Annotated in this window: 58 protein-coding genes (2 of these 58 cut by a window edge); 27 read left to right on the top strand and 31 right to left on the bottom strand. The window is 58.4% G+C overall.

Going from position 1 to position 55419, the window contains the following annotated elements; translation table 11 throughout:
• The 10 genes from cydD to ABJM03_RS08145 all read left to right on the top strand — a co-directional run.
• Positions 1-536 carry the final stretch of a thiol reductant ABC exporter subunit CydD gene (cydD, locus tag ABJM03_RS08190; protein WP_348416920.1) on the top strand. Its footprint begins 1102 nt before the window's first position, so 536 of the gene's 1638 nt are visible here — the last part of the coding sequence; its start codon lies off the left edge, out of view; its stop codon occupies positions 534-536.
• A complete protein-coding gene (locus tag ABJM03_RS08185) occupies positions 533-2173 on the top strand; it encodes an ATP-binding cassette domain-containing protein (RefSeq protein WP_348416919.1) in 1641 nt (546 codons plus the stop codon). The genes cydD and ABJM03_RS08185 overlap by 4 nt, the downstream gene beginning before the upstream one ends.
• Positions 2174-2296: 123 nt before the next feature.
• Positions 2297-3919, top strand: coding sequence for a cytochrome ubiquinol oxidase subunit I (locus ABJM03_RS08180; RefSeq protein ID WP_348416918.1), 1623 nt, complete (start codon positions 2297-2299; stop codon positions 3917-3919).
• 5 nt (positions 3920-3924) lie between these two features.
• Positions 3925-5088 (top strand): cytochrome d ubiquinol oxidase subunit II, encoded by a 1164-nt coding sequence (gene cydB, locus ABJM03_RS08175; protein ID WP_348416917.1) that lies wholly within the window; start codon positions 3925-3927, stop codon positions 5086-5088.
• 14 nt (positions 5089-5102) lie between these two features.
• The gene (gene cydX / locus ABJM03_RS08170) at positions 5103-5228 is read left to right on the top strand and encodes a cytochrome bd-I oxidase subunit CydX (protein ID WP_348416916.1); all 126 of its coding nucleotides are present in this window, start codon (positions 5103-5105) and stop codon (positions 5226-5228) included.
• 221 nt (positions 5229-5449) lie between these two features.
• Positions 5450-6733, top strand: a complete 1284-nt coding sequence (locus ABJM03_RS08165) for a nucleotide sugar dehydrogenase (protein WP_348416915.1) — start codon at positions 5450-5452, stop codon at positions 6731-6733.
• Positions 6708-7511, top strand: a complete 804-nt coding sequence (locus ABJM03_RS08160; RefSeq protein ID WP_348416914.1) for an acylneuraminate cytidylyltransferase family protein — start codon at positions 6708-6710, stop codon at positions 7509-7511. The genes ABJM03_RS08165 and ABJM03_RS08160 overlap by 26 nt, the downstream gene beginning before the upstream one ends.
• Positions 7508-8572: an N-acetylneuraminate synthase family protein gene (locus ABJM03_RS08155; RefSeq protein WP_348416913.1), complete on the top strand. Its 1065-nt coding sequence runs from the start codon at positions 7508-7510 to the stop codon at positions 8570-8572. Before ABJM03_RS08160 ends, ABJM03_RS08155 begins: the two co-directional genes overlap by 4 nt.
• Positions 8565-9734, top strand: coding sequence for a UDP-N-acetylglucosamine 2-epimerase (gene neuC, locus ABJM03_RS08150; protein ID WP_348416912.1), 1170 nt, complete (start codon positions 8565-8567; stop codon positions 9732-9734). The genes ABJM03_RS08155 and neuC overlap by 8 nt, the downstream gene beginning before the upstream one ends.
• Positions 9735-9770: 36 nt before the next feature.
• Positions 9771-11096 carry a surface carbohydrate biosynthesis protein gene (locus ABJM03_RS08145; protein ID WP_348416911.1) on the top strand — a complete coding sequence of 442 codons (1326 nt, stop codon included), beginning with the start codon at positions 9771-9773 and terminating at the stop codon, positions 11094-11096.
• Positions 11097-11111: 15 nt separating this feature from the next.
• Here the strand turns inward: ABJM03_RS08145 and ABJM03_RS08140 are convergent, their stop codons facing one another.
• The 8 genes from ABJM03_RS08140 to ABJM03_RS08105 all read right to left on the bottom strand — a co-directional run bounded on the left by ABJM03_RS08140 (position 11112) and on the right by ABJM03_RS08105 (position 15562).
• Positions 11112-12284 (bottom strand): TonB family protein, encoded by a 1173-nt coding sequence (locus ABJM03_RS08140; RefSeq protein ID WP_348416910.1) that lies wholly within the window; start codon positions 12282-12284, stop codon positions 11112-11114.
• Positions 12281-12658, bottom strand: a complete 378-nt coding sequence (locus ABJM03_RS08135) for a biopolymer transporter ExbD (RefSeq protein WP_348416909.1) — start codon at positions 12656-12658, stop codon at positions 12281-12283. The genes ABJM03_RS08140 and ABJM03_RS08135 overlap by 4 nt, the downstream gene beginning before the upstream one ends.
• A gap of 4 nt (positions 12659-12662) precedes the next feature.
• Positions 12663-13028 carry a biopolymer transporter ExbD gene (locus ABJM03_RS08130; RefSeq protein WP_348416908.1) on the bottom strand — a complete coding sequence of 122 codons (366 nt, stop codon included), beginning with the start codon at positions 13026-13028 and terminating at the stop codon, positions 12663-12665.
• Complete coding sequence (locus ABJM03_RS08125; RefSeq protein ID WP_348416907.1) at positions 13021-13680, bottom strand: MotA/TolQ/ExbB proton channel family protein; 660 nt, start codon at positions 13678-13680, stop codon at positions 13021-13023. The genes ABJM03_RS08130 and ABJM03_RS08125 overlap by 8 nt, the downstream gene beginning before the upstream one ends.
• The gene (locus ABJM03_RS08120) at positions 13677-14102 is read right to left on the bottom strand and encodes a hypothetical protein (RefSeq protein WP_348416906.1); all 426 of its coding nucleotides are present in this window, start codon (positions 14100-14102) and stop codon (positions 13677-13679) included. The genes ABJM03_RS08125 and ABJM03_RS08120 overlap by 4 nt, the downstream gene beginning before the upstream one ends.
• A 201-nt stretch (positions 14103-14303) precedes the next feature.
• Positions 14304-14519, bottom strand: a complete 216-nt coding sequence (locus ABJM03_RS08115) for a DUF2945 domain-containing protein (RefSeq protein WP_348416905.1) — start codon at positions 14517-14519, stop codon at positions 14304-14306.
• Positions 14520-14562: 43 nt separating this feature from the next.
• Positions 14563-14973 carry an STAS/SEC14 domain-containing protein gene (locus tag ABJM03_RS08110; RefSeq protein ID WP_348416904.1) on the bottom strand — a complete coding sequence of 137 codons (411 nt, stop codon included), beginning with the start codon at positions 14971-14973 and terminating at the stop codon, positions 14563-14565.
• Between the two features lie 127 nt (positions 14974-15100).
• Positions 15101-15562 (bottom strand): Lrp/AsnC family transcriptional regulator, encoded by a 462-nt coding sequence (locus ABJM03_RS08105; RefSeq protein WP_348416903.1) that lies wholly within the window; start codon positions 15560-15562, stop codon positions 15101-15103.
• 148 nt (positions 15563-15710) lie between these two features.
• On the opposite strand from ABJM03_RS08105, the gene ABJM03_RS08100 reads away from it, so the two are divergent.
• Positions 15711-17333, top strand: a complete 1623-nt coding sequence (locus ABJM03_RS08100) for a thiamine pyrophosphate-binding protein (protein WP_348416902.1) — start codon at positions 15711-15713, stop codon at positions 17331-17333.
• Positions 17334-17343: 10 nt separating this feature from the next.
• On the opposite strand, the gene ABJM03_RS08095 is transcribed toward ABJM03_RS08100, so the two are convergent.
• Together ABJM03_RS08095 and ABJM03_RS08090 are read right to left on the bottom strand one after the other, a co-directional pair.
• Complete coding sequence (locus tag ABJM03_RS08095) at positions 17344-17892, bottom strand: YaeQ family protein (RefSeq protein ID WP_348416901.1); 549 nt, start codon at positions 17890-17892, stop codon at positions 17344-17346.
• Between the two features lie 105 nt (positions 17893-17997).
• A complete protein-coding gene (locus ABJM03_RS08090; RefSeq protein ID WP_348416900.1) occupies positions 17998-18810 on the bottom strand; it encodes a DUF6635 family protein in 813 nt (270 codons plus the stop codon).
• Positions 18811-18999: 189 nt separating this feature from the next.
• On the opposite strand from ABJM03_RS08090, the gene aspS reads away from it, so the two are divergent.
• Positions 19000-20778, top strand: a complete 1779-nt coding sequence (gene aspS / locus ABJM03_RS08085) for an aspartate--tRNA ligase (protein ID WP_348416899.1) — start codon at positions 19000-19002, stop codon at positions 20776-20778.
• 49 nt (positions 20779-20827) lie between these two features.
• On the opposite strand, the gene ABJM03_RS08080 is transcribed toward aspS, so the two are convergent.
• Positions 20828-21019, bottom strand: a complete 192-nt coding sequence (locus ABJM03_RS08080; RefSeq protein WP_348416898.1) for a hypothetical protein — start codon at positions 21017-21019, stop codon at positions 20828-20830.
• A 155-nt stretch (positions 21020-21174) separates the two neighbouring features.
• Between ABJM03_RS08080 and ABJM03_RS08075 the strand changes: the two genes are divergently transcribed.
• A complete protein-coding gene (locus ABJM03_RS08075; RefSeq protein ID WP_348416897.1) occupies positions 21175-21912 on the top strand; it encodes a GNAT family protein in 738 nt (245 codons plus the stop codon).
• 13 nt (positions 21913-21925) lie between these two features.
• Here the strand turns inward: ABJM03_RS08075 and ABJM03_RS08070 are convergent, their stop codons facing one another.
• A complete protein-coding gene (locus tag ABJM03_RS08070) occupies positions 21926-22645 on the bottom strand; it encodes a response regulator (RefSeq protein ID WP_348416896.1) in 720 nt (239 codons plus the stop codon).
• A 131-nt stretch (positions 22646-22776) separates the two neighbouring features.
• Here ABJM03_RS08070 and mce point away from each other — a divergent pair, with 131 nt between their 5' ends.
• A complete protein-coding gene (gene mce, locus ABJM03_RS08065) occupies positions 22777-23181 on the top strand; it encodes a methylmalonyl-CoA epimerase (RefSeq protein ID WP_348416895.1) in 405 nt (134 codons plus the stop codon).
• A 3-nt stretch (positions 23182-23184) separates the two neighbouring features.
• Positions 23185-23481 (top strand): DUF1467 family protein, encoded by a 297-nt coding sequence (locus tag ABJM03_RS08060; RefSeq protein ID WP_348416894.1) that lies wholly within the window; start codon positions 23185-23187, stop codon positions 23479-23481.
• Here ABJM03_RS08060 and ABJM03_RS08055 read toward each other — a convergent pair.
• From ABJM03_RS08055 to trpS, 4 genes are all read right to left on the bottom strand, one after another.
• On the bottom strand, positions 23411-24148 hold the full coding sequence (locus ABJM03_RS08055; RefSeq protein ID WP_348416893.1) for an EI24 domain-containing protein: 738 nt from the start codon (positions 24146-24148) through the stop codon (positions 23411-23413). The genes ABJM03_RS08060 and ABJM03_RS08055 overlap by 71 nt on opposite strands.
• The gene (locus ABJM03_RS08050; protein ID WP_348416892.1) at positions 24139-24711 is read right to left on the bottom strand and encodes a nitroreductase; all 573 of its coding nucleotides are present in this window, start codon (positions 24709-24711) and stop codon (positions 24139-24141) included. Before ABJM03_RS08050 ends, ABJM03_RS08055 begins: the two co-directional genes overlap by 10 nt.
• Before the next feature lie 4 nt (positions 24712-24715).
• Positions 24716-25822: a class II histone deacetylase gene (locus tag ABJM03_RS08045; RefSeq protein WP_348416891.1), complete on the bottom strand. Its 1107-nt coding sequence runs from the start codon at positions 25820-25822 to the stop codon at positions 24716-24718.
• Positions 25823-25894: 72 nt separating this feature from the next.
• Positions 25895-26917: a tryptophan--tRNA ligase gene (gene trpS, locus ABJM03_RS08040; RefSeq protein WP_348416890.1), complete on the bottom strand. Its 1023-nt coding sequence runs from the start codon at positions 26915-26917 to the stop codon at positions 25895-25897.
• Between the two features lie 86 nt (positions 26918-27003).
• Here trpS and ABJM03_RS08035 point away from each other — a divergent pair, with 86 nt between their 5' ends.
• Positions 27004-27699 carry a rhomboid family intramembrane serine protease gene (locus ABJM03_RS08035; protein WP_348416889.1) on the top strand — a complete coding sequence of 232 codons (696 nt, stop codon included), beginning with the start codon at positions 27004-27006 and terminating at the stop codon, positions 27697-27699.
• Here the strand turns inward: ABJM03_RS08035 and murJ are convergent.
• The 3 genes from murJ to ABJM03_RS08020 all read right to left on the bottom strand — a co-directional run bounded on the left by murJ (position 27696) and on the right by ABJM03_RS08020 (position 33338).
• Positions 27696-29240 (bottom strand): murein biosynthesis integral membrane protein MurJ, encoded by a 1545-nt coding sequence (gene murJ, locus ABJM03_RS08030; protein WP_348416888.1) that lies wholly within the window; start codon positions 29238-29240, stop codon positions 27696-27698. The genes ABJM03_RS08035 and murJ overlap by 4 nt on opposite strands.
• 136 nt (positions 29241-29376) lie before the next feature.
• Positions 29377-32145, bottom strand: a complete 2769-nt coding sequence (locus tag ABJM03_RS08025; protein ID WP_348416887.1) for a [protein-PII] uridylyltransferase — start codon at positions 32143-32145, stop codon at positions 29377-29379.
• 8 nt (positions 32146-32153) lie between these two features.
• Positions 32154-33338 (bottom strand): penicillin-binding protein activator, encoded by a 1185-nt coding sequence (locus ABJM03_RS08020; RefSeq protein WP_348416886.1) that lies wholly within the window; start codon positions 33336-33338, stop codon positions 32154-32156.
• An 89-nt stretch (positions 33339-33427) separates the two neighbouring features.
• Between ABJM03_RS08020 and rsmI the strand changes: the two genes are divergently transcribed.
• The 4 genes from rsmI to ABJM03_RS08000 are packed head-to-tail and all read left to right on the top strand — an operon-like array spanning position 33428 to position 36580.
• Positions 33428-34294 carry a 16S rRNA (cytidine(1402)-2'-O)-methyltransferase gene (gene rsmI, locus ABJM03_RS08015; protein WP_348416885.1) on the top strand — a complete coding sequence of 289 codons (867 nt, stop codon included), beginning with the start codon at positions 33428-33430 and terminating at the stop codon, positions 34292-34294.
• A 3-nt stretch (positions 34295-34297) separates the two neighbouring features.
• A complete protein-coding gene (locus tag ABJM03_RS08010; protein WP_348416884.1) occupies positions 34298-34678 on the top strand; it encodes a YraN family protein in 381 nt (126 codons plus the stop codon).
• Positions 34679-34736: 58 nt separating this feature from the next.
• Positions 34737-35672, top strand: coding sequence for a glutathione synthase (gshB, locus tag ABJM03_RS08005; protein WP_348416883.1), 936 nt, complete (start codon positions 34737-34739; stop codon positions 35670-35672).
• Between the two features lie 5 nt (positions 35673-35677).
• The gene (locus ABJM03_RS08000) at positions 35678-36580 is read left to right on the top strand and encodes an alpha/beta hydrolase fold domain-containing protein (protein WP_348416882.1); all 903 of its coding nucleotides are present in this window, start codon (positions 35678-35680) and stop codon (positions 36578-36580) included.
• Here ABJM03_RS08000 and ABJM03_RS07995 read toward each other — a convergent pair.
• From ABJM03_RS07995 to cobU, 4 genes are all read right to left on the bottom strand, one after another.
• A complete protein-coding gene (locus ABJM03_RS07995) occupies positions 36546-38060 on the bottom strand; it encodes a YifB family Mg chelatase-like AAA ATPase (RefSeq protein WP_348416881.1) in 1515 nt (504 codons plus the stop codon). The two genes, ABJM03_RS08000 and ABJM03_RS07995, sit on opposite strands and share 35 nt — an antisense overlap.
• A 75-nt stretch (positions 38061-38135) precedes the next feature.
• On the bottom strand, positions 38136-38819 hold the full coding sequence (locus ABJM03_RS07990) for a glutathione S-transferase (protein WP_348416880.1): 684 nt from the start codon (positions 38817-38819) through the stop codon (positions 38136-38138).
• Positions 38820-38878: 59 nt separating this feature from the next.
• Positions 38879-39463: a histidine phosphatase family protein gene (locus ABJM03_RS07985; protein ID WP_348416879.1), complete on the bottom strand. Its 585-nt coding sequence runs from the start codon at positions 39461-39463 to the stop codon at positions 38879-38881.
• Positions 39460-39981 (bottom strand): bifunctional adenosylcobinamide kinase/adenosylcobinamide-phosphate guanylyltransferase, encoded by a 522-nt coding sequence (gene cobU, locus ABJM03_RS07980; RefSeq protein WP_348416878.1) that lies wholly within the window; start codon positions 39979-39981, stop codon positions 39460-39462. The genes ABJM03_RS07985 and cobU overlap by 4 nt, the downstream gene beginning before the upstream one ends.
• 95 nt (positions 39982-40076) lie before the next feature.
• Between cobU and ABJM03_RS07975 the strand changes: the two genes are divergently transcribed.
• The 6 genes from ABJM03_RS07975 (at position 40077) to ABJM03_RS07950 (ending at position 46688) form a co-directional block, all read left to right on the top strand.
• Positions 40077-40955: an RNA polymerase factor sigma-32 gene (locus ABJM03_RS07975; RefSeq protein ID WP_348416877.1), complete on the top strand. Its 879-nt coding sequence runs from the start codon at positions 40077-40079 to the stop codon at positions 40953-40955.
• 32 nt (positions 40956-40987) lie between these two features.
• Positions 40988-41758, top strand: coding sequence for a ChaN family lipoprotein (locus ABJM03_RS07970; protein WP_348416876.1), 771 nt, complete (start codon positions 40988-40990; stop codon positions 41756-41758).
• A gap of 68 nt (positions 41759-41826) precedes the next feature.
• Positions 41827-43023 carry a bifunctional phosphopantothenoylcysteine decarboxylase/phosphopantothenate--cysteine ligase CoaBC gene (coaBC, locus tag ABJM03_RS07965; RefSeq protein ID WP_348416875.1) on the top strand — a complete coding sequence of 399 codons (1197 nt, stop codon included), beginning with the start codon at positions 41827-41829 and terminating at the stop codon, positions 43021-43023.
• Positions 43020-43484 carry a dUTP diphosphatase gene (gene dut, locus ABJM03_RS07960; protein WP_348416874.1) on the top strand — a complete coding sequence of 155 codons (465 nt, stop codon included), beginning with the start codon at positions 43020-43022 and terminating at the stop codon, positions 43482-43484. The genes coaBC and dut overlap by 4 nt, the downstream gene beginning before the upstream one ends.
• 133 nt (positions 43485-43617) lie before the next feature.
• A complete protein-coding gene (gene moeB, locus ABJM03_RS07955) occupies positions 43618-44634 on the top strand; it encodes a molybdopterin-synthase adenylyltransferase MoeB (RefSeq protein ID WP_348416941.1) in 1017 nt (338 codons plus the stop codon).
• A 44-nt stretch (positions 44635-44678) separates the two neighbouring features.
• Positions 44679-46688, top strand: coding sequence for a M3 family metallopeptidase (locus ABJM03_RS07950; RefSeq protein WP_348416873.1), 2010 nt, complete (start codon positions 44679-44681; stop codon positions 46686-46688).
• Here ABJM03_RS07950 and ABJM03_RS07945 read toward each other — a convergent pair.
• From ABJM03_RS07945 to ABJM03_RS07915, 7 genes are read right to left on the bottom strand one after another with little or no spacing between them, the layout of a single operon-like run.
• Positions 46685-47614 carry a glyoxylate/hydroxypyruvate reductase A gene (locus tag ABJM03_RS07945; RefSeq protein WP_348416872.1) on the bottom strand — a complete coding sequence of 310 codons (930 nt, stop codon included), beginning with the start codon at positions 47612-47614 and terminating at the stop codon, positions 46685-46687. The two genes, ABJM03_RS07950 and ABJM03_RS07945, sit on opposite strands and share 4 nt — an antisense overlap.
• Positions 47611-48021, bottom strand: coding sequence for a VOC family protein (locus ABJM03_RS07940; RefSeq protein WP_348416871.1), 411 nt, complete (start codon positions 48019-48021; stop codon positions 47611-47613). Before ABJM03_RS07940 ends, ABJM03_RS07945 begins: the two co-directional genes overlap by 4 nt.
• Before the next feature lie 18 nt (positions 48022-48039).
• The gene (gene rodA / locus ABJM03_RS07935) at positions 48040-49179 is read right to left on the bottom strand and encodes a rod shape-determining protein RodA (RefSeq protein ID WP_348416870.1); all 1140 of its coding nucleotides are present in this window, start codon (positions 49177-49179) and stop codon (positions 48040-48042) included.
• Positions 49176-51098 carry a penicillin-binding protein 2 gene (mrdA, locus tag ABJM03_RS07930; protein ID WP_348416869.1) on the bottom strand — a complete coding sequence of 641 codons (1923 nt, stop codon included), beginning with the start codon at positions 51096-51098 and terminating at the stop codon, positions 49176-49178. The genes rodA and mrdA overlap by 4 nt, the downstream gene beginning before the upstream one ends.
• Positions 51099-51117: 19 nt before the next feature.
• Entirely contained in the window at positions 51118-51750 is a 633-nt protein-coding gene (locus ABJM03_RS07925) for a rod shape-determining protein MreD (RefSeq protein WP_348416868.1), read from the bottom strand.
• Between the two features lie 6 nt (positions 51751-51756).
• Positions 51757-52674: a rod shape-determining protein MreC gene (gene mreC, locus ABJM03_RS07920; RefSeq protein WP_348416867.1), complete on the bottom strand. Its 918-nt coding sequence runs from the start codon at positions 52672-52674 to the stop codon at positions 51757-51759.
• 34 nt (positions 52675-52708) lie between these two features.
• Entirely contained in the window at positions 52709-53755 is a 1047-nt protein-coding gene (locus tag ABJM03_RS07915) for a rod shape-determining protein (RefSeq protein ID WP_348416866.1), read from the bottom strand.
• 296 nt (positions 53756-54051) lie between these two features.
• On the opposite strand from ABJM03_RS07915, the gene ABJM03_RS07910 reads away from it, so the two are divergent.
• Positions 54052-55176, top strand: a complete 1125-nt coding sequence (locus ABJM03_RS07910) for a Hint domain-containing protein (RefSeq protein WP_348416865.1) — start codon at positions 54052-54054, stop codon at positions 55174-55176.
• A 49-nt stretch (positions 55177-55225) separates the two neighbouring features.
• On the opposite strand, the gene ABJM03_RS07905 is transcribed toward ABJM03_RS07910, so the two are convergent.
• Positions 55226-55419: the final stretch of a 2-isopropylmalate synthase gene (locus ABJM03_RS07905; RefSeq protein ID WP_348416864.1), read on the bottom strand. 1372 nt of this gene lie beyond the right edge of the window; 194 of the gene's 1566 nt are visible here — the last part of the coding sequence; its start codon lies beyond the right edge, outside the window; its stop codon occupies positions 55226-55228.

The raw sequence follows: 55419 nt of genomic DNA, 5'->3' as shown, positions 1-55419 counted from the left end.
TTATGGGGCCGAGCGGTAGCGGCAAAACCTCGGTGCTGCGGGCGATTGCAGGGCTGGCCAAACCCGAGACCGGGCAAATTATGGTCGCAGATGTGCCCCTGACGGCACAAACCGCAGACAGTTGGCGCGCTAGGATCGGGTGGATGCCACAGGCACCCCACTTCCTGAATGCCAGCCTGCGCCGGAATTTGACGCTCGGTGAAGATATCGCCCCGACACAAGCATTGCAGCAAGCGGCAGTAATGGATGTGGTCGCAGGGTTGCCGCAAGGGTTGAACACCCGTTTGGGGGAAACGGGCGGCGGCCTGTCTGGCGGTGAGGCGCGGCGGCTCACGTTGGCGCGGGCCATTCTGGGCGCATGGGACGTCATATTAGCCGATGAGCCGACCGCCGATCTGGATGCGCAGACGGCTGCTGTTGTCACGGATGGGCTTATGGCGCAGGCGGCCAGTGGGGTGACGTTGATCGTTGCGACACATGATGCTGCTCTTGCAGCGCGGATGGATCGCACAATCCAGATCGGAGGCACAGCATGAGCGCCCTTTGGAGTATCTTTCGCCTGATCCTGCGCGAACAGCCTGCCGCACTTTGGCGCGGGGCTGCATTGGGGTTTGTCGTACTGGTAATGGGGGCAGCGTTGCTGGGGCTGTCGGGGTGGTTCATCACGGCGGCGGCCGCTGCGGGGCTGGCGGGTGCTGGCGCTGTGTTTGATGTGTTTCGCCCCTCGGCTATGGTGCGCTTTCTTGCACTGGGTCGCGCGACAGCGCGATATGGCGAGCGTATTCTGACCCATGATGCAACGCTGCGCGCTTTGGAGGTTCTGCGGCTGCGGCTGTTGGCGGGGCTGATTACAGCACCCTACCCAAGGATGATCCGCATCAGGGGGGCGCAGGCGTTGAACCGTCTTACTGCCGATATTGATGCGCTGGATGGGGTTTCTTTGCGGCTAGTCCTTCCCGTAGTCGCAGCCGTTTCGACCCAGATTGTGGCTTTTGCGATGATCTGGTGGCTGGTCGGCTTGCCGATCGCGCTGTGGATTTTGGTAGGCTATCTTCCGGGGGGCGTGATTATATTCCTATTAACAACGCGCCGGACTGCCGGCTTGTCACGGCGCGCAGAGGCCGCCGCGCAAGCCTTTCGGACCCGTCTGATCGATCTGATCCGCGGTCGTTTGAATTTGACGGTTCATGGCCGCCTGATAGCGCAGGCCGATGCGGTAACGGACGCTGACGCACGGCGGCTAGTCCTTCAGAGGCATCAGGACCGCATCGGACGTATCGCGGGTGCTGCCTTTCAAATGCTGGGTACGGTTGTGGCGGGGGGCGCGCTTTGGCTTGGGATCGCTATGGTGCAGGCTGGCATGATCGAGGCCCCTTTCGCGGCGCTGGGATTTTTTACGGCATTGGCGCTGGCCGAAACCCTTGGTCCCTTGCGCCGAGCGGCCAGTGATCTGGGCCGCATGATCGAAGCGGCGCGTCGGGTGGCCCGCGATATCGCAGCACCGGCCGGCTCCAAGGCGACGGTCCCGGGCGCTGTCGGGGCGCTGCACGTCAATAGCATATGCACGACCCGCCCACTGTCTGATCTGCCTGTTTTCAGCAACTTCAGCCTGACGGTAAAGCCGGGTGAAACCGTTGCTCTGACCGGGAAAAGCGGCGCTGGAAAGTCGACATTACTATTGGCGGCGGCAGGGTTGCATCCGGTCCACGGGGGGCAAATTTTACTGGGTGATCAGTCGATTGCGGATATGGATGAAGCATCTCTTCGCAATCATATCGCGTTGCTGCCACAGCGCAGCGCACTGATGCGCGGCACGGTGCGCGAGGCGCTTTTTCTTGCGGCGCCCGATAGCGATGACGCAACGCTTTGGCGCGTGCTGGATGCCGTGCAATTGGTCCCGATGCTGGAACAGCGCGAGGGGCTAGACACTATGATTGGCGCGGGTGGCGAGGGTTTATCAGGTGGTGAGGCGCGGCGGCTGGCGCTGGCCCGTGTGTTGCTGCGCCGTCCGGCGCTGCTGATATTGGATGAACCGACCGAAGGGTTGGACGAGGCAACCGCGCGCGCAACCCTTTTTGCGCTGCGCAATCTCCTGCCGGACGCTGCCATTCTGATCGCCGCGCATCGCCCGCTAGAGGTGGAATTTGCGGACCGTACGCTCGCCCTCGGCTAAGTCGTATATCCAATCCTACTTTTTGACATGGATCAAAGTTTGATCGGCTCGAAGTTGTAGAACGTCAAATACTAGGAATCAAACATCGGGGTATTGCGCCCTGATGTTATTGGAGATGACGATATGGAATTCGGGATCGTAGAGCTCTCACGCCTGCAATTTGCGGTGACGGTTATGTATCACTTCCTTTTCATACCGCTGACGTTGGGTCTGTCGATCCTCGTTGCGATTATGGAGACGGTCTATGTGATGACCAATCGCCCCATCTGGCGGCAAATGACGAAATTTTGGGGGATGCTATTCGGCATCAACTTTGCCCTTGGGGTCGCAACAGGGATCACAATGGAATTCCAGTTCGGGATGAACTGGAGCTACTACAGCCACTACGTCGGGGATATTTTCGGCGCACCGTTGGCGATTGAGGGTCTGATGGCTTTCTTTCTTGAGGCCACCTTTGTCGGGTTGTTCTTCTTTGGTTGGGACAAGCTGAGCAAAGTAGGCCACTTGACTGTGACATGGCTGGTCGCGATTGGCTCCAACTTCTCGGCGCTTTGGATTTTGATCGCCAATGGCTGGATGCAAAATCCAGTCGGGGCAGAGTTCAACCCGATGACCATGCGTATGGAAATGAACAACTTTTTCGAAGTTGTGTTCAACGAAGTGGCACAGGCGAAATTCGTTCACACCGTGTCAGCAGGTTATGTGACAGGTGCTTTCTTTGTCATAGGGGTGTCGGCATGGTATCTGCTGCGGTCGCGCCATGTGGAAATGGCCCGCCGGTCGTTGACGGTCGCCGCGGCCTTTGGTCTGGCGTCGGCCTTTTCGGTGGTCCTGCTGGGGGATGAATCGGGTTATTCTGCCACCCATAGCCAGCGCATGAAACTTGCCGCGATCGAGGCAATGTGGGAAACCCATGACGCACCTGCGCCCTTCAACCTTGTCGGCTTCCCCGACCAGGAAGCCCGCGAAACGCATTATGCGATCGAAATTCCTTGGGCCATGGGGCTGATCGGGACACGCTCCTTGAATACGGAAATTCCGGGCATCAACGATCTGGTTGCAGATGCCGAACAGCGCATCCGCTCGGGTATCATCGCCTTTGATGCATTGGTTCAAATCCGTGAAACCCGTGATGCGACCGACCCGGCCATCATGGCGCAATTTGAGGAGCACTCGGCCGATCTAGGGTTTGCCTATCTTCTGATGAAATATGTGGACGATCCGCGTGATGCGACCGAAGAACAGATCGTCAAAGCTTCCAATGACACAGTGCCAACAGTCTGGCCGCTTTTCTGGGCGTTCAGGATCATGGTCGTCCTTGGCTTCGCATTCATCGCGACGATGGGCTACTTCTTCTACCGCGCCTCGTTCAAGGGAATGGATTTCCCGCGCCCTGCGTTACACCTTGCGGTCTGGATGTTGCCGGCACCGTGGATCGCGGCCGAGCTGGGCTGGTTTGTGGCTGAATATGGCCGCCAACCATGGACCGTCGATGGTGTGTTGCCAACCGCAATGTCCGTCAGTGCGCTGTCTATGACCGAAGTTGTCCTCAGCCTTGCCGGATTTGTGATCTTTTACACGATCCTGTTCATCATCGAGATGGGCCTGATGCTGAAGTACATTCGCAAAGGTCCTTATGAAGATGTTGCAGAAACCGATGCGTGGGCCACACGGCATAATGATCGGCTGTCCGGTCGCCGGAATGCCGATGCCATCACTCGCCCCAACGCAACCCCTGCGGAGTAATAGATATGATCCTGCATGACTTAGTAAGTTACGAAGTTCTACGCCTTGTCTGGTGGGGCCTGCTTGGGGTCTTGTTGATCGGTTTCGCGCTGACGGACGGGTTCGATATGGGCGTGGGGGCGTTGCTCCCGTTTGTGGCAAAGACGGACCTTGAGCGCCGCGTGGCGATCAATACCATCGGCCCTGTTTGGGAGGGGAACCAAGTCTGGTTTATCCTCGGTGGCGGCGCAATCTTTGCCGCGTGGCCACCCCTCTATGCGCTGAGCTTTTCAGGGTTCTACCTTGCGATGTTTCTGGTTCTGACGGCATTTATTGTGCGGCCTGTTGCGTTCAAATACCGCTCCAAACGCGATGACCCGCGGTGGCGCGCGTCTTGGGATTGGGCGCTATTCGGTTCAGGCGCTGTACCGGCACTGTTGTTCGGCGTTGCCGTTGGCAATGTCATTCAGGGCGTGCCGTTCCACTTTACCGATGATTTGCGGCCGATCTATGAGGGCGCATGGTATATGAAGTTCATCGGCCTGCTTGATCCGTTCTCGCTGCTGGCCGGTTTCGTGTCGTTGTCCATGCTGGTGATGCACGGGGCTGCATGGCTTACGTTGAAAGCCGAAGGCATCGTTCAGACACGTGCCCGCGCGATTGGATCTGTTGCTGCACTGGTTGCGGTGGGGACATATGTTCTGGCGGGCTTGTGGCTGGCATTCGGCGTGCAGGGCTTCGCCACTGTCGGAGAGGTTCTGACCGAAGGTCCGTCCAACCCGCTGCATACCGAGGTTGTGCGCACCGCAAGCTGGCTGTCATCCTATGCGGACCGGCCGTGGATCGCGATTGCGCCTGTGATGGGGATCGTGGGCGGGCTGCTGACTTTCCTTGGCCTACGGGCAGGGCGCGAGGTTTCTACGCTGCTGGTGTCCAAGATGTCGATCCTTGGCGTGATTGCTTCGGTCGGGTTGACCATGTTCCCGTTCATCATGCCATCGTCGAGTGATCCACGATCATCCCTGACCGTCTGGAACAGTTCGTCGTCGCACCTGACACTGTTCATAATGCTGGTGGCCACGGCAATCTTTATGCCGATCATCATGATGTACACCGCTTGGGTTTACAAAGTGCTGTGGGGCAAGGTTACCGAGGACGACGTCACCAATAACTCCAGCTCAGTCTACTGAAGAAAGGAAATCCAATGTGGTATTTTGCATGGATCCTCGGTTTGCCTCTTGCTGCTATTTTCGCCGTTATGAACGCGATGTGGCTTGAGATGAAAGAAGATCAAAAGACCATCGATAGCGCACAGCCTGATTTGGACTGAGCGATGAAAACCACTCCCGGTCGTGCTGCGCATCTCCGGGGGTGGCCCAACCGCATCCCCGTTTGCGCATGACTTACAGGGCGGGAATGGGGCTTGTTGCGCAAATCTGATCCGTTTTCCGCTCATTTGCTGCGGTGCTGCACAGATATCCGCGCAATTCGCAGTGGAACCTCCACCCCAATCCATGCCAATAGACGGGAGCAGCGGGGAAGGGACCTATTATGCAAGACATCACAATTTCGGTCATCGGGCTGGGCTATGTTGGTCTGCCGGTTGCTGTCGCATTTGCCCGCGCGCAGACGCGCGTCATCGCCTTTGATATTGATACCGCGCGTGTGACCGAGCTGCGCGAGGGGCACGACCGCACGCGTGAAGTTGATCCTTCTGATTTGGGTCTGTCTGACCTTCACCTGTCTGATGATCCGGCGGATCTGAAACAGGCCAATTTCCATATTGTCACTGTTCCGACCCCGATTGACGCCAACAACCGCCCCGACCTGTCGCCGCTTGTTTCGGCCTCGCGCATGTTGGGCAAATACCTGAGCAAGGGCGACATCGTTGTCTACGAAAGCACTGTTTATCCCGGTGCCACGGAAGAAGTTTGCGTGCCGGTTCTGGAAGAAGTATCTGGCCTGAAGTTTGGTTCGGATTTTACTGTCGGTTACTCGCCCGAGCGGATCAATCCCGGCGATCTTGTCCATCGTTTCGAGACGATTGTAAAAGTCGTGTCGGGCAGCGACGAACGCACCGCCGAGATTGTCGCGCAAACCTATGAACGGGTAGTCACCGCAGGCGTACACCGCGCAGCAAACCTGCAAGTCGCCGAAGCGGCAAAGGTGTTGGAGAACACCCAGCGGGATCTCAACATCGCCTTGATCAATGAAATGGCGCTGATTTTTGACCGGCTCGATGTGGATACGCGCGATGTGCTGGCGGCTGCGCAGACAAAGTGGAACTTTTTGCCGTTCAAACCCGGTTTGGTGGGCGGGCACTGTATCGGTGTTGATCCCTATTACATGGCTTATCGTGCCGAGCAGGTGGACTACCATCCGGAGGTTTTGTTGGCGGGGCGGCGGGTGAATAACTCGATGGGGAAATATGTCGCCAACCGGATTGTGCGCAACATGATGCGCCGTGGTTGGGATGGTGTGCCTCGCGTCACCATTCTGGGTGCGACGTTCAAGCCGGACGTGCCGGATATCAGGAACACCCGCGTTGTCGATATCGCCGCCGAGCTGGCGAATTTCGGTATTGATGTACAGATCACCGACCCGTTGGCCGACCCAGCAGTATTCTCGCATGAATACGGTCTGACGCTGACCTCCTTTGAGGCGTTGAAGCCGGCTGATGCGGTGGTCATGGCCGTTGCCCACGAGAGCTACCGCGATAAAGGCTGGTCCGTTCTGGATGGTTTGTTAAGGGGCGATGCGCCTATCGTGGCCGATGTGCAGGACATGTTCGACCGCGATAGCAAACCAGATGATATCGCCCTCTGGCGGCTCTAGGCGGATGATCCGCGATCCACATACAGGCGCAGATTTGCGGGTATTGGCCATTGTACCTGCGCGGGGTGGTTCCAAAGGGTTGCCGCGCAAGAATATCGCCAGAATTGCGGATGTCAGTCTGATTGCGCGGACTGCTCGTGCGGTGCGGGCCTGCGACTGGATCGACGGCGCTGTGATTTCAACAGATGATCTTGAGTTCGCTGCCGAGGCGCGCGGTGAGGGGCTTGATATGCCTGCGCTGCGCCCTGCCGAGTTGGCCAATGACACGGCAAAAGGTGTAGACGTCTGGGCCCACGCGTGGCGTGAGGCCGAGCAGACCCATGGCGTCCGGTATGACCTATCTGTCTATCTGCAACCTACGTCACCGTTCCGCACGCCGACCCATATCCATGATACGGTTAGCGCTTTACTGAATGGGCAGCATCAAGCGGCCACAACGATCAGTCAGGTGCCGGGCCACTATGCACCGCAAAAGACGCTGACGCTGGATGAAAACGGGGTTTTGCATTTCTACACGGCAGACGGTGCCAAGCATTCCAACCGCCAGACCACCGCACCCACCTGGACCCGTAACGGGCTGTGCTATGCCGCGCGCCGCGCGCATGTTGTTGATCAGGGTCTGATCTGTGAAAGCGATTGCGGAGCTGTAAAAATCGAAGGCTATGTCGCCAATATTGATGATCCCGAAGACCTATTGATCGCGCAGCTTCTCGCGGAGCATGGCGGGTATGACATTCTGGATCAACTGGCCCCCGCATTTAAGGGACAAATAACATGACACAAAAATTCACGCCTGCTTCGCCTACGTGGCTGGATGCGCCAGCGCCCGGTGCGGCCGCGACGATCATTGCCGAAGTCGCTCAGGCCCATGACGGCAGCCTTGGAACCGCCCATGCGTTTATCGATGCTGCAGCGGCGGCCGGTGCGGATGCGATTAAATTCCAGACCCATATCGCGGCAAAAGAAAGCACGATCCGCGAGCCGTGGCGCAAGAAATTCGGCTGGCAGGATGACACGCGATTTGACTACTGGCGCCGGATGGAATTCACCGAAGAACAATGGCACGGTCTGGCCGCCCACGCCCATGAGGCAGGGCTGCATTTCCTGTCCTCCCCCTTTTCACCCGAAGCGGTCGCCTTGTTGCGCCGCGTGGGCGTGCCGGGCTGGAAGATCGCATCGGGCGAGGTGGACGAGCCGCGGCTGATCAAGGCAATTACAGATACAAAGCAACCGGTCATCCTGTCTTCGGGGATGAGCGCGTTGGCCGAAACAGATCGTGCAGCACAGTGCATTCAAGAGGCCGGATGCCCTCTGGCGGTTTTGCAATGCACCACCTCCTATCCTGTCGCCCCCGAAGAGGTCGGCCTGAATGTCATGCAGGATTTTGCCTTGCGGTATCCGCAGGCGGCTGTGGGGCTGTCGGATCATTCGGCAACCATCTATCCGGGGTTGGCTGCGGTTACTTTGGGCGCGCAGGTGATCGAGGTGCATCTCACGTTGGCACGAAATATGTTCGGTCCTGATGTGTCCTCGTCTCTGACACCGGACGAGTTGAAGATGCTGTGCGAGGGTGTACGTATGATCGAGGTAATGCGTGGCAATCCGGTCGATAAGGATAGCCACGCCGCACGCATGGAGCCGATGCGCGCCATTTTTGGTAAATCCGTCGTGGCGTCACGGGACCTGAAGGCGGGTGCGGTTCTTGAGGCCAGTGATCTGGCTGCCAAAAAACCCGGCGATGGTGTGCCTGCTGCACGAATTGAAGAGTTTGTAGGCCGCCGTCTGACCCGCGCGTTGAAGTGTGATGATCTGTTGGATTGGGGCGATCTGGATGACTAGGAAGCCGCGCAAGGTTTGCGTTTTTGTCACCGCCCGCCCCAGCTATGCGCGGGTCCGGTCGGTTCTGGAAGCACTCAAGGCCCGTCAGGATGTGGAATTGCAAATCGTTGCTGCAGCTTCGGCTTTGTCGGACAGCTATGGCAACGTGGCGAATGTGATGGCGACAGAGGGTTTTGCGCCCGATGCGACAGTCGACAGTCTGGTTGAGGGAGAGGGCTATCTGGATGCGCCTGAGACCACAGCGCGCGGGCTGTCTTTGTCTTCCAAGGTTTTGACACAGCTCAAGCCCGATCTGGTTGTCACAATTGCCGACCGTTACGAGACCTTGGCGACCGCAATCGCGGCCACCTACATGAACATCCCGCTGGCGCATCTTCAGGGGGGTGAGGTCACAGGAAATATTGACGAAAAGGTGCGCCACGCCATTACCAAACTTGCGGATCTGCATCTGGTTTCCGGTCCCGATGCCGCACAGCGCGTGGAGCGTATGGGCGAGAGTGTCGAAAGCATTTTTACAACCGGTTGCCCGTCAATTGATATCGCCCGTCTTGCTGTCACCACCGCAGAGCGATTGCCCGATGCCGAGCTTTATGCCCGTTTTGGGATTTCAGGTGCGCAGCCGGACCTGTCTGGCGGGTATATTGTCGTCATGCAGCATCCTGTCACGACGGCACATGCCGACGCAGGTGCGCAAACGCAGGCGACATTGGAAGCGGTTGATGCGCTGGGCTTGCCTGCGCTTTGGTTCGCGCCAAATGTTGATTTCGGTGCTGATGCAACGAATGCAGCCATCCGTGTCTACCGTGAAGCACATGCGTTGGAACATGTGCATTTCATGCAGAATATGCCCCCCGATGAATTTATCCGCCTGCTTGCAGGAAGTAAGGGGATTGTCGGGAATAGTTCGGTTGCGATCCGCGAATGCGCCTTTTTGGGTGTGCCAGCTGTTAACATCGGGGATCGACAGGATGGGCGTGACCGCGGGCCGAACGTAATCGACACTACTTATGACGCGGCTGAAATTCAGGCTGCTCTGGCGGCGAACGTTGCGCGGGGTAAATTGGAAGGTGCGGATAACTATGGTGATGGCTTTTCCGGCCCGCGCATTGCCCAAGTGTTGGCCGAGGCACCGTTGCGCTTTCACAAGCGGATGACCTATTGAGCGATATCTTCCAGAATTGTCCTGTCGGGGGTCCTGATGTCTGATCATGCCATTCTACCCAGCGAAGTGCAGGCCCGCGAGTTTGACGCGAAACTGTTGACCGCCTGTTTTCTAGCCGAGCGAGGCTTGAGCTCGATTGTGGGCGCGCGGCATCATATCCACAACCGGTTGGCGCATTTGCCCGCAAACGTCTATCTGGCCAAGGATGTGGCCAGACCGTCGCGCCGGATATTGAACCTGATGTCCCAAATGGGCATTCAGGCCGCTTTGCTGGATGAAGAAGCTTTGGTTTTCACCTCGACAGAGGGGTATTTGTCACGTCGTGTGGACCCCGAGGCCGCAAGTACGATTGCCCGGGCCTATGCATGGGGGCCGCGCAGCGCAGAGCTGATGGCGCGTTTGCCGGGGGCTCAGAACCGGCCCTTGCTTGAAACAGGAAATCCGCGAATGGATTTGCTGCGGCCGGAACTGCAAGGGTTCCACGACCGGGCCACGCAAGAAATCCGGCGGGCACATGGTCCTTTGATCCTATTCAATTCAAACTTCGGCATGCTCAACCCCATGACCTACGCGAAAAACCGACGGCCCGAGGTTTTGAAGGCGCAGCATCCGGATATTCTGGCGTTGATGGAGCGTCGCCGGCAGACCTTCCATGCCTTTGTCGAATTGCTGCCCCAGATTGCGCGGGCGTTTCCTGATCATCAGCTTGTCATCCGTCCGCATCCGGCCGAGGCACCAAGTGCGTGGAAACCGGTTGCGGATGCTGTGCCCAATTGCAGCATTGTCAGCAGCGGGCAATCGGTTCCGTGGATGCTGGCAGCCGTGGCGACATTGCATAATGGCTGCACGACTGGATTTGAATCGTTTCTGATGGGAAAGGTTCCTATCTCATACCGCGGGATCATCAAGACGCCTGACGACACGCTGTCGCCTGACCTGTTCAGCCAGATTGTGCAGGAACCGGGTGAGGTCATAGAGGCCATCAAAGCCCGCATCAATGGCCTGCCACCTGCACCGACACAGGCACAAAAAGACGCTTTGACGCGGCATCTGACCGCAAGCGGCGGGCGCTTTGCTGCGGAACGTCTGGCCGATGATCTGGCGAATTTTCCCGACCGTATGGGACGTTTCCGGTTGGGCGGGCGGATCAAGGCACAGTTGCGCGGATGGGAGAAAGCCGTGAAAGGCCTTGTGCCAAGCAATAAAGCCAGCGCGCGATCAAATGCACATCGGTATCCCGGGGTGCCTGTTACCTTGATCGAGGAAAAGCTGACGGATTTGCGGCGCACTCTGGGTCGGTTTGATGACGTGCAGGCAGTCCCGCTGGGGCATGACATCTACCGTATCCGCCCCAAGGGTTAGGGCCGGCCTGCGGCACTACTGTATTTGGTAGGAAAAGCTGAGCTGCCGGCGTTTGCCGCCAGGAGGCGGCGGGAAAGGGGCGGCGTTTCGGACTTGTTGGCGCGCGGCGCTGTTGATCGAACTTGATCCGGAGCTGTCGATGATATCGACCGAGTTCAGAGACCCGTTTGCATTGATCACAAATATCACCTGCGCCCAGCCTGCACCTGAAACAGGCGGCGAAGCCGCGCGGTTTAATTGCGCGAGGATGCGACCGGCATAATTGGTTGTAGTGGCATTGCCGGTGTTGCGGGCAGACAGGCCCGACCGTGCGCCGCTGCCCGATTGGGCAAAGATATCAACGCCGGAACGGCTGTAGGAGGATAGGGGGGATTCGATGCGTTGCGAAGGGGCCCGCCGCGTCGTTGTCGTCGTTGAGGAACCTCCGAAATTACCCTGCCGAACCGGTGTTGGCCGCTTTGTCGGGAGCTGGGGACGTTCCGAGATGGCGGTTGCTTGATCCGAGATATCGCTGTCGATGGCCTCCACAGTTTCCTGAGGGGGTTGTTGTGCGGGTTCGGTCGGGGTCACCGGAGTTTCTGTCTCGGTCTCTGATGGTTCAAGCGAAACAGTGGGTACCGTTGATGGGGTGACTGCGACGCTGGGGGCGGGTGCGACAGGTGCCGAGGGGGCAGCGGGTGCTTGGGGCACTGCGTCTGGCGCGGCTTCGGTCGCATCGGGAGCGCCTTCGGCAATATCGGTCACTTCATCTGTGCCGGGCGGTGGGGCCAGATTTGGATCGGTTGCTTCGGTTTCTTGTGAGGGCTCGACGGTTGTCGGTTCGGCGGCTTGGCCGGTGTCCGGCGTCGGCGGCTCGGCCGTGGTCGGCTCAACCGGTTGCGCGGTGCCTGTATCGGGCGTTGTGTCCTGCTGAGGTGTCTCGGATGCGATGCGCGCATCGCTGGTTGGTATCTCATCAGGGGTAGGTTCTTCTTCGGGTGGCTCGACAGGCTCTTCCGGCTCCTGAACAGGCTCGGCGAGATTCTCGAATGTGGTGCCGGGGGCTACGACCTGTGTCACGGTGTCACCATCAGACGGCTGCGGCCTTGCCTGTTGTTCGGCACGCCAGACAACGCCAAGCCCCAGCAGGTGAAGGAGCACAGACAAAAGCACGGCGATAGCCGCAACGATGGTCGAGCGTTTGATCATTCAAGCGCCCGCGAAGTCACGAGAACGACAGAGCCTGCCCCAAGGGCGCGCAGGCGTGAAGATACTTCGATCAGGCGCGTGCCGCTTGCGTTGCGATCGGGTACAATACGCACGGGGCCGTCGGCATATGTGTCCATATAGGTTTCGGCATCGGTGGGATCACCGCGAAATCGCAGGCTGCCATCAGCACGCAAAACCAACGCATCGGGCGGTTCGCGCCCTTCGAGGCTTGAGGTGTCGACGAGTTCAAGGTCGGTATCAAGCGGAGGTGCCACGGTGCCGGCGATCAGGAAAAAGATCAGCATGATGAAAATCACATTGATCATGGCGATCGACGGGTCACCTTTGCGCCTTATACGTGCGGATGGGATCATCGGCTTACTCCAACACCAGAACAGTCAATTCGGGCCGGGCGCGCAGCCGGACCAGCAGATCGACCAGCGTTTGTGCCGAAACATCGTCGTCGAGGCTGACCAGAACCTGACCGCTTTGCAGTTGCTCAGACATATTATCCAGTGATGTTGGTGCCCCATTCATGGTCAGGCGGGTTTCTCCCAACTGCACAAAGAAGCGTTCGGTGGGTGCGGCCTGCGCTGTTTTGCCCCCCTTAGCCTGATGCAGTTCGACCTCGCCAAAGTTGGAGAAGGTCGAGGTCAGCATGAAAAAAAGCAGCAGGAGAAACACCACATCAATGAGTGGAGTCATCGACACGGCGCGTCTGATAAAGGGGGCGGTGTTACGCATGGCCTTGCAGGACGTGAGGGTCACTGATCTCCTGTGGTGCAGCGCTTTCGGGCACCAGAACAGTGCGAAGCGCCATATCGGCAAACACCCGTTCACGCGCTGTGCGGCTTTCGAGCCATGCCAGAATCATAGAGCTAGGCATGGCGACGGCCAGACCCACGGCCGTGGTCAGCAGCGCCACCCAGATACCACCGGCAAGCAATGATGGATCAACCGACGCGCCGCCCTCCTGAAGGCCCTGAAAGGCGTCGATCATCCCCAGAACCGTACCGAACAGACCCAAAAGCGGGGCAATCTGTGCGACGGTATCGAGAAGGCGAAAACCGCGTTCCAACCGCGCGAGCGCCATGCCCGCTTCGGCGTCCAGCCGTGCTTCGATCCCGTGCCGGTCGGCTCCATGCATCGCAGAATCCAGAATGGGGGCAAGGTAGCTACGGCTTTGGGCCAACTGCGCTTGCGCGCCCGCACCGTCGCCGTTGTCCCATGCCTGCAACGCTTGGCTTAGGTGGCTGTGGCGTCCGACACGAAGGGTCGAGAACTGCCAAAGCTTATAGATGGTGACCGACAGTGTCAGCACAGACATCACAAACAAGATTGCGACGACAGGCCCGCCGAGTTCGAAAATACTGCCCAAAGCGCTGAAATCGATCATCCGATCAACTCGACCGTTAGGCGACTGCTAAGCGATAGGGCATCCTTGCAGATCGGGCTTTCCGCACCATCAACCACGCATGAGCTGGCTCCGTTGATCAGCGCTTTTCCGACGCTATCACAGGAGCGACCGGGCAGGTCGAACTGGCGTACTCTTGTGCTGCCTGTGGGGAGATCGCGGAAATCGAAGAGGGAGAGATTTGCCACGCCACCGTCTGAATCGAAAATCACTGTTTCGAACACGGCTTTTTCGATTGTTGTGCCGGTTTTATTCTGGGCCAAAAACGAAAGGCGGCAGGTGCCGTCATTGTCTTGCAGGTTATTCAGCTCAAGCTGGAGGTTCGCGGGGACAGCTTGCGCGGCGGCGGAAATTGGAACCGCACCCGCAAGGCACAGCAAAAATACGAAATGGCGAAATGGCACGAAGGTACTCCCATAAGGTTGACGCGGAGCAAGTTGGCACATGCGGTAGCGGTGGGGACAGTAAGCGTCAGGACCATATACTACGTCACAGGCCGGATGGGCAAAAGCCCTTTGTCCGGATCGGCGGTATCACGTATGATCAATTTCCGGAGGGGAGACAGCCATCATGCAACGGGGCATCCGCCCGTTAGCAGGCACAGGTCATGTGCGCTCTACTTCCGAGGCGAGTTTGAGCACCGCATCCCCGTCTGATTGTTTGATGTAGAGGGCCGGATCGTCCTTGGTACCATTGCGGGTCACTTCGGATCCTTTGATTTTACGGGTGATTTTCTGGGTGAAAGTGGACTGAACCGTGCCTTTGGCATGTCCGTTACCCCAAGACCATTTAACATGATCGCCTTCTGAAATGGCGGGCATGGTGTTTCCTTTACTTCGTTGGTGTCTAGGTGTCGGAGAGTGTTTAATTTCCGCGTGCAGGGCGCTTTGGATGCGCACCGACAAACTCCCAAGCCGCGGACATTTCTGAGGCCTTGAAGGCTTTGGCCTTAACTGGAATGACCTTATCCATCATGTCGATCAGCTTTTTCCCGCGTTCCGGCGGCCCGATGATCGCGTAGCGCGTCACGTGGGTCAGTGCGCGCAAGCGTGACGTTAAAACACTGCGGTTCAGCATGGCGTCCCAATCAGAGCGGGTGAATTCGGTCAGATCAAGCAGCATGTTCACCCTGTCATAGCGATCAAACACCGCGTTCATATGTTTCGCGAGGGCTTCGGAGGCATTGTCATCTATATGCCCCTCGACGCGAAAGGCATGAACCCGCGGTGTATCTGTTTTGATCTGGGTGATCGGACCAGATGTGAAATCTGTCATGGCGTATCTCCTTTGATGACCCAACAGACGACTCAGGCAAACAGTTCCGCTGCATGCGCTGATTCAACGCGCGCGGGGATCGGGAACCCAACCGGTTGTTTGATGTGCTGCTTTGGTCAGTGACGGCTCAAACGTCGAGCGGTAGCGCGCCAGAGACTTTCATTTGCCGCAAGATGAAGAGCGTGGTTGTTGTCCTGACAATCCCGAGGCCAAGCAGTTTATGCATGATGAATTGTTCAAGCTTTTCAGGATCGGTTGCCGCGACCTTGAGGATATAGTCGAATTCGCCGGTAATGGTCGCACATTCGAGGACTTGTTCGTTCAGGTCGACAAAGTTGTGAAATTTCTCGATCGACGCGGGTTGGTGATCCACCAAAGATACCTGCACATGTGCAAGCGCGTTTAGGCCAAGCTTTTTCCCATCCACAATCGCTGCATAGCGGGTGATGTATCCGTCATCCTCCAGACGTTTGACGCGCCGCCAGCAGGGCGAGGGCGACAGGCCAACCGCCTCTGACAGGGTTTGCGTGCTTGCACGCCCGTCGCGCTGGAGCACTTTCAGAATTAGCTTTTCGAACGTATCGAGCAAAGATTAACCTCCGAACGGCTGAATCAAGGTTTAATCTTTCTATACTGGGTCAAATTCTAGGAATTCAGAAGGCATATCTTGAGTTGCATGGGTTATTTTTGCTCCAAGCTGCCTATGCCGGCACAGATTTGCCTGAAAAGTGATCCCAATGAACAACGCTGCACATGTCTATCAGTCCATCGCCCGCGCCCTCAAAGACCACGAGGCCACGACGATGTTCGGGCTGATGGGGGATGCCAACCTGTTCATGGTGGCAAGTTATGTGCAGGAATTCGGCGGGCAATTCATTCCGGCGGCGCATGAGGGCAGTTCGATCTTGATGGCGTCTGCCTATGCCCATGTATCAGGTAAGGTGGGTGTGGCCACGGTGACGCATGGCCCGGCGTTGGCCAATTGTGTTACTGCGTTAACCGAAGCCGCCCGTGGTCGTATGCCGATGGTGGTTTTGGCGGGCGATACCCCTGCCGACAATCCGCGTCATTTGCAAAGCATTGATCAGCGCGAGGTGGTGAAGGTGACCGGCGCGGGGTTCGAACAGCTTCGCGCGCCTGCCACCGCCGGAGAGGATGTCGCGCGCGCCTTCTACCGCGCCCAGACCGAGCGTCGCCCGATCGTTCTTAACATGCCCGCCGATTTTATGTGGCAAGAGGCACCGTATGCCTGCCGCGTGCTGGATGTGTTCATCAAGCCGGGCGGGGTGGCCGAAGGCGATGTTCTGGATAACGCGATCGGGATGATTGCCTCGGCGCGGCGGCCGCTGATTCTGGCGGGTGGTGGTGCGGTCGCGGCGCGTGATGTGCTGGTGCGGCTGGCTGACCGGTTGGAGGCACCGTTGGCGACAACGCTACAGGCAAAGGGGCTGTTTAAGAATCACCCTTTCAACATTGATATTTTCGGCACGCTATCGACGCCAGCGGCCTATGATCTGATCGCGCAATCCGATTGCATCATTTGTTTCGGCACTGCGTTGCATGATTTCACGACAGACCGTGGCAAGTTGATGAAGGACAAGCGAGTGGTGCAAATCGACACTGATCCAACCGCAATCGGAGGCGGTTTGCATCCCGATGCGGCATTGGTCGCTGATGCAGGGGCCGCCGCCGAGACGATATTGTTCTGGCTTGACGAAGCCGAAGTGCCCTCAAGCGGGTTCACCCGTGATCTGGATATTGCAACGCTTACCGCCCATGCGCCCGGTTCAGGGAAGGCGGCGGAGGGCGTGATCAACTACGTCCAGGCGCTGGAGCGGCTGGAGGCCGCGCTGCCGGATGATCGTATATTGGTCACCGATGGGGGGCGTTTTATGACCGAAGTCTGGTGCCGCCTTTCGGTTGACGGGCCGCGCAGTTTTGTCAGCACTGTGAATTTCGGTGCCATCGGTCTGGGCCTGCAAGAAGCCATAGGCGCAGGCGTTGCCGCGCCGGAACGACCTGTCGTGCTATTTAGCGGTGATGGCGGCTTCATGATGGGCGGCATAAACGAATTCAACACCGCTGTGCGTCTGGGCCTAGATCTGATTGTGATAATCGCCAACGATTCCGCCTACGGAGCCGAGCATATCCAGTTTCTTGACCGTAAGATGGACCCTACGTTGGCTGAATTCGAATGGCCGTCCTTTGCTGCTATTGCGAAATCTCTTGGTGGCGACGGCCTTGAGGTGCGCTCCAACGCAGAGCTCGAGACGGCGCTGGAGGCACTTGAGGACCGCAAGGGCCCCTATTTGATTGAATTACGGCTTGATCCGGCGGATGTGCCGCGCATGCGCATCTGACGGATAGTCGTCAGGAACCCGCCTCTTTTAGCGTCACGGGTGTGATGTAGATCATGCTTTCATCCAGACTCACCATGACTTCGCCGTCTTGAATGTTGACCTGAATCTTCATCGAACGGTTCGCCAATTTGGCCAATGCGTCGGTGTCTTGTTCTGACAGGTTGACCACGCTGAGATTATCAAAACGGGTGGTGCTGTTTTTAATCTTGTCCCACCAGACTTCGGCGGTTCTGCCGCCATAGCAATAAATGATGACTTTATGCGCCTTGCTACAGGACTGGCGTATTATCTTTTCGCTGGGCAGCCCCAGCGCAATCCATAGCTCGAGCTCGTCACTCAGGCTTTTTTGCCAGATGTCCGGCTCGTCATCCGTCGACAGACCTTTTGTCAGCTCCAACTGCTCGTTTGCATTCAGGGCAAAGGCGATCAGGCGCACCATCAACCGCTCATCTGTTTCTGACGGGTGTTTGGCCACGGTCAACTTATGTGTTTCGTAATAGTGCCGGTCCATATCGGACACAGAAAGCTCAACTTTGTAGATCGTGGATTTTTGCGCCATGACAGGTCCTGCTGGTAGTGGATAGGCATGCCTAATGCGTCAGGCGACCGTGTGAAAGCAGATAACGGGATGCACAGGGATTTAATCGGCGCGTACGGGGCGGGGTTATCCGCGCAGAAAACGCCATAGATTAAGCGCCAAATCGCTCAGGTCGCCCAGCCGTGCGGTGACATGTTCGCGCGCAAGGCCGCCGCTATGTGCATCATCTGTATTCAGGCGTTCAAGCAGGCGGGACAGCCTGCGCCGATGCGTACCGGTTAACACCTGCAAGGGATCTGCAATCAAACCGGCAAATGTGGTCACCACAGATAGAACCAATGCCAGCGCAATGCCCGTGATCACGACCTGCCATGTATCAAGGCCGGGCGAGAATACTGCATAATAGGCCAATCCCAACCCCTGCCCGAAGGGGAATTGCTCGACAGCTAGGGAATGGGCGCGCCGTTCGGCGACGGGGCCAATAAGGGAAAACAGGCCCGGTGTGGGTCTGTGAAATATGAAATAGCCGGCGATCAAAAGGCAGAGGGATGTGGTAATCTCCGCAACCGCGTTGCGCACATCTGTGTATTCGGCGACTTCATGGGCAATGGCATCACGCGGCGCGCGCACGCCCAATCCTGCCCCTTCCAGACCATAGATAAAATCCGTAACGCGTTGGGCAACTTGCCGCGATGCATTGGTTTGCAGCAGAATTTTGCGCCGGGACAGCCAAAGAGAGGTCTTTGCCAGCCCGAGACGTTTGGCCAATAGCGCAAGCAATCGCACGATGAGTAGGACAGGGGCCAGAAACACATTCAAGGGGGCCCGCAAAAGGTCTGCACCAATAGCTGAGCGGTGGAGACGTATCGTACCCCATAGGCCAAAGTTCGTCCGAACAAACGCTTTTATACACAGCTGTAGTCGCGTGTTCGGCGTCATCTGGTTCTCCGTCGGTTTTGCTGGCAAGTTGTATCTGGCCTGCCCGCAATGGGGGATGATGGAAGCATCAGTGGCAATAGGGCACTGATTCCTGCTTGTATTGAGGTAATACCACGACGTTCTCAGTCAATGACACTTGCTGTTCGGATCAATTGGGGTAGAAGAAGGGCCGAAATGAAAGGGACCGTCATGCACGCTTACCGAAGCCAGACCTGCGCTGATCTTAACGCCAAAAATGTAGGGGATAATGTCCGTTTGTCGGGGTGGGTGCACCGTGTGCGCGACCACGGCGGCGTGTTGTTTATCGACTTGCGGGATCATTACGGCATGACGCAGCTGATCTGCGATCCCGATTCCGCAGCATTTGCCGATGTGGAAAAGGTCCGCTCGGAATGGTGTATCCGCATCGATGGCGAGGTAAAGGCCCGCGCAGACGATCTGGTCAACAGCAAGATCCCCACTGGCGAGATCGAAGTGTTCATCCGCGACATCGAAGTTCTGGGCCGCGTGAATGGCGACCTGCCGTTGCAGGTTTTCGGTGAACAGGAATACCCCGAAGAAACCCGCCTGCGGTATCGTTATCTCGATCTGCGCCGCGAAAAAATGCAGCGTAACATGGTGCTGCGTTCCGATGTGGTCAGCTCGATCCGCAAGCGGATGTGGGATCAGTCGTTCAAAGAATTCCAAACGCCGATCATCACCGCCTCCAGCCCTGAAGGCGCGCGTGACTTTTTGGTGCCTTCGCGCCTGCATCCGGGCAAGTTCTATGCGCTGCCCCAAGCTCCTCAGCAGTTCAAGCAGCTGTTGATGGTGTCGGGCTTTGACAAGTATTTCCAGATCGCGCCCTGTTTCCGCGACGAGGACCCGCGCGCCGACCGCTCGCCAACTGACTTCTACCAGCTCGACCTCGAGATGTCGTTTGTCGAACAGCAGGATGTCTTTGACACGATCCAGCCCGTTCTGACCGGCATTTTCGAAGAATTCGGCGGCGGCAAAGCTGTTGATCAAGAATGGCCGCAGATTTCCTATAAGGATGCGGCGCTTTGGTACGGCTCGGATAAACCCGACCTGCGCAACCCGATCAAGATGCAGGTTGTGTCCGAGCATTTCGAGGGCTCCGGTTTTGCGATCTTTGCCAAGCTGCTGGAGCAAGAAGGCACTGAAATCCGCGCAATTCCCGCCCCCAAAGGCGGTAGCCGCAAGTTCTGCGACCGTATGAATGCATTTGCACAAAAAGAAGGGCTGCCCGGCATGGGCTATATCTTCTGGCGCGATCAGGGCGAAGGCATGGAGGCGGCTGGCCCGCTGGCCAAGAATATCGGGCCAGAACGTACCGAAGCCATTCGCCAACAGCTTGGCCTAGGTGTCGGTGATGCGGCCTTCTTCCTTGGCGGCAAGCCCAAAGCGTTTGAAGCCGTTGCAGGCCGTGCGCGTAACGTCATCGGCGAAGAGCTGGGCCTGACCGATATGGATCGCTTTGCCTTTGCGTGGATCGTGGATTTCCCGATCTATGAAAAAGACGAGGAAAGCGGCAAGATCGACTTCGAACACAACCCGTTCTCGATGCCCCAAGGCGGCATGGCCGCTCTTGAAGGCGACCCGCTTGAGGTGCTGGGCTATCAGTACGATCTGGCCTGTAACGGCTATGAGCTGGTATCGGGCGCGATCCGGAACCACCGCCCCGAGATCATGTTCAAAGCCTTCGAGATTGCAGGCTACGGCGAAGACGAAGTGCGCAAGCGTTTTGGCGGCATGGTTAACGCCTTCCAATACGGCGCGCCGCCCCACGGTGGTTGTGCTGCGGGCATCGACCGGATTGTGATGTTGCTGGCGGAAGAGAGCAATATCCGCGAAGTGATCCTGTTCCCGATGAACCAGCGGGCCGAAGATTTGATGATGAACGCGCCCAATGATCCGATGCCGGATCAATTGATGGAGCTGGGCCTGCGCGTTATCCCGCAGGATTAAACATAAAGCGCCGCAGCAATCTGCGGCGCTTTTCTTTTGTGGGTAGGGGTTACTGGTTTTGGAGAAACACCTCATCGGTAGTTAAAAATGTGCCCACGTTATTACCAAGCGAAACCGCGCCGCTTTGAATTCCCGCTGCCGCTGCGATGCTGAGCCCCACTATGGCTGCGGTCAGCACAATCCAATCAACGGTAACGGCCCCCGATGTCTCCTGACAAAAGTGGCGAAGAAGGTCTGTCATGGCGGCTGTCCTGTCTAGTGTATTCGCCGCCCAGATTAGCGATCAATTGAGGCATGACTTGGGGAGTTTTGCTACGGTTTACGTTGCATTTTATCTATCGGCGCTGTGGCTTTCACAGCTTGGCCTTGAGCGAAATGCAGCCTATCATTTTTGTTATGAACATAGACCAAGATCAAAATGCCCCGTTGGGGACCATAGTGCATGACTGGGCCGCGCCAGTGCGCCCGGATGCTGTAGATTTACAGGGGCGGTTTGCCCGGCTTGAGCGGCTGAATGCTGAACAACATGCCGCGCTGCTTTACCGTGCTTTCGCGGGGCATGATGCGGTTTGGGATTATATGCCCGTTGGTCCGTTTTCCTCAGCCGCGCAATACCACCGCTGGGTGCGTGACAACGAAGGCCGCGAAGATCCGGTGTTCTATGCGATCAAAAACCTTCAGACCGGCAATTGGGAAGGTGTCGCAAGTTACTTGCGCATCACCCCCGAGGCGGGCTCGATTGAGGTGGGCTATATTAGTTTTAGCCCCGCGCTGCAGCGCACGCCCGCCGCGACAGAGGCGATGTATCTGATGATGGCCTGGGCGTTCGAGGCCGGGTATCGTCGGTATGAATGGAAGTGTAATGCGCTGAATATAGCATCGCGCCGTGCGGCGCAGCGGCTGGGGTTTAGTTTTGAAGGGGTGTTCCGGCAGGCTGCAGTCGTCAAAGGGCGCAACCGTGACACAGCATGGTTTGCTGTAATTGATGCGGAATGGCCGGCGTTAAAAGAGGCGTTTTCCGCGTGGCTATCCCCATCAAATTTTGACTCTGATGGTCAACAGCGCGAAAGGCTGGGCGACATGACGCGATTGGTTCGCGTGGCCCATGACCCCGCCCTGCCTCATAGCAGCTAGGCAGCTACCCGTGTTAAATGGCCATCTTTGTGGCCAGGCGTTCTTGGATAAGCCCCGCGATCTGTGCCGTTTCGGATGCTGCTGTAAGCCCAGCCGCCCGTCGTCCTGCGAGGGCACGTGCAGCATTTTCCATGTGGGTATCGTCAACCGACCGCGCGACACCTTCTAAAAACTGCGCGATATAGTCGAGCACTTGATCGTTGGGCGCACCCTCCAGCAAATCGGCAGCATAGTTTATGTCGTCATGATAGGCGATTTCGTCTGGAGATACCTGTTCATCCACAACTGTACGTAGCCCGGGTGGCCGACGATCCGCAGGTAGGTTCGATAGGATCAATTGTTGGAAAATGGCCAGTGAGGTGATCGGCTTACTCAAAAAGCCCTGTGCTCCCGCCGCGAGGGCTTCGGCCTCGAGCATGTCATCACCTGAGGTCGCCAGAACCACGCTTGGTTCGTTATCGACCTGCGCAAGCTCTGTAATCAGGTCAGCACCATTGCCGTCAGGCAGCCCCATATCCACGACCACGACGGAGGGGCGATAGACCTGTAAATGCCGCCGTGCAGAGCGGATGCAATCGGCCCGCCTGATCCGCGCACCAGAGCGTAGACAAAGCAGGCGCATGGCCTCGCAGGCATATCGGCTATCCTCGACCACAAGAACCGTCAGGCCCAACAGGGGGCGTGTGGCGGTTGGTGCCGGATAGTTGGTGGCGAACGGGTCGTTGGTGTCCATGGTGCTCTCCGATTCCTTAAAACTCTACCCGACGTTACGCAGTCGTCACTAATGGAGCGTTAACGCGTCGCATTGCGCCTTGGCCAATTGCGGCTCATAACGGTGCGCAGGTTAACACAAGGAATAGTTCTATGATCGGACGCCTGAACCACGTGGCTATCGCTGTACCGGACCTTGAGGCGGCGGCGGATCAATACCGCAATGCGCTGGGTGCGAATGTCGGTGCGCCCCAGGATGAGCCCGACCATGGCGTGACGGTCATTTTCATTGAACTGCCCAACACCAAGATCGAACTGCTTTATCCGCTTGGCGAGGATTCCCCTATTCAGGGGTTTCTCGACAAAAATCCCGCGGGCGGCATCCACCATATCTGCTATGAAGTGGATGACATCATCGCCGCGCGTGATCACCTCAAAACCACCGGAGCCCGCGTGTTGGGCAGCGGAGAACCCAAGATCGGTGCCCATGGAAAGCCTGTGATTTTCCTGCATCCCAAAGATTTCAACGGGGCTCTGGTCGAGCTGGAGCAGGTTTGAGCCATGGGTCCTGTTTCCGCTATTGTTCTTTATGCCATCGTTTGGTTCATGCTGTTTTTGATCATCTTACCGATCCGCGTGCAGACGCAAGGTGACCTGAAAGATGTAGTGCCGGGCACCCATGCGGGCGCACCGGAACATCACCACCTCAAAAGAAAAGCACTGTGGTGCACGCTGATCGCTTTTGTCATCTGGGGTCTGTTTGTTGCGATTATTCTGTCGGGTGTGATTACCGTGGATAATCTGGAGGACTGGTTTGGTCGCGGGGCGCCTGTGGCAGCATCTGGAACAGATGGGTAAACGTCGCGGCCCCCATAATGGGGATAACGAGGTTCAGTAATGGGACCGAAAGCGGCAGTGCCATAAAGGTGCCTGCGATCCAGATCGTGAGGAAATTCTTGCGCCACAACTGTTTGGCGCGGGCACGCCCGACACGGCGCATAGCGGCAAGGGTGTAGTATTCCCGCCCCAGTAGAAACCCGTTCACGGCCCAAAAGATGAACAGGGCAAAAGGCGCAAAGATCACGTAAAGGATCAGCGCAAACAGGTTTACCACCAACAAGATACCCAAAAAGCTGAAGGTGTCGCGCAGTGCCTCCCCCCAAGAGGCCCGTGGCCCCTGCGGCAGTTGCGGGTAATGCACAGCCTCGACCGCATCGGCCACATCATCCAGAAACAGCGATGTTACAGCCGAGGCAACCGGTACCATCAAAAAGATCGACGCGATCATCACGACAATTACAGCGCCCCAGCTGATCAGATTGTCCAGCCAAGTAACCTCGCCGATCAAGGGCAAAGAAAGACCGTCACTGAAAAGCCCGCTGGCCAGCCACGACAGGCACCATGCAAAGGCGACCAACAAGGCCAGCGCCCCGCCAATGCCCAGCATCAAAACGCGGCGAAAGCGAGGATCGCCGACCTGACTTAGTGCCAGCCCGAAGGCTTTGAAAACTGTCGCTAGAGCCATGAAGTAATGGACTCCAGATCCGGTCGGGGGCGCTCGGGCGGGATGCTGCTTTCGGTTCCGATATGAATGAAACCTGCAATGCGTTCATTTGCGGCAAGGTCGAAACCTTGCGTCATGAAGGCACGGTCATGGCTGACCCAACCACTAAGCCAATTTGCCCCCCAACCCGCAGCAAGGGCGGCGTTGAGCAGCGCAAGACAGACGGCTCCCGCCGAATAGGTCTGTTCTAGTGGGGGGATTTTCGGGGACGGTTTTTGTACTTCGACGACAACCACGGCCAGATGACCCTGATCGAATTGTGCGCGGCCCTTGGTGATCTGTTCGGGGTCCAGCGCGAGGGCCTCGCCGCGTGCCTGCGCCAGTTCGGCCAATGGGGCCATCGCCGCGCGATCAATCACGATAAACCGCCACGGTTCCAGCTTGCCGTGATCCGGTGTGCGCGCGGCCGCGGTGAGCAGCTGCATAAGCGTTTCGCGGTCCGGCACCGGCCCGCTGAGCGTCTTGGCTGGTCGCGAACGACGGTTGAGAAGAAACTCTAGGGCTTGAGGGTTGGGTACAGGCATTGCGTTAAACTCCCGCAGTTTTGGCCATGTCGTCGATTAGCTCTTTTTGAAACGCGAGAACGCGCGGATTGGGTTGGCGGGCGGTCAGGGCGGCCTCCATTGGATCGGGGGCATGGATGTCGCTGCCGCTGAGTGCCACCATCACCGCATGACCGCAGAAAGGGACATAGGTTTCGGAGTAGCCGCCTTCATGCACGACAACCAGTTTGCCGCCGCATAGCGCTTCGGCAGTTTGTTTGATCCGCGCAGTCATCGCGCCAAATGTCTTTGCCATCGCCAGCATGGAGCCCAGCGGGTCAGGGGCGGCACAGTCATAACCACAAGCCACAATAACCAGGTCGGGCTTGAAGGCTGTGATTTTAGGAATGACCACCGTATCAATCGCATGCAGATACCCTTCATGCCCCATTCCCGCAGGCAGCGGCAGATTGAGGTTGAACCCGCAGCCTTTGCCCGCCCCGCGATCAGCCAGTTTGCCGGTTTGAAGGGGGTAATTGCCCTCTTGGTGCAGCGAGATCGTCAGCACATCATCACGGTCATAGAAGGCCGCCTCGGACCCGTTGCCGTGGTGCACGTCCCAATCAAGGATCACCACCCGCGTGGCGCGCCCCTCGGCAAGTGCGGCCTCAACGGCGATGGCGATATTGGCCAGCAGGCAAAAGCCCATGGGCTTGTCCGGCTCGCAATGGTGGCCGGGCGGGCGTGACAGGGAGTAGGCATTGTCCAGCTCACCGCTGAGCACCGCGCGTACGGCCTGCGTGGCCAAACCGGCCGAGAGCGCCGCTATCTCATAGCCATCGCGGGTAAAGGGGGCGTGGTGACCCAGCTCACCACCTCCGCCATCCGAAGCCGCCTTGAATGCATCAAGATAGCTCCGGGGATGCACACGCAGCAGCTCTTCGCGGCTGGCCGCAGGTGCGCTTTGCATCGAGAGCGCAGCGGACAAGCCGGTCACATCCATTAGGTTCTTGAAACGCCGCTTTGTCTCGGCGCTTTCGGGTAATCCTCCGGCGGCTAGCGGCTGCACCAGCCCGCCCAAAGGCAGTGTCCCGGCATAGTTGCCGCCTGCGTGCCAGAACGTCCGTTCATCCCAGAAAAATCCCGTGGCCATCAGCGCCTCCTGTTGTTGCCGTGAAACTGGCAAAGCGGGGCATGAATGTCCACGGGGGACGGTCGGCTGCGCTTAGCCAACCATACCTACGATGTCATAGGTTTTTTTCAAGATAGGGGCCGTGATCTCACGCGCTTGTTGCGCGCCTTTGGCCAGCAATTTGTCGATTTCGCTCACGTCATCCATCAGCCGCGCCATTTCGAACGAGATGGGTGCCAGTTTCGCAACGGCCAGTTCGGCCAAGGCGGGTTTGAACGTGCCGAATTGCTGCCCGCCGACTTCGGCCAGAACCTGCTCAACGGTCTGATCGCTTAGGCCGGCATAGATGTTGACCAGATTGCGCGCCTCGGGGCGGTCTTTCAGGCCTTCGATCTCCGACGGCAGCGCCTCGGGATCGGTTTTGGCCTTGCGGATCTTCTTGGCGATAGTGTCGGCGTCATCTGTCATGTTGATGCGGCTGGCATCAGAAGGGTCGGATTTGGACATCTTCTTGGACCCGTCCCGCAGGCTCATCACGCGGGTTGCGGCACCTTCGATCACCGGCTCTACCTCGGGAAAGAAATCGACGCCGTAGTCGTGGTTGAACTTGGCGGCGATGTCGCGGGTCAGCTCAAGGTGCTGCTTTTGGTCTTCGCCCACTGGCACATGGGTCGCATGGTAGATCAGAATATCTGCCGCCATCAGCGCAGGATAGGCAAAGAGGCCCAGCGATGCGGCTTCGGCGTTTTTGCCGGATTTATCTTTCCACTGGGTCATGCGGCCCATCCATCCCATGCGGGCGACGCAGTCGAAAATCCACGCCAGCTGTGCGTGCTCCGGGACTTGGGACTGGTTGATGAGGATCGACTTTTCAGCGCTGATGCCCGAAGCAATAAACCCAGCGGCCAATTCGCGCGTGTTGTGGCGCAAAGTGGCTGGGTCCAATAGTTTGGCTGTGATCGCATGCAGGTCAACCATGCAATAGATCGTCTCGAAATCGCCCTGATCCTGCATATCCACAAAGCGTTTGATCGCACCCAGATAGTTACCCAAAGTCAGCCCGCCAGAAGGCTGGATGCCGGAAAAGACACGGGGGGTGAAGGAAGTCTGGGTCATGAAATGCTCCGCTTGGGGCTGGATATGCTGTTGTATTGGGCTTACCCATGGCGCAGGTTCCCGTCAACACACCCTAAGGTATGCCCATGTCAGACGATCACGATCCGGTTTTCGAGCCGCCTGTTAACAAATTGCCCTTTGTTGTGGTGGTGTTGTTCCTGATTATGGCAGGGATTGAACTGGCTCTGACCGCAGGTGAAGCAGGACTGGTCGGTGGCCCTGAGGCGATCGGCTGGCGTTTGGGGCTGGTGCGCGACTGGGGCTTTTCGGGTGATTTGTTCGACGCGATGGTGGCGCAGGGATATTTCCCGCCTGAACATCTGGCGCGCTTTATCACCTACCCGTTCATTCACCTCAGCTTTACCAATGCGCTGATCTCTATCGTGCTGATGCTCGCCTTGGGCAAAATGGCAGCCGAGGTTATGGGCCAATTTGTAATGCTGGCATTGTTTGTGCTGTCAGGGATTGGCGGCGCACTGGTTTACGCGCTGGTTTTGAATGATCCGACATGGCTGGTCGGAGCCTATCCGTCTGTTTACGGGCTGATCGGCGGCTACAGCTATGTGATGTGGCGCAAGCTAAGCACGACTGGCGGGCGCCAGTTAGAGGCGTTTTCGCTGATCGGGATGCTTATGGGGATCCAGTTGGTCTGGAGCCTGTTCACCTCTGTCGGCAACGGCTGGGTGGCAGAGCTTGCGGGATTTGTCTGCGGTTTCGGGCTCAGTGCGCTGCTGGCACCCGGGGAATGGTCGCGGATACTTGCTCGTTTGCGCCAACGCTAGCGCCCGCGCCGCATGGCTGCTTTGAACTCGGACAGCTTGAATGCGCCGATCCACTGTCCCGATCCGAAATAGGTGACGGCGGCGATCACGATCAACAGCACCAACCCCAGACCGCGCCACCACGGCAGGGCTAAAAGCGGGCTCATTTGCAGGTTTGCGAACCAGACCACAGCGCCCATGATCAATGAGGCTGCCATGATCCGCCAGATGCGGCGGCGAAACCTGTCGTCGACCCGTGCTGTGTCGCCAAACCGTCGCGCACCGATGGCCAGCATTCCATACATTGCCCACCCCGCAACCGTGGCGGCAATGGCCGGTGCCAACCATTCAACATAAGGGGCAAGCCCAACGGCCAGCGCGGCATTCAGGACCATAGCAACAATCGCAAAGTAGAAAGGCCGCCGCGTGTCTTCACGGGCAAAGTAAAGCGGCTGCACGATCTTTTGCAGCACAAACGCAGGCAGCCCGAGCCCGTAAATCATCACCGCCGTTGCAATCGCTGCACTGTCATCGGTGCCCGATGCCCCGCGCTCGAACAGTACAGATACCAGTGTCAGCGGGATCACTATCAGCGCCACCGCGGATGGTATGGTCAGCGCGAGCGAAATCTCGGCAGCACGGCTCAGCGCGCCTTTTGCCCCTTCGTCATCGCCTGCGCGCAGGCGTCGCGATAAATCAGGAAGCAGCACAACCCCCACGGCAATCCCGACCACGCCCAGCGGCAGCTGATACAAACGGTCCGCAGCGAACAGCCAGCTGACCGCGTTTTCAAATTGAGAGGCCACAAGTTGCCCCACCACAAGGTTGATCTGCATCACGCCAGAGGCCAGCGCGGCGGGCAATGCGATGACCACCAGATCACGCATATCCGCATTCCAGCGGGGGCGGGCAAGGCGCAATTTGAAACCGGCCTTGGCGGCGGCATTCCACGTGAGGGCGAGCTGCGCCGCGCCGGCTACGGGAATGGCCCAGATCAACCAGTTGATCGCGGGGCTGTTGGTCAATGCTGCGATGCTAAGGGCGGCGATGACAAAAATATTCAACAACACAGGGGCCGCCGCAGCCACCGCAAAGCGGCCCGTGGCATTCAATATGCCGGAAAACAGCGCAGAAAGCGACATGAACAGAATATAGGGAAAGGCGATACGCCCGTAGTCAACCGTGAGGCCAAACCGCCCGTCGCCCGAAAAACCCTCGGCGGTGAGCCATACCAGCGCGGGCATAAATACCATGCCAAGCGCCGTCAGCACGGTCACGACGAAAAACAGCCCCGCAAAAGCGTTCTGGGCAAATTCTCCGGCCCCGTCTTCGCCTTCCAGACGCTTTGAAAACATCGGCACAAATGCCGCGTTGAATGCGCCTTCGGCAAAGAAACGGCGAAACATATTGGGCAGTCGAAAGGCTGCAACAAAGGCGTCCATCAGCGGGCCAGGCCCGATCAATGAAAGGATCATGACCTCGCGCAGGAAACCCAAAACGCGGCTGAGTAGGGTCCAAACTCCGACGGTGAAAAAGCCGGACATCAGGCGGATGGGTTTCATGGGGTGGAGCCTTTGTTGTGGGTTGCATACCGCCGGGTGCAGATTGGTCTGTTCGTACAGAAAAACAACCTGCTTGATGAAGAACATGAACCACGGAAACAGCACGGTGTCGCACCGTTCCCGTGGTTTCTAACGCCTAATTGTCCGCGCGCGCGACACCTTCCTCGATTGCCTCACGCAGGCGCTTTTCAAGGCTGCGCTGTTTGCTTTCCGAGTAGTATTTCAGCCCGAACATGTCCTTGACGTAGAAGGTGTCAACGACCTGCGCGCCATAGGTCGCGATGACTGCATTGGCGATATAGACATTCGCCCCCGCCAGCGCGCGCGCCAGATCATGCAGCAGACCGGGGCGGTCGCGGGTGTCGACCTCGATAATCGTATAGATTTCCGACCCGTCATTATCGAAGGTGATATGGGTTGGCACGCGAAACGCTTTTTCGCGCTTTTTGACCTTGTCGCGGGATTTGAGCGCATTGTGGGCGATCACCTCGCCGCGCAGGGTCTTTTCGATCATAGTGCGCAAGCGCGGTAGCTTGGATGCCTCATATGCGTTGCCTTCGCTGTCCTGAAGCCAGAACGCATCTGTGACATAGCCGTCTTTCGTGGTGTAGCTACGCGCATCGACGACATTCGCCCCCACCAGCGCCAGCGCGCCGGTCAGGCGGCTGAAAATGCCGTGGTGGTCAGGCATGACAAAGCACGCGCGTGTTGCATCGCGGTCTTCATCAGGATGCAGGTCGATCGACACTTTGTCCTCTTCCATATCCCGGAACAGTTCGGCAAAGGCGACATGGGCCGTCACATGCAACCCCTGCCAATAAGGGTCGTAATGGCGCGCAGTTTCTTCCTTGAGGGCCTTTTTCGGCCAGTCGGGCAGGGCGGCACGCAGAGCTTTTTTTGCCTCGGCACCACGGTTCTGGCGGGTAAGGTCTTCGAGCCCTGTCTCAAGTGCGCGCTCGGTCTGGCGATAAAGTGCGCGGATCAGAACGGCCTTCCAGTTGTTCCATGTGTCCGGCCCTACGCCGCGAATATCACAAACGGTGAGCACACACAGCAGGTCCAGCCGCTTGACCGTTTGCACGGCTTTGGCGAAATCCAGCACGGTGCGCGGGTCTGCAATGTCGCGTTTCTGTGCCATGTCGGACATCAGCAAATGATAGCGGACCAGCCATTCAACTGTGTCTACCTCATCCTGCTTCAGGCCCAAACGCGGCGCGACCTTGCGCACAATCTGCGCCCCAAGGATCGAGTGATCCTCGGGCCGTCCCTTGCCGATGTCATGCAGCAGCAGGGCAACATAAAGAACCTTGCGGTTCACACCTTTCTTGAGGATCGAAGACGCGACGGGCAGCTCTTCTTCCAGCTCGTTCTTCTCGATCATGGCGAGATGCGCGATGGTTTGGATCGTATGTTCGTCCACTGTATAGCTGTGGTACATATTGAACTGCATCATCGCCACAATCGGCTCGAATTCGGGGATGAACGCGGCCAGCACGCCAAGCTCGTTCATCCGGCGCAGGGCGCGTTCGGGATTGCCGTGCTTAAGTAGCAAATCAAGAAAGATGCGCTGTGCTTCGGGCGTGTTGCGCAGGGTATCGTTGATCAGATGCAGGTTGGCCTGCACCGTGCGCATGGTGTCGGGGTGGATCAACAATCCGGTGCGCAGGGCTTCCTCGAACAGCCGCAGGATGTTGAGCGGGTCGGATAGGAATTCGGTCTCATCCACAAAAACCATGCGATTGTTTGTGACAACATAGCCCTTTTTCACGCGTGGCTTGCGTCGGAACAAACGCTCCAGCAAAGGTTCGGATTTGACGTGCATGTCTTCAAGTTTGGTCACGAAAATCCGCGTCAGATCGCCCACTGCGGTGGCGTGGCGGAAGTAGACCTGCATAAAGACCTCGACCGCGCGACGGCCGTCTTTGTCGGTATATCCCATCGCCTCGGCCACGCTTACCTGCATGTCGAACGTGAGCTGTTCGCTGGCGCGGCCTGTCAGCAGGTGCAAATGCCCCCGCGCGGCCCAGAGAAAATTCTCGGCCTCATGGAAGGTTTCGTATTCTTCGGCGCGAAAGACACCGGCGGCTACCAGCTCGGCTGCGCGTTTGACCCCGTATAGATATTTGGCAATCCAATAAAGCGATTGCAGGTCGCGCAGGCCGCCCTTGCCTTCCTTTACATTGGGTTCAACAACATAGCGTTGGCCCTGTTTAAGGTGGCGGGCGTCACGTTCGGCCAGTTTGGCTTCGATAAAGGCGCGGCCCGAGCCGGAAAATAGCTCGCTTTGCAAGGCCTCGTCAAGTTTTGCGGCCAGCGCAACATCACCACAAATGCAGCGACGTTCCAGCAACGCAGTCTGGATGGTGAAATCGGATTGGGCAAGCTGAATGCAGTCGCGGATGGTACGGCTCGAATGGCCGACCTTCAGCTTGAGATCCCACAGGATATAAAGCATCGATTCAATGGCGCTGGTTGCCCACGGGGTTATTTTTGACGGAATAAGAAAGAGGAGATCTACGTCAGAGAAGGGAGCCATTTCGCCGCGCCCGTAACCGCCCACGGCGATGACGCTCAGGGTTTGGTCCTGCGCCGGTGCCGGATGCAGATGCTGGATCGTCAGCAGAAACACCGAATTGACCAACCCGTCGGTCAGAAAACTATAGGAGGCAGTCATGGCCTGCGCGTCAAAAGGAGCGGCGGCAAAAGCGTCACGTATCGCGTCACGGCCACGGGCCTGTGCTGCATTCAATATCTTTACAGCCTGCGCGCGCAGATCGTCGGGCGTATCATGGGCGACTTGCCGCAGCGCTTTATCAACAGCTGCAGCATCGTAAATATCTTGTTCAGTGGTAATCAGGCGCGGTTGTGAAACGGCGCCTGATGCAAGTGATTGTGTTTCCGACACAGCGCGGCTCAGAAACCAGCGCTGCCAAAGGCTTGCGGTGCGGCCTCCAGCAGGACGACTTGTTTGTCGCGAATGGTCGCTACGGCCAGCCCGCGTTGGTTTGATCCGTCTGGCAGCAGGCGGAAGATCCCCCCTGCACCACGGAAACCGGCCGCTTGCGTGAGGGCCGAGGTGCTGAGGGCATTGCCTTTGCGGTTCTTGACCAGCGACCCGATGGCAGCGATCCCGTCAAAAGAAAGGCCGGCAATGTCCAGAGGGCGGCTACCGTAGGCTGCGCTATAGCGCTGTGCGAATGCTGCGCTGGAACCTGGATCGGGGAGCGCGAACCAGCCGCCTTGGACACCCGCCAACCCGAGGGTCTGGGCGGGGACATCCCAACGTGTCAGGCCGATGAACTGGGTGCTGCTATTGCGCACACCAGCATTTGGCAGAAGTTCGGACAACAGGGGCAGGGCGGTGGAAGAGTTCGCCGTCAGGAACAACGCGTTCGCACCGGAGCTGTCGATCAAAGCTTTTACTTTTGGCACAGCAGCGATGACGCCCTGTTGGCTCAACGCGTAATCAACCGAGCCTGACAGGGTTGCGCCATTTGCTGCAATCGCTCGTTGGATCGCGTTGCGGCCAAGCTGACCACCGATGTCACTGGCGTGCATCACGACGATTTTGTCTTTGCCTGTCCGTTTGGCGTAATTCACCAGACGGTTGGCTGTATTGTCAAAGGTTGGCCCGAGAACAAAAACGTTGCCGCCCGCGATTGTGGTGTTGTTGGAGAAAGACAGGACATTCACGCCGCTGTCCGCGACTGCAACGCCGGCCGCATTGGCCGCTTCGCCATATACCGGACCAAGGATGATTTTTGCCCCATCTGCGACCGCTTGCGATGCTGCTGTCGCAGCGGTGCTGGCTTGGCCTGCTGTCCCGTAAACGCGCAGATCTATCTGGACGCCGTCCAGATCCCGAATGGCCAGACGTGCCGCGTTCTCGAGGTTGGTCGCCAGCAGATTGTCAGACGCAGAACCGCCGCGTGGAACCAGCAGCGCCACCGGTACAGGCGCGTTGGGGTCAATCTTGGGGCCGCTTGCCCCGCCCACGTTGCCCAGTGCTGCTGGATCACAGGCCGAAAGCATCATTGCGAAAATCGGTAAAATAAGCATCCGCAAAGGCTTTGGGATGGTGCGCAGAATGGCAAACATGGTAATAGTACTCCCCTAATCTGTGGTGCAGGCTGTCCTCAGCGCTGTCGTTGCGGCGATCATATCGTGTCCGAGAGGCGGGTCCAACGTTGAATATTCACAAACAGAAGTTACCAGCGGGAATTACCTTTGTGGGTGTCCCAATAGGCACAGCGCGCGATATCACGCTGCGCGCGCTTGATGTGCTGGCAAGTGCAGACATGCTTGCGGCTGAAGACACGCGCAGCTTGCTCAAGCTGATGGACATCCACGGTGTCGCGCTGGACGGGCGTAAGGTCACCGCGCTGCACGATCATTCGGGCGACGGTGCCGTGGATCGGTTGATTGCGGCGGCGAAAGACGGGAAATCAATCGCCTATGCCTCCGAGGCCGGCATGCCAATGATTGCTGATCCCGGGTTCGAATTGGGCCGCGCGGCCGCGCAAGCAGGGGTGCCTGTCACTTGCGCACCGGGGCCATCTGCGGTTGTGACTGCTCTTGCGCTGGGCGGGCTGCCAACAGACGCATTTCACTTTGCGGGTTTTTTGCCCAATGCAAAGGCTGCAAGGCTGGGGGCGCTGGAAGGTCTGCGCGATATCCGTGCAACTTTAGTATTTTACGAATCGCCCAAGCGGATTGGCGCGATGTTGCGCGATGCTCAGACCGCGCTGGGCGCTGGGCGCACGGCGGCTGTCTGTCGTGAGCTGACCAAGAAGTTCGAAGAAATCCGGCGCGGCACATTGGAAGAGCTGGCGCAATATTACAGCACTACCACGCCGAAAGGCGAAATTGTCGTGCTTGTTGATCGCGGAACTTTAGAAACAGTTAACTCCGATGATCTAGACACTGCGCTGACAACGGCACTCGACAGCCTGTCAATGCGCGATGCTGTGGATCTGGTTGCCAAGGCCCACGCGTTGCCACGCAGACAGGTGTATCAGGCCGCACTCGCATTGAATGCAAAACAGGCGGACTAACGGATGACAGCTCCAAAGACGCGCAGCCATGCAGGGGCGATGGCCTACCACGCGGGCCTTGCTGCCGAGGGGCGCGTTGCGCAGGATTACACATCCCGCGGTTTCGAGCTGGTGCATGAGCGCTGGCGCGGCAAGGGGGGCGAGATTGACCTGATCATGCGGGACGGTGACGGGCTCATTTTCATCGAAGTCAAACAAAGCCGCAGTTTCGAGCGTGCCGTACAGCGGATCAGCCGAACACAGGTCCGCCGGATTTACGCGAGTGCGCAGGAATATCTGGCAACACAACCCCGCGGAAGTCTCACTGATGTGCGATTTGATGTGGCGTTGGTGAATGGCCGGGGCGAGACACAAATAATTGAAAATGCCTACGCCTATGCCTGAGGCCATTGCGTAGGACGCCTTGCTTTGCCATCAAGATGGCAGCAGTAAGGATAGACCTATGAAAATTGCCTTCCAGATGGACCCGATCGGGGACGTTAACATCGACGCAGACAGCACATTCCGTTTGGCCGAAGAAGCACAGGCCCGCGGCCATACGCTGTTTTTCTATTTGCCAGACAGTTTAGCCTATCAAGAGGGGCGCATCACCGCGCGCGGTCAGGATATGACAGTGCAGCGGGTGGCGGAAAAACCTGCCATTCTGGGCGAGATGCGTGAGGTGGATCTGTCGGAATTCGACGTGGTCTGGCTGCGTCAGGATCCGCCGTTCGACATGCATTACATTACATTGACGCATCTGTTGGACCGGATTTCCGATACGACGCTTGTGGTGAATGACCCGTTCTGGGTTCGTAATTATCCTGAAAAGTTGTTGGTGCTGGATTTCCCTGATCTGACCCCGCCGACCACCATCGCGCGCGATCTGGAAACGATCAAGGCGTTCAAGGAAAAGCACGGTGATGTCATCCTCAAGCCGCTGTATGGCAACGGCGGTGCTGGCGTTTTCAAGCTGACGCGCGATGATCGCAACCTCAGCTCACTGCACGAGCTTTTCACCGGATTTTCCCGTGAGCCACTTATTGTCCAAAAGTTTTTGCCGGATGTGTCCAAGGGGGACAAACGCGTCATCCTTGTTGATGGGGAGCCGGTGGGCGCCATCAACCGCGTGCCCGCCGAGGGCGAGACGCGATCAAACATGCATGTGGGCGGACGCCCCGAGAAAGTCGGCCTGACTGCCCGTGATCGCGAAATTTGCGCGCGCATTGGTGGTGTGCTCAAGGAGAAGGGGCAGGTGTTTGTAGGGATTGATGTCATTGGTGATTATCTGACCGAAATTAACGTCACCTCCCCCACCGGTATTCAAGAGCTTGAGCGTTTTGACGGCGTGAACATCGCAGCCAAAATCTGGGAAGTCATCGAAGCTAAACGCGGATGAGCCTTATGCGCCGCTTGCTTAATCCATGGTTGAAGGCCGTGGAAAAGCGGCGCATGGCCCGTGCAACGCCTCAAGGCTTGCGGCGCGCTTTGGAGCAACAGTCACGGCTGTTTTTCCGCGGCCCACGTGGGATGCAGCGCAAATGGGTGACCATCGGCGGTATCGACTGCCTTGAGCTCACCTGCCCCGGCGCACAACGGGCGCGTGTGCTGTTCTACATCCACGGAGGCGGCTTTGTCTTTGGCAGCCCGGCTACGCATCAGGCGATGGCCGCAAGCCTTGCACAGCGTTTAGGGGCGGTGGCCGTTCTGCCCCGGTACAGGCTTGCGCCCGAGGCACCGTATCCCGCGGCACCGGATGATGTGAGGGCTGCATGGGAAGGCCTTGTCGCTGGGGGGGTAAATCCGGATGATGTGGTGCTGGGCGGGGACAGCGCGGGCGGCGCGCTGGCTTTTGGATTGGTGGCATCGCTTTGCGCGGAAAAGGCAGCACTGCCGGGGGCTGTTTTCGGTTTCTCCCCGTTGACCGATTTAACCCATAGCGGTGACAGTTTTCGCACAAATGCACAGGCGGATGTGGTTTTGCCCGCTGAACGTGCGGGCGAGCTGGCAGGGCTATTCCTGCGCGGCGCGTCGGCGCAGGAGCCGCGGGTCAGTCCGCTGTATGGGGATTTTCACGGCGCGCCCCCTGCGTGGGTCACTGTAGGGGATACCGAGATTTTGCTTGATGATGCGCGCCGTTTGGTGGCCCGTATGACTGATCACGCCGTAGCGGCAGAGCTGCATGTCGCGCATGATCTGCCTCACGTCTGGCCCTTTTTCCACAATATACTACCCGAAGCGCGCGCCACGTTGGATCGCTTGGCGATTTGGATCAAGCGACAACAGGGCTGGGCATCCGAAAGCTGACGGCTTCGGCGACATGTGGTTTGCGCACATCTTCTGACCCGTCCAAATCCGCAATCGTGCGCGCCACGCGCAGAACGCGGTGATAGCCACGCGCAGACAGGTTGAACCGCTGTGCTGCGCGCATCAGCAACGCGCGCCCCTCGCTGTCAGGGGCTGCCATTTGCTCTAGGATGTCGCCCTGTGCGTCGGCATTGCAAAGCATATCAGCTTGCGCGGCAAACCGGGTTTGTTGGACGATGCGGGCCTGCGCTACGCGGGCTGCGACCTCGACCGAGCTGTCGCCGGAGGCGGGCAGGTCAAGGTCGGTATAGGCCACTGGCGGGACATCCACGCGCAAGTCAAAGCGATCCATCAGCGGGCCGGAAATGCGGGCCATATATTCTTCGCCACAGACCGGCACACGGGCACAGGCACGCGCAGGATCGGGCAGATACCCGCATTTGCAGGGGTTCGCTGCGGCCACTAGCATAAAGCGGCAGGGGTATTTCACATGGGCATTGGCGCGGCTAATCATGACTTCGCCCGTCTCAATCGGTTGGCGCAGGGTTTCAAGCACGTTGCGGGGGAACTCTGGAAATTCATCCATGAAAAGCACACCGTTATGTGCAAGGCTGACCTCACCGGGTTTGGCCGTGCGACCGCCGCCGATGATCGCAGCCATGGACGCGGTATGGTGAGGTTCCCGAAAGGGTCGCTCCCGCGAGATCCCGCCTTCGTTCAGTAGCCCTGCAAGCGAATGGATCATTGACGTGCCAAGGGCTTCGGTCGCGCTGAGAGGGGGGAGGATGCCGGGTAGCCGTGCGGCGAGCATGGATTTCCCCGAGCCGGGTGTCCCGACCATCATCAAATGATGACGTCCGGCGGCGGCAATTTCCAACGCCCGCTTTGCGCGCTCCTGTCCTTTGACCTCGCGCAGGTCACGGGCGTGGGGTTGGAGGGTGATTTCGCCCGGCTCGGCAGGGGGAATGGGGACCTGGCCTGTGTAGTGGCGGACCACGTCACCCAAAGAGGCCGCGCCGATGACCTGACAAGCGTTGACCCACGCGGCTTCCGCGCCCGACCCTTGCGGGCATAGCAGGCTGCGTTGTTCTTGGGCGGCGGCCATGGCTGCAGGCAAGGCGCCAACCACCGGCACAAGGGAGCCATCAAGAGACATCTCACCCAAAGCTACGACCGTTTCGATCACATCCTTTGGAAGGATATCCATCGCAGCCAGCAATGCCAGCGCGATGGGAAGGTCAAAATGACTGCCTTCCTTAGGCAGGTCCGCAGGGCTTAGATTGATCGTGATGCGTTTGGAGGGGAGTGCAATTCCCATTGAGGTCATGGCTGTGCGGACGCGGTCACGCGCTTCGGAGACGGCCTTGTCCGGCAGGCCGACGATGGAAAAGGCGGGCAAGCCGGGCGTCACCGCGCATTGCACCTCAACCATGCGTGCCTCAATTCCTTGAAATGCAACACTATATGCGCGTGCGACCATGTGCCTGAGCCATCCTTACCACCGGGTTAATGGTAGACGGGTGAGTCTTTAGGAATGGTTAATGGATCTGGGGCTTTAGCCCTGCGCCGGCCAATCGGTAATGCGTCCGACAGGGGGATAGGGGAAGGGATTATAATCTTGTTTGAGCCCTTCAACCCGCCATTGCCCAAACGCCGGATCGCTGAGTGTTGCGGTGCAATAGTCGCGCGCAGTTTGCGATACAGATAGATTGTACCCGACAATTCTCGCGCAAACAGGCGCATAAAACACATCAGCAAGCGAATAGGCCCCGAAAAGCCACGGCCCCTCGGTGGCTTTCTCGCGGGCAAAAGCCCAAATCGTTTCGATGCGGGCCAGGTCGGCTTTAACAGCATCAGAGGGGAGGAAATCAGCATCGACATGGGCCAGCTGCATCGGACATTCTCCGCGCAGCGCCATAAAACCCGCAACCATCTCTGCGCAAAGCCATCGTGCACGGCTGCGCGCTGCGGCGTCTCGGGGCCAAAGGCCTGCGGTCGGGTGCCGTTCGGCCAGTGTTTCGGCCATGGCGAGGCTTTCTCCGATCACTTCCCCTTCGGGCGTGCGCATGGCGGGAACCAACCGCGCAGGAGCCATTGAAGCGAGATCCTGCGCCATGGTGCCGCTGTAGAGCCCAACGAGGTGTTCTTCGAAGGGGAGGTCGAATTTATGCAGCATCAGCCAGCCGCGTAAGGACCAGCTCGAAAAGAGGCGGTCACCGATATAAAGTTTATATGTCATGCGCTTTACCTAAGTGATTTTGCACGGCGCAGACAAATTCAAAACGGTGGCATTTGATATCACGGCAGATGATTGATCTGCACTGCGTCCCAAACATCCGCACCTTTGTGGCGCAGGGTCGTGACCGAGATATTGTCGATCTTATGGGCCATTGCCCTATAGGCGGATACGCGCAGAGCACGCTGGACCTGTGTCAGGATCACGCCGAAATGTGCCACGGCAATAATATGGCCGTCAGGATGGGCTGCGTTCATTCGGTCCACGGCGGCATTGACCCGCGCCATTGTCTCATTCCAGCTTTCGCCGTTGGGCGCGCGGACATCGCCGGGCTGCTCCCAAAAAGCAAGGCTCAGTTCGGGATCGCGGGCTGCTACTGCGTCAAACCGCATGCCGTCCCAGACGCCAAAATTAATCTCCCGCAGGGCGAGGTCATTGGGCAAACGGGTATGATCCGCGCCTGCCAGGGCATCTGCGGTCGCCGTAGACCGGCATAGGTCGGAAGACACCAGCAGCGCCGTTTTTGGTAAATGGTCGCGCACACGTGCAATCAGGTCCGTGTCAGAGAGGTCAGCAGGCACATCGCGCCACCCGACAAACGATTTTTCGTGGGTCGGTCCATGGCGGACCCAATGCCAAGTGGTCACGGCAACTGGCCCTTTAGGACTTGGGGCAGCCCTGCGATGACCATGACAGCCAAATCCGCCTCGGCGGCCAAGGCGATATTCAACCGCCCTTGCGCTTCACGAAAGGCGCGGGCCAGTCTGTTGTCGGGCACAATACCATGGCCGACCTCGTTTGATACAATCACCCAAGGTGCCCGGCAGTCGCGCAAGGCCTGCACGAGTTCTTGTGTAGCCAAATCCAGATCAGCCTCGGCCATCATCTGATTGCTGAGCCACATCGTCGCACAGTCGACCAGAACAGGGGTTTGCGGCGTCAAGGATCGCAGCGCAGGACCCAGATCCAGCGGCTCTTCGATTGTGGTCCAACGAGCGTCGCGGCGTTCTTTATGCACATTAACGCGCAATTGAACTTCCTGATCTTCAATCCGGCCTGTGGCTAGGTAGATCGGGTTTAAGTTACTGGAAAGTATTAGATTTTCTGCCCAAAGCGATTTGCCGGACGCGGCCCCTCCTAGAATGAAACTGCCTTGTGACAACATTTTTTTCATCCTTGCGTGAACCTTTTGTCTGCTCATGCGTAATCATTACAACGTGTCACTGCAAGGTGACCATTCCACCCAGGGAGACGGATTTGATGGCACTTGGCATTGCGCAAGATTTTTCACTCACACGCACCGCGATGAAAGCAGAGCTTTTGGATGCGGACACGGAATTGAAGTTGGCATATGCTTGGCGGGACGAGCGGGATGAGGAATCCCTGCACCGCTTGATTAACGCCTATATGCGCTTGGCCATTTCCATGGCGGCAAAATTCAAACGCTATGGCGCGCCGATGAATGATTTGATTCAAGAGGCAGGGCTGGGTCTGATGAAGGCCGCGGATAAATTCGACCCTGATCGCGGTGTAAGGTTCTCCACATACGCAGTTTGGTGGATCAAGGCATCTATTCAGGATCATGTCATGCGCAATTGGTCTATGGTCCGGACCGGTTCCACCTCTTCCCAGAAATCACTTTTCTTCAACATGCGCCGCGTACAGGCACGGCTCGAGCGTGAGGCGGCTTCCGCTGGAGAAGAGCTTGACCGGCACCAGTTGCGTCAGATGATCTCGACCGAAATTGGTGTGCCGCTGCATGATGTCGAGATGATGGAGGGGCGTCTGTCGGGTTCTGATTATTCGCTCAATGCGACCCAATCGGCCGAGGATGAAGGGCGTGAATGGATTGATGCGCTGGAAGACGACAGCGCGCAAGCGGCAGAAACCGTCGAGCTTAGCCATGACACAGCGCAGCTGCGCGCGTGGTTGGTATCTGCCATGTCAGCATTGAACGAGCGTGAGCATTTTATCATCCGCGAGCGCAAGCTGCGCGATGTGCCGCGCACGCTAGAAAGCCTTGGTCAAGAGCTGAGCCTGAGCAAAGAGCGGGTGCGCCAGCTGGAAGCCGCGGCGTTCCAGAAAATGCGTAAGTCGCTGGAAATGCAGTCTCAGGAAGTGTTCCATTTCCTGAATTGATGGTGTCCTTCCCGAATTTAACAAGCTTTGGCGTGGCTCTGTGGGCCGCGCTTTTTGCGTGTTCTGCACAGGCAGAGATACCCCAGCAGGCGCGTCAGGCGCAGATCGTGATATTGGGCGAGCAACACGATAACCCCGCCCATCATGTGCGACAGGCGGAATGGGTCGCCGCACTGGCCCCCAAAGCTTTGGTGTTCGAGATGTTAACCCCAAGCCAGGGCGCGCGGGCGGCGGCCCCATGGCGGGATCAGGCAGGGCTTGATGCGCTGATCGGGTGGTCCGAGACGTCTTGGCCTTCATTTGATCTTTATTACCCCATCTTTGCCGCAGCCCCCGCGGCCGTTGTTTACGGTGCCGGGGTCCCGCGGGAGGCATTGCGCAAATCATTGCAAACCCCGTTGGCAGCCCACCCCCAAGCGGGTCGCTTTGGGTTGGACGCTCCAGCCGGTCCGGACGAGCAGAGCGCCCGCGAGGCATTGCAAGCTGCGGCGCATTGCGGTGCGTTGCCCGTTGAAATGTTGCCGGTGATGGTCAATGCGCAGCGGTTGCGTGATCTGGAATTGGCCGACGTGACCTTACGCGCATTACAGGCAACTGGCGGTCCTGTTGTGGTAATCACCGGCAATGGCCATGCGCGTCCGGATTGGGGTGTACCCGCGCTTCTGGCCAAGGCGGTGCCCGATGTCTCGGTCTTTGCTCTGGCACAGGGAGAAGAGGGTGCAGAGGTGGCTGGCAGCTTTACCTTGACCCTCGACGCGCCCGCTCCGGACCGTGACGATCCGTGCGCGGCGTTCAATCAGTAGGGTCTGGTGCTGCTGCGCCGTGCCGCCTATGTTGAGCATGATTTCACGCGGCGGTTAAGGGGCGTATCATGCTAGCGGGCAAACATATTCTGCTGATCATTGGCGGCGGTATCGCGGCATTCAAATCGCTGGACCTGATCCGGCGGCTGCGCGAACGCGGTGCCGTGGTGACCCCTGTTTTGACCCGCGCGGGCGAAGAGTTCGTCACGCCGCTTTCGGTTTCGGCTTTGGCAGGCAGCAAGGTCTACCGCGACCTGTTCGACCTCGGAGATGAGGCCGAAATGGGCCATATCCAGCTCAGCCGCGTGGCGGATCTGGTGGTTGTCGCGCCGGCTACCGCAGACCTGATGGCCAAGATGGCCGGCGGTTTGGCCAATGATCTGGCCTCGACGCTGTTACTGGCCACCGATACGCCGGTGATGATTGTACCTGCGATGAATGTCCGCATGTGGGAGCATCCGGCAACCCAGCGGAACCTGAAAACACTGGGCGAAGATGGTATTGCGGTCGTTGGCCCGAACGATGGCGATATGGCCTGCGGCGAGCATGGTCCGGGCCGGATGTCCGAACCGTTGGAGATCGTGGCGGCGGTCGAGGCCGCGCTGATGCAGGGGCCGCTTGAAGGGCGGCGCGTGTTGGTGACTTCTGGCCCCACGCATGAACCAATTGATCCCGTGCGCTACATCGCGAACCGCTCCAGCGGGGCGCAAGGCACCGCGATTGCGCGTGCGCTTGCGGGGCTGGGGGCGCATGTGGTGTTTGTCACAGGTCCGGCCGATGTGCCGCCGCCTGATGGTGTCGAGGTGGTGCCGGTGCAAACCGCGCAACAGATGAAAGACGCGGTTGAGGCTGCTTTGCCCGTTGATGCCGCCATATTTGCCGCCGCTGTTGCGGACTGGCGGGTCAGCTCGGCCTCTGACCGGAAGCTGAAAAAGACCAAGGACGGCTTGCCGGTTCTGGAGTTCACCGAAAACCCCGACATCCTGCAAGAGATAAGCAGGATGGCCACAGGGCGCCCGCCTTTGGTGATCGGTTTTGCAGCCGAGACGGATGACGTGATCGAAAATGCCACCGCAAAGCGCCTGCGCAAAGGCTGCGACTGGATCGTGGCCAATGACGTGTCTCCCGCAACGGGGATCATGGGAGGGACCGAGAATGCGGTAACCCTGATAAATGATGCAGGGAGCGAGACATGGCCGCGTATGGGGAAGGACGCTGTGGCACAAAAGCTGGCGCAGCGCATTACTCAGGCGATTGCACAATGAGTGACCAATCCCGCATGACGCTCGAATTCAAGCGGTTGCTGCCCGAGAATGACTTGCCTTTACCGGCCTATGCGACAGCAGGGGCTGCAGGCATGGATCTGCGCGCCTGCTTGCCCGCGGGACCGATGACAATCGCAGTGGGTGCTGTGGCGTTGGTGCCCACGGGCTTTGCTGTAGCCTTGCCTGCACACACCGAGATGCAGATCAGGCCGCGCTCGGGGCTGGCGACCCGTTCGCGGATCATGGTGCCCAACAGCCCCGGAACAGTGGACGAGGATTATCGCGGTGAGGTCAAGGTTGCGCTGATGAATATGGGGGATGACCCTTTTGTGATCCAACACGGGGACCGGATTGCACAGGCCGTCATTGCACCGGTTCTGCGCGTTGCTATGGTCGAGGTTGATACATTGTCTGACACGGCGCGCGGGAGTGCGGGCTTTGGCTCGACGGGGACAAGGTAAGGCGTGATGACTACACAGTTGCATGGCCCCGAGGGCGAAATAATCTATGTGGCGGATCGTGAATGCGTCCCGTCAAAGGAGTGATGGCGTGCTTGTTGTAATTCTTGCTGCGGTGATTTGGGCTGTAGGGGCGATGATGCACACGCCGCGATCCGCGCGCTGGATCATGATCGGGCTGCTGGTTATTGCAGCTATAGTCATCCAGCTTATCTTTCCTCAAGGTCATGCGTTGCGAGCGGCCACAGGTGGCAGCGCGGCCTTGTGGCTGATCCTTTGCGTCTTTGGTATCGGGGTGTGGGCCTATGCGCGGATGATTGCGAGGCTGCGCGCCAAAACCGGTGTTGATGAACAAAAGGCCTCGCCACCGGCAACCACGCCTGATCGCTTTACCGAGATCGAGCTACACCGATATGCGCGCCATATTGTGCTGCGCGAAGTAGGTGGCGCGGGGCAGAAGTCGCTCAAACAGGCGCGTGTTCTGGTGGTCGGTGCAGGGGGGCTGGGCGCGCCTGCGTTGATGTATCTGGCCGCTGCGGGTGTCGGGCGGATCGGGGTGATTGATGCGGACACGGTCGAGAACACCAACCTCCACCGTCAGGTCATCCACAAAGACGCCTCCATCGGCATGGCCAAAGTCTTCTCGGCCCAAGCAGAGATGGAGGCGCAAAACCCCTTTGTCGAGGTGCGCCCCTATAACCGCAGACTAACCCAAGACATCGCGCCAGAGCTGATTGCCGATTATGATCTGGTTCTTGACGGGACCGATAATTTCGACACCCGCTATCTGGTCAACGCTACTTGCGCGGCTGCAGGCATTCCGCTTATTTCCGGCGCGCTGAGCCAGTGGGAAGGGCAGCTGAGCGTGTTTGACCCCGCCAATGGTGCGCCGTGCTACCAATGCATTTTTCCCGCCGCACCTTCCGCGCATCTGGCACCCAGTTGCGCCGAGGCGGGGGTGATCGGGCCCTTGCCCGGCGTGGTCGGCACAATGATGGCCGTTGAGGCGGTGAAGGTTCTGACAGGGGCAGGCAAGCCGTTGCGGGGACAAATGCTAATCTATGATGCTCTCTACGGTGAGAACCGTACAATCCGCATCGCCCCGCGGGCGGATTGCCCGATTTGTGCACAAACCCGTCGCGCGTCATTGTAACGGCCTGTTTGCGCCCCTAGCTTGAGCGTAAAGGAGACCCTGTAATGAACATGCTGTTGCAAGACTGGACCACGCCATTTGGTATCGCCCCCTTCGACCAGATTTCGGACGAAGATTTCGCCCCCGCCCTTGAAGAGGCGCTTGCCGCCCACAAGGCCGAGATGGAGGCCATCGCCAATAACCCCGAGCCAGCGACATTTGCCAATACGGTTGAGGCTTCAGCAAAGACGGGTCATTTTCTTAATCAGGTATTGGGCACGTTCTACACTGTGGCAGGCGCCGACAGCACGCCCGCCCGCGAAGCATTGCAGCGCGATTTCTCTCCCCTTCTTTCGGCGCATTTCTCCGAGATATCGTCCAACAAAGACCTCTATGCGCGGTTTAAAACCGTTTGGGATGCCCGCGAAACGCTTGACCTGACCCCGGAGCAAGAGCGCGTGTTGATGTTGGAGCATCGCGGTTTTGTGCGCGCAGGTGTGGCGCTGACCGGCGCAGACGAGGCGCGCATGAAAGAGATCAAAGGCCGTCTGGCGGTGCTGGGTACGCAATTCACGCAAAACCTGCTGAGCGATGAACGTAGCTGGGTCATGAAGTTGGAGGAGGCTGATCTGGAAGGCCTTCCAGATTTTGTTGTGGATGCGGCCCGTGCTGCAGGCGAAGAGAAAAAAACAGGCGGCCCCGTGGTTACGCTGTCGCGGTCGCTCATTACGCCATTTTTGCAATTCAGCCCGCGCCGCGATCTGCGCGAGCGCGCGTTCAAAGCGTGGGAAGCACGTGGTGCCAATGGGGGCGAGACCGACAACCGCGCCATTGCGGCCGAAACACTGGCCCTGCGCAAAGAGCGTGCGGCGTTGTTGGGCTATGACAGCTTTGCCGACTACAAGCTCGAGACAGAAATGGCCAAGACGCCTGAGGCCGTGCGCGATTTGCTGATGCAGGTTTGGGAACCGGCCAAGGCCCAAGCCAATGCCGACGCGGAAATCCTGACCCTGATGATGCACGCGGACGGTGTGAACGGTGATCTGGCCCCGTGGGACTGGCGCTATTACGCGCAGATCCGCCGCGCCGCTGAACATGATCTGGATGAGGCAACGCTCAAGCCGTATTTCCAGCTCGATCGTATGATCGAGGCTTCGTTTTCTTGTGCCACACGGCTGTTCGGGCTGGAGTTCAAACCGCTCGACGTGCCGCTGTATCACGCGGATTGCCGCGCGTGGGAGGTCACGCGCAATGGCGAACATGTGGCTGTCTTTATCGGTGATTATTTCGCGCGCGGCTCAAAACGCTCTGGCGCGTGGTGTTCGGCGATGCGTTCGCAGGCGAAGTTCCCGAAGGTTCAGACGCCTGTGGTCATCAATGTGTGCAACTTTGCCAAGGGTGATCCTGCGCTGTTGTCTTATGACGATGCGCGCACCTTGTTCCATGAATTCGGCCATGCGCTGCACCAGATGCTGTCCAATGTGACCTATGAAAGCATTTCCGGCACCTCAGTGGCACGGGACTTTGTCGAGCTGCCAAGCCAGTTGTATGAGCACTGGCTGGAAGTGCCCGAAGTGCTGGAGGAATTCGCCACCCACGCCAAAACCGGCGAGGCGATGCCGCGTGAAATGCTGGACAAAGTGCTGGGCGCTGCGACCTTTGATATGGGGTTTGCCACGGTGGAATATGTGGCCTCGGCACTGGTTGATCTGTCCTTCCACGAGGGCGAGGCACCGGCGGATGTTATGGCGAAACAGGGTGAGGTATTGGCCGGAATTGGCATGCCCTCTGCCATTACCATGCGCCATGCCACACCGCAGTTTGCGCATGTGTTCTCCGGCGACGGGTATTCCAGCGGCTACTACAGCTACATGTGGTCCGAAGTCATGGACGCAGACGCGTTCGAGGCATTCGAAGAAGCCGGCGGTGCCTTTGACCCCGAGCGCGCGAAGGCGCTTGAGGATCATATTCTCTCTACCGGAGGCAGCCGTGATGCAGCCGAGCTTTATGTCGCGTTCCGCGGCCGGCTGCCGGGGGTCGAGGCACTTCTCAAAGGGCGCGGGCTGGCGGCTTAATACCCCAGCGCGCGGTCCACGAGGTTGAGGTAGGGCAGGCCCGCTTCACCACGCCGGATGTTCTCGACGATCACCTCACTTGCGGTGATCGCGCGGGTCTCTGCGGCGATGTGGGGCGTGACCGTGACATGCGGGTGTGCCCAATAGGGGTGGTCCTGCGGCAGTGGCTCGATGCGGAAAACATCTAGCGTCGCATGGGCGATATGCCCTGTATCAAGAGCAGTCAGCAGCGCGTCATCGTCGATCAGCGGCCCCCGTCCGGGGTTGATGATGAACGCGCCCTGCGGCATGGCGGCCAGCGCGGCTGCGTCGATGATATTTGTTGTAGCGGCAGTGTCTGGCAGCAACGTCACCAAAATCTGCGCCTGCGACAATGCCTGGGCCAACCCGTCAGCGCCATGCAGGCAGGTCACACCCTCGACGTTCTTGGGGCTGCGTGACCATCCCGTGACGCGAAAGCCCAATGTCAGCAACATTTCTGCGCAGGCCGTCCCCAGCGCGCCAAGGCCAAGGATCACCACATCACGTTCCTGCGCCAGCGGCGGCGCCACCGTCTGCCACGCGCGATCAGGATTCACGATATGCGCATCCATGCCCAGATGATAGCGCATCACATGCCCTGTGACCCATTCTACCATGCCTTTGGTAAGGCCAGGATCAACCATCCGCGCCAGTGGTATCTTCAGGGTCTCGTTACCGGTGATCTGCTCGACCCCGGCCCATAGGTTCAGCACCGCTTTCGCGCGGGTGTAAGGGGTGAAATCCTGCAGATCACTGTCGGGGGCATAGATGATATAGTCGACTTGATCAGGCGCGATATCCTGCGCAAGATTTGCCTCAATACCTGCGGCCTCCAGAGCGCTGCGAAGGGGGGCCTCGTAGATTTCCCAACGCTTGGTACGGGCAGCAAACAGTAGGTTGATCATGTGGCAAAAGCTCCATTCATGTCGGCAAGGCCTTTGACCTCTATCGGGTTTCCGGAAGGGTCGGTGAAGAACATAGTTGACTGCTCACCGGGCTCACCAGCAAACCGGGTCTGTGGCGCGAGGATAAAATCCACCCCTTCAGCCGTAAGATGGTCGGCCAGCGCGCGCCATTGGGCATAGGGCAATACAATGCCGAAATGCGGCATGGGCACCTTGTGCTCACCGACAAGACCGGTGGCGGCCACGGACATGGGCGTGCCCAGATGGCAGGACAATTGATGTCCGAAAAAGTCGAAATCAACCCAGGTATCCGTGCTGCGCCCCTCGCTGCAGCCAAGCAGGCCACCGTAAAAGGCGCGTGTCTGATCAAGGTCGATCACGTTGAACGCGAAGTGGAAAATGGACATGTAGAGCTTTCTGTAGGGTTAGCGCGGTCTGTGCACATGCGAGGACTGTACCAGCCCGAAGGCCAGCATCAACACCAGCATCGCAGATCCGCCATAGCTGACCAGCGGTAGCGGAACACCGACAACAGGGGCAAGCCCCATCACCATGGACATGTTGACCGCAAAGAACAAAAAGAAGTTCAGTGCAATTCCAAGCGTAAGCAGCGAGGAAAACCTGTCCTTGTTGATCACTGCCGAGAAAACGCAAAAGGCGATGATCAGCGCGTAAAGAACGAGCAAGGAAAAGCCGCCGACAAAACCGAATTCTTCGGCCAGCGTGGTAAAGATAAAGTCGGTGTGCTTTTCAGGTAGGAAATTCAGCCGCGACTGCGTACCTTGCATAAAGCCGCGTCCGGTCCAGCCACCCGACCCCAAGGCAATCTTGGATTGGGTGATGTGATAGCCTGCGCCCAGCGGGTCCGAGCTTGGATCAAGGAAGGTATCAATGCGGCGGAACTGGTAGTCTTTGATCATCTGCCAAGGGGTGCCGCGGGATTGGAACACCGCCGTAACCAATCCGCCTGCGGCCGCGATGACAGTGGCGAAATAGGCCCAGTGGACCCCCGCCAGAAACATCAGCCCGCCACCGGCCGTCATCAGCAAAATGGCAGTACCCAGATCAGGTTGTTTGAGAACCAGCAGGGTGGGTACAAAGATGATCATCAAGGGGAGGAAAACCCACAAAGGCCGCGAAGTTTTTTTCGCGGGCAACCAGTCATAATAGGCCGCCAGAAACATCACCAATGTGATCTTGGTCATTTCCGAGGGCTGTAGCCGCACAACGCCCAGATCAATCCACCGCTGCGCGCCCATGCCCACTGTGCCAAACAGCTCGACCCCGATGAGCAACATAACCGACACGGCATAGGCAACCCCCGCAAGGTTGCGCCACATCCAGATCGGCACCAGCCCGACAGAGATCATCAACATCAGCCCAAGGGCAAAGCGCTTCATCTGTGGTTCAGCCCATGGCCCATAGACGCCACCGGCCACGGAATAAAGCATCAGAAAACCGCAGCCCGCCACGGCACTGATCAGCAGGATCAATGGCCAGTTGAGGAACAGTATTTTACGCAAACCAGTGGGGACAGATTTGACGCTATATTCAAGATAACTCATGCCTGATCCTTGCTTGCCTTGATGCGCGCTTGGGGCTGTACGTCTCTGAGGCGTCGCTGCTGGGTCTTGATGGTGGCGCGGTCAGCGGTCGGATATGCTTCGAGCGGAGGCTCACCGTTATAGAGGGCCTGCAACAACACATCGCGTCCGATCGGGGCCGCCGCCTTGGAGCCGCCGCCGCCGTGTTCAACCAGAACCGCGCAGGCAAAGCGCGGTTTGTCATAAGGGGCAAAAGCCACAAACAGGGCATGGTCGCGCTGCTCCCAAGGGACTTCGCTGTTGTTGACCACGGCCGAGCGGACCTGAGATGTGCCCGTTTTGCCAGCCATGCGCAGCCCGTCGGCGATGATGCGGCTGCGGTATGCTGTGCCGCGGCGGTCGTTGACGACCTCATACATGGCTTTGCGCATGTTGCGCAGGCTGCTTTCTTTCATATCCAGCGGGGCGTTGCCCTTGATCTGCTGTTCCTGCCCATCGACGTTTTTGACCAGACGCGGGGTCACTTCCCGTCCTGTGGCCAGACGTGCGGTCATCACGGCCAGCTGCATCGGTGAGGCCAGCATAAAACCCTGCCCGATAGAGGCGTTGACCGTATCCCCGATCACCCATTCCTCACCGCGATTGGCGCGCTTCCATTCCTTTGTCGGTGTCAGCCCCGAGTTGACCGAGCTGAGCGCCAGATCATGTTTGATGCCAAGGCCAAAGCGTTGGGACATGGCCGAAATTTTTTCGATCCCGACCTTGAGAGCCAGATCATAGTAATACACATCGCATGATTGCTTTAGCGAGGTTTCCAGATCGACCCAGCCGTGGCCCGCCCGTTTCCAACAGTGGAACCGCCGCCCGCCGACTTCCAGATGGCCGGGGCAATAGACGGTCTCGTCCGGATTGATAATGCCCGCTTCGATCGCGGCCATGGCGGTCATCATCTTGAAGGTCGAGCCGGGGGGGTAAGCACCCTGCACAGTCTTGTTGACCAGCGGGCGGTATTTGTCATTGAGCAGCGGGTTGTAGTCCTTGGAGGAAATCCCGCCGATAAACAGGTTCGGATCATATGATGGAGCCGAGCAATTGGCCAGAATGTCACCGGAGTCGCAATCAATGATGACCACGGCCGCACTTTCGCCTGACAGGCGCGCCTGCACATAGTTTTGCAGCTCGGCATCGACGGTCAATTGCAGCGCGGCACCTGATTGGCCCTCGCGGCGCTCGAGTTCGCGCATGACGCGGCCCGTGGCGTTGACCTCGACCTGTTTGGTGCCCGCAACACCGCGCAGCAGCGCCTCTTCGCGTGCCTCTACATTGATGCGACCGATCTGGAAGCGCGGGATACGCAAAACCGCATCGGGGTTTTCCAATTCGTCGAGATCTTTTTTACTGACCGCACCGACACGGCCCACCACATGGGCAAAGTCGGAGCCGCGCGGGTAAACTCGTGTGCTGCCCACTTCGGGGGTGACACCGGGGAGGGCAGGCGCATTGACGGATACCGCGCTCACGGCGTCCCAGCTGACGTTTTCGGCGATGGCGATAGGCAAAAACCGCTGTGCAGTGCGCATCTCGTTGAGCGCTTTTTCGGTTTGTTCAGGCGTAAGATTGATCAATTCGGCCACGCGCAGCAGAACCGCCTCGGGGTCGGGGGCATCCTCACGGACCAGCACGATGCGGTAGCTGGGATCATTCTGCGCCAGACGCACGCCGTTGCGGTCAAAAATTTCGCCCCGCTTCGGGGGAATCAAGCGGATGTTGATGCGGTTTTCTTCTGCGAGCAGGCGAAACTGATCGGCTTGATCCACCTGAAGATAGCGCATGCGCGCGGCCAGACCGCCCATGAACAACAGTTGCGCTCCGCCCAACAGGGCCGCACGGCGGCTCAGCTTGTTGTGGCTGGCGTCTGTCTCGGCTCTGGAGCGTCTCATGCGGTTTGCCTCATTTCACTCATGCCCGTCCGCGGATCGTGTCAAATTCACCGGGGGCTGCGCGGCGCACGCCCATTAGCGAGCGGGTGACAAGCACGGCGATCGGGTACGTCAATATGGTGGTGCCCAGCTCAAGCAGGCTCAACCGCAGTTGTGGCGGCGGTATCAGGAGCACTGATAGCACAATCCAGTTGAACAGCAAAATAACGATCAACAAAACCGCCACGGCAACCCACTCTGCCCCAAAAGTTGCATCCCGCAAGGACCTGCTGCGCCCTTTAAGGTTCTCACAAGCCAATAGGGCAAGCAGGGCCCACAGCCCCGGAGGGCGTTGCAATAACAAATCACTCAGCAGGAAAACCGCCGCGAGCAAGAACGCGGGCACATATTCCGGACGTCGGACCGACCACGCCAGAGCAAAGGCAATCAGCAGGTCGGGGCTGACCCAAAGGCGGTTGCTGCCTTGATGCAGTAAGGTGCGCAGGCGTGCCTCGGCAGGGTCGATCGTGGCAAGTGGCGGCGACAATTCCGGCGCAAAAAGCGTCACGGGCTGGGTGTCGATGGGCAGCAGGTGAAAAAACACGATTACCAATGCGAGCAAGACAAATGCGGCACGCATGATCCATAGGCGGGCGGGGGATAGCTCGTCCATGACCGGCTACTCTGTCGCGGGGGGCGGAGGGCCCTCGGGGGCTGCGTCCGTTGGTGCCGGAATGCCTGAGCCTGCGATGATCTGCGGAGAGTTGGGCACCGTTTCAGTGCCGTGATGGCGTAGAACGCGCAAAAACTCCAGCCGCTCGAAATCCGCAGCAAGCCGGACGCGCAGCCGCCCGCCGGGGTCGGCCGCGATCTGGCCGATCAAAAGGCCCGCAGGAAAAATCCCGCCATCACCCGAACTGATCACGCGGTCGCCCGGGCGCACAAGATCTGGGTTCTCGAGAAAATCAATCGGTGGCGCGGCCGAGTTATCGCCCGCCACAATCGCCCGCTGGCCCGAAGGCTGGATCACGGCAGGGATGCGGCTTGAGGCATCGGTAAGCAGGATCACACGGGCGGTATTTTCACCTACGCCGGAAATCCGCCCCACAAGCCCGATACCGTCCATTGTCGCCCAGCCCTCGACCAGCCCGTCACGCGCGCCCACATTGAGCAGCACGGATTGCCGGAACGGAGAGCCGCTATCGGCCAGCACAACGCCTGTGACATAGGTCAGGCGCGGATCAAGGCGCACGTTATTGAGGTCCAGCAGTCGGGCGTTTTCCTGCTCAAGCTGCAAGGCGGCCTCTTTCCATGTCTGCATCCGGCGCAACTCGGACCGCAGTTCGGCATTTTGGCCGGATAGACGCTGGTAGCTTTGAAAATCGCGGGCCAGATTGATTGCGCCCGTCACAGGCGCCATGGCCCAGTCGAGGTTGGGCACCAACCTGTCGGTCACTTGGGCGCGGAATCGTTCAACCCGCGGGCTGTCGATGCGCCAAAGGATGAAAATTGCCGCCAAAATAACCGCCAGAACAGCCGTCATCAGCCGCCTGAGCGGGCCGGTGTAATCGCCTGACTGGTTTCGGTCTCTGGCCATGGTGGTGCTGTGCCCTCCTTAGCGCGCGGATGCCTTAGCTGTCGTAGTCGATAGCGTGGCGCAACTGCTTCTCATACTCAAGGGCTTTACCTGTGCCGAGGGCCACACAATTGAGCGGCTCGTCCGCGACGGAAATCGCAAGGCCGGTTTGTTCGCGCAGGGCCAAATCCAGATCACCCAGCAGCGCACCACCGCCGGTCAGCATCACACCGCGGTCCACGATATCGGCCGCAAGGTCCGGTGGGGTGGTCTCCAGCGCGGTCATGACCGCTTCGCAGATTTGCTGCACTGGTTCTGCCAAAGCTTCGGCAACTTGCGCCTGCGTGACCTCGATCTCTTTTGGCACACCGTTGAGAAGGTCACGTCCGCGCACCTGCATCGAACTGCCGCGCCCGTCGTCGGGCATGCGCGCTGTGCCGATAGAGGTTTTGATCCGTTCGGCGGTGGTTTCACCAACCAGCAGGTTTTGTTGACGGCGCAGATAGCTGATGATGGCTTCATCCATACGGTCACCGCCCACGCGGACCGAGCGGGCATAAACGATATCGCCCAAGGACAGCACCGCAACCTCGGTTGTACCACCACCAATGTCCACAACCATGTTGCCGGTTGGATCGGTGATCGGCATGCCCGCACCGATGGCCGCAGCAATCGGTTCAGCAATCAGGCCCGCGCGGCGTGCGCCAGCGCTTAGCACGGATTGGCGGATCGCGCGTTTTTCAACGGGGGTCGCGCCGTGAGGCACACAAACGATAATTTTGGGTTTTGAGAAGGTCGAGCGTTTGTGCACTTTGCGGATGAAGTGTTTGATCATCTCTTCGGCAGTGTCGAAGTCGGCAATCACGCCTTCGCGCATCGGGCGGATGGCTTCGATGCTGCCCGGTGTGCGGCCCAGCATCAGTTTGGCATCTTCACCCACGGCGAGCACTTTTTTAACGCCGTCCTTGACGTGGTAGGCCACAACCGACGGTTCCGAAAGGACAATTCCCTTACCCTTCACGTAGACCAACGTATTGGCAGTCCCGAGATCGATCGCCATATCGGACGAAAATAGCCCGCGTAGATTTCCAAACATCGACATGTGAAGCAGTACCTTACCCAATACATAATTGCCCACGACTCTTCCGTTAGAGGAGGCAGGCCGCGTCCTTATAGGCGGGCAATGTATTGGATTAAAGGGGGAGATCGTATTGTTTAGGCGCCTTTGCGCCGTTTCGCACGCGCCGCTGGCGCTGGCTCGGGATGATTTCCGGCCGCTGATGGCGATCTATTTGCGCTAGGGTAACAGTTTGGTGTGCTTTGCGGCGGGTTAATTGCCTTTTGCGCGAAATAGGCTTATTTTCGCCTTAGTTTGAAGTTTTTTGCGTTGGCTTGATTATGGCAATCTTCTTGGCCTCGGGTGCAGATGTTCTGCGGTCGCCCAGCCTCAATACACTGTCAGGTACCGGTCAGGACGGTGCAGGACAGATTACAGTCATGGGCGGCACCCAGATTTTTTCTGATCAGGCGATTGTCCAATTTACGGTTAATACCGTTGCGGATAACGGTGAATTGGTTAATGGCAGCGGTATCACGCAGATCGTTGTCTATGCATCCCAAGCGGATTTTGACGCGGGCGTGGCGCAGTACACTTATAACCCGCAAAACCCCGGACAAACGGCGAATCTTCAAAACAGTCTTGACCGTATGGGTGATTCCTATTTGCGGTTCAGCGCACAGCCGCTGATATCCAGCGACCCGGGCGCGCCGTTCCTGCAAGAGCTGTTCGTCGCACCGGGGAGCAATATCGCGAATCTGGGCACGACGACTTTTGACCGCAATTCGGACGAAGATTTTAACGCAGACGGCAGCATCGACCAAACCAACACCGAAAACGGTAATGGCGTTTTTAATGTCGGCGCAGGGCAGACGCCAACGCCGGTATGCTTCACCTCTGGCTCATACGTACAAACCCCGCGGGGTCGCGTGCTTATTGACACGCTCAGACCGGGGGATCTGGTGTCCACGATGGACGATGGCCCCCAGCCGATTTTGTGGATCAGCAAACGGCATGTGGGCGCGGCGCATCTGCTGATGTATCCCCAGCTTAGGCCCGTCTGGATCGGTCGCGGTATGTGGGGGGCGAAACGGCCAACGATGGTATCGCAGCAACATAGCGTATTGGTGAGCCCCGACCTGTTGATGCCTGCCAAAAAGCTGGTTGAAATGCGCCATAGCCACGCGCGGATTGCACGAGGCGTGCGCAAGGTGACCTACATCCACCTCCTGTTCGAAAAGCATCAGGTTATCTGGGTGGATGGTATGGCCTCGGAAAGCCTGTACCCCGGTCCGCAATGTCTAAAAGAATTCGGGCGCAGCAAGCGCAGTGAACTGTTTTCCGTGATCCCGGAGATTCCGTTGACAGGATCTATTGAGGCGACGGTGCAAAACTATGGCAACACGGCGCGTCCGATTGTGCGCCGGATCACAGATGCATTCCCCGATCTGCACGCGGTAGCCTAACCGTGTAGAGGGCTGAGGCGGCGCAGATGCGCCACCTCGATGCTTTCGATCAATCAGTATCTTTATAGTTGATTTCACGCTTGTCGCTGCCGCCTTTTTCACGGCGCACCAACAGGCGGTTGAGCGCGTGGATATAGGCGCGCGCAGAGGCGACAACGGTATCTGTATCGGCAGATTGCCCTGTCACGATGCGGCCTTCTTCCTCAAGGCGCACGCTGACGGTGGCTTGGGCGTCGGTGCCTT

The sequence above is a fragment of the Sulfitobacter sp. genome (genome assembly GCF_039977885.1).
Classification (GTDB): Bacteria; Pseudomonadota; Alphaproteobacteria; order Rhodobacterales; family Rhodobacteraceae; genus Sulfitobacter.
This window is presented reverse-complemented; position numbering and strand designations above follow the sequence as displayed.

Bases quoted from the DNA above. Each gene is read 5' to 3' on its own strand.
- dut (WP_348416874.1), top strand. From the start codon at position 43,020: ATGAGTGACCAATCCCGCATGACGCTCGAATTCAAGCGGTTGCTGCCC.
- ABJM03_RS07915 (WP_348416866.1), bottom strand. From the start codon at position 53,755: ATGTCGATGTTTGGAAATCTACGCGGGCTATTTTCGTCCGATATGGCG.
- ABJM03_RS08125 (WP_348416907.1), bottom strand. From the start codon at position 13,680: ATGATCGATTTCAGCGCTTTGGGCAGTATTTTCGAACTCGGCGGGCCT.
- ABJM03_RS08145 (WP_348416911.1), top strand. From the start codon at position 9,771: ATGTCTGATCATGCCATTCTACCCAGCGAAGTGCAGGCCCGCGAGTTT.
- ABJM03_RS07975 (WP_348416877.1), top strand. From the start codon at position 40,077: ATGGCACTTGGCATTGCGCAAGATTTTTCACTCACACGCACCGCGATG.
- ABJM03_RS08110 (WP_348416904.1), bottom strand. From the start codon at position 14,973: ATGACAGATTTCACATCTGGTCCGATCACCCAGATCAAAACAGATACA.
- neuC (WP_348416912.1), top strand. From the start codon at position 8,565: ATGACTAGGAAGCCGCGCAAGGTTTGCGTTTTTGTCACCGCCCGCCCC.
- murJ (WP_348416888.1), bottom strand. From the start codon at position 29,240: ATGAAACCCATCCGCCTGATGTCCGGCTTTTTCACCGTCGGAGTTTGG.
- ABJM03_RS08070 (WP_348416896.1), bottom strand. From the start codon at position 22,645: ATGGACACCAACGACCCGTTCGCCACCAACTATCCGGCACCAACCGCC.
- ABJM03_RS08155 (WP_348416913.1), top strand. From the start codon at position 7,508: ATGACACAAAAATTCACGCCTGCTTCGCCTACGTGGCTGGATGCGCCA.
- trpS (WP_348416890.1), bottom strand. From the start codon at position 26,917: ATGACCCAGACTTCCTTCACCCCCCGTGTCTTTTCCGGCATCCAGCCT.
- aspS (WP_348416899.1), top strand. From the start codon at position 19,000: ATGCACGCTTACCGAAGCCAGACCTGCGCTGATCTTAACGCCAAAAAT.
- ABJM03_RS08010 (WP_348416884.1), top strand. From the start codon at position 34,298: ATGACAGCTCCAAAGACGCGCAGCCATGCAGGGGCGATGGCCTACCAC.
- ABJM03_RS08160 (WP_348416914.1), top strand. From the start codon at position 6,708: ATGATATCGCCCTCTGGCGGCTCTAGGCGGATGATCCGCGATCCACAT.
- mce (WP_348416895.1), top strand. From the start codon at position 22,777: ATGATCGGACGCCTGAACCACGTGGCTATCGCTGTACCGGACCTTGAG.
- moeB (WP_348416941.1), top strand. From the start codon at position 43,618: ATGATGCACACGCCGCGATCCGCGCGCTGGATCATGATCGGGCTGCTG.
- ABJM03_RS08095 (WP_348416901.1), bottom strand. From the start codon at position 17,892: ATGGCGCAAAAATCCACGATCTACAAAGTTGAGCTTTCTGTGTCCGAT.
- ABJM03_RS08100 (WP_348416902.1), top strand. From the start codon at position 15,711: ATGAACAACGCTGCACATGTCTATCAGTCCATCGCCCGCGCCCTCAAA.
- ABJM03_RS08020 (WP_348416886.1), bottom strand. From the start codon at position 33,338: ATGTTTGCCATTCTGCGCACCATCCCAAAGCCTTTGCGGATGCTTATT.
- coaBC (WP_348416875.1), top strand. From the start codon at position 41,827: ATGCTAGCGGGCAAACATATTCTGCTGATCATTGGCGGCGGTATCGCG.
- ABJM03_RS07950 (WP_348416873.1), top strand. From the start codon at position 44,679: ATGAACATGCTGTTGCAAGACTGGACCACGCCATTTGGTATCGCCCCC.
- ABJM03_RS08135 (WP_348416909.1), bottom strand. From the start codon at position 12,658: ATGATCCCATCCGCACGTATAAGGCGCAAAGGTGACCCGTCGATCGCC.
- ABJM03_RS08165 (WP_348416915.1), top strand. From the start codon at position 5,450: ATGCAAGACATCACAATTTCGGTCATCGGGCTGGGCTATGTTGGTCTG.
- ABJM03_RS08060 (WP_348416894.1), top strand. From the start codon at position 23,185: ATGGGTCCTGTTTCCGCTATTGTTCTTTATGCCATCGTTTGGTTCATG.
- ABJM03_RS07995 (WP_348416881.1), bottom strand. From the start codon at position 38,060: ATGGTCGCACGCGCATATAGTGTTGCATTTCAAGGAATTGAGGCACGC.
- ABJM03_RS08115 (WP_348416905.1), bottom strand. From the start codon at position 14,519: ATGCCCGCCATTTCAGAAGGCGATCATGTTAAATGGTCTTGGGGTAAC.
- ABJM03_RS08185 (WP_348416919.1), top strand. From the start codon at position 533: ATGAGCGCCCTTTGGAGTATCTTTCGCCTGATCCTGCGCGAACAGCCT.
- ABJM03_RS07940 (WP_348416871.1), bottom strand. From the start codon at position 48,021: ATGTCCATTTTCCACTTCGCGTTCAACGTGATCGACCTTGATCAGACA.
- ABJM03_RS07910 (WP_348416865.1), top strand. From the start codon at position 54,052: ATGGCAATCTTCTTGGCCTCGGGTGCAGATGTTCTGCGGTCGCCCAGC.
- mrdA (WP_348416869.1), bottom strand. From the start codon at position 51,098: ATGAGACGCTCCAGAGCCGAGACAGACGCCAGCCACAACAAGCTGAGC.
- ABJM03_RS07945 (WP_348416872.1), bottom strand. From the start codon at position 47,614: ATGATCAACCTACTGTTTGCTGCCCGTACCAAGCGTTGGGAAATCTAC.
- ABJM03_RS08180 (WP_348416918.1), top strand. From the start codon at position 2,297: ATGGAATTCGGGATCGTAGAGCTCTCACGCCTGCAATTTGCGGTGACG.
- cydX (WP_348416916.1), top strand. From the start codon at position 5,103: ATGTGGTATTTTGCATGGATCCTCGGTTTGCCTCTTGCTGCTATTTTC.
- gshB (WP_348416883.1), top strand. From the start codon at position 34,737: ATGAAAATTGCCTTCCAGATGGACCCGATCGGGGACGTTAACATCGAC.
- ABJM03_RS08035 (WP_348416889.1), top strand. From the start codon at position 27,004: ATGTCAGACGATCACGATCCGGTTTTCGAGCCGCCTGTTAACAAATTG.
- ABJM03_RS08050 (WP_348416892.1), bottom strand. From the start codon at position 24,711: ATGCCTGTACCCAACCCTCAAGCCCTAGAGTTTCTTCTCAACCGTCGT.
- ABJM03_RS08000 (WP_348416882.1), top strand. From the start codon at position 35,678: ATGCGCCGCTTGCTTAATCCATGGTTGAAGGCCGTGGAAAAGCGGCGC.
- ABJM03_RS08045 (WP_348416891.1), bottom strand. From the start codon at position 25,822: ATGGCCACGGGATTTTTCTGGGATGAACGGACGTTCTGGCACGCAGGC.
- ABJM03_RS08140 (WP_348416910.1), bottom strand. From the start codon at position 12,284: ATGATCAAACGCTCGACCATCGTTGCGGCTATCGCCGTGCTTTTGTCT.
- ABJM03_RS07990 (WP_348416880.1), bottom strand. From the start codon at position 38,819: ATGACATATAAACTTTATATCGGTGACCGCCTCTTTTCGAGCTGGTCC.
- cydB (WP_348416917.1), top strand. From the start codon at position 3,925: ATGATCCTGCATGACTTAGTAAGTTACGAAGTTCTACGCCTTGTCTGG.
- mreC (WP_348416867.1), bottom strand. From the start codon at position 52,674: ATGGCCAGAGACCGAAACCAGTCAGGCGATTACACCGGCCCGCTCAGG.
- ABJM03_RS07925 (WP_348416868.1), bottom strand. From the start codon at position 51,750: ATGGACGAGCTATCCCCCGCCCGCCTATGGATCATGCGTGCCGCATTT.
- rodA (WP_348416870.1), bottom strand. From the start codon at position 49,179: ATGAGTTATCTTGAATATAGCGTCAAATCTGTCCCCACTGGTTTGCGT.
- cobU (WP_348416878.1), bottom strand. From the start codon at position 39,981: ATGTTGTCACAAGGCAGTTTCATTCTAGGAGGGGCCGCGTCCGGCAAA.
- ABJM03_RS08055 (WP_348416893.1), bottom strand. From the start codon at position 24,148: ATGGCTCTAGCGACAGTTTTCAAAGCCTTCGGGCTGGCACTAAGTCAG.
- ABJM03_RS08090 (WP_348416900.1), bottom strand. From the start codon at position 18,810: ATGACGCCGAACACGCGACTACAGCTGTGTATAAAAGCGTTTGTTCGG.
- ABJM03_RS08130 (WP_348416908.1), bottom strand. From the start codon at position 13,028: ATGCGTAACACCGCCCCCTTTATCAGACGCGCCGTGTCGATGACTCCA.
- ABJM03_RS08080 (WP_348416898.1), bottom strand. From the start codon at position 21,019: ATGACAGACCTTCTTCGCCACTTTTGTCAGGAGACATCGGGGGCCGTT.
- ABJM03_RS08075 (WP_348416897.1), top strand. From the start codon at position 21,175: ATGAACATAGACCAAGATCAAAATGCCCCGTTGGGGACCATAGTGCAT.